This window comes from Pseudomonas sp. SbOxS1 (genome assembly GCF_013416725.1).
Lineage (GTDB): Bacteria > Pseudomonadota > Gammaproteobacteria > Pseudomonadales > Pseudomonadaceae > Aquipseudomonas.
Genome location: NZ_JAAVXC010000023.1, coordinates 57,672 through 115,342, shown reverse-complemented (window position 1 = coordinate 115,342; position 57,671 = coordinate 57,672). Strand labels below are relative to the sequence as shown.

Genomic DNA, 57,671 nt, shown 5'->3' with positions numbered 1-57,671 from the left:
AGCAAGGGAATGGCAGGTGTAGCCCGAGCATCGGTGGTTGTGGTGGCGGCTACGTTACCCATGTTCAATCTTCCCGAAGCCGGCATTTTATTGATCCTCGGCATTGACCAATTCCTTGACATGGCCAGGACTGCCACCAACGTGGTTGGCAATAGCATCGCGACGGCTGTGGTTGCCAAGTCAGAACCACATGAAGAGGCTGAAGACGCGCCAGGCACCACATCTGCGCTCCCAACCCCCACTGTAGCCACCGCTTGAGAGCATAGACATGAAAGGTAAATCGAAGCCGTCCAGCCAGTCATCGTTTGCTCGCAAACTAGGTATCGTCGGCGGACTTGGTTCACTGGCCGGCGGCGATCTTTTCTACAAGCTGGTGAAGTCCCGAGCGGTTTTGGAGGATCAAGGCCGCTATCACTTCCTGTTTGAGCAACACCCCTTCAAGGACGTCCTGATGCCCCTGGATCGGGGAACCAGCATGACCTCCAGAAAGTTCTATGTTTTCCAGGTTTGCCAGACATTCGAGGCCAGCGAGGTCAATGCAGTTGTACTGCCCTGTTTTGCCAGTCACACCTTTCGTGAGGAGATCCAGGAGGAAATTGGCATACCCGTTCTGGATATGATGGCGGCGCTACGAAAGCACGTGGATCATGTCGCTGAACGCGGCAGTACGTTGGGGATCATCGCGTCTGACTATGTTCGGCACTCAGGACTGTTTGAGCGCTATTTCGGCAATGACTTCAAGCTCGTTTATCCCAGCGATAACAAGCAATCCGGGTTGATGGGCGCCATGTACGGGGTTAACGGTATCAAGGATGGATACCTTGACGGTGTGCCGCTCGAATGTGTCTATCAGGCCTGCCTGTCGCTTCAGGATCAGGGAGCCACAATCATCTTGCCTGGCATGACTGAGCTCTCATTGGTTTGTGGTGATCTGCAACGGCGTGGTCTCACTGTACTGGATATCAACGAGATCTATGCCGCTTTCGCCACCTTGGAGAAAGGCCAATCGACCCGCCCACCTTTCAAGCTTGGGATAGTGGGCGGCGTTGGGCCAGCGGCAACTGTCGACTTCATGGGCAAGGTCGTTGCGCATACACCGGCAGGTCGCGATCAGGAACACATCAAAATGGTGGTGGAACAGAATCCCCAAATCCCTGATCGCACCGCCAACCTACTGTATGACGAAACCGATCCGACGATGGCGATGTACGCAACATGCAAGCGACTTGAAAGCTCGGGTGCCAATGCCATTGCGATTCCATGCAATACCGCTCACGCATTTGTAGAGCGCATCCAGGCGCATTTACGTGTACCCATTGTGAATATGCTGACAGAGACCGTTGAAGCCATCGTGCAGCGTTACGGTGCTGGTAAAACCGTCGGGCTGCTCGCTACGTCCGGCACAATCAAAAGTCAGGTTTACCATGAGGCAGCGAGGCTAGCCGGGCTTCAAATAATTACCCCCGGTGTGGACTACCAAGCGTTGGTGATGGAATCGATATACGGAGATCACGGGATCAAAGCAGGTTTCACAGAGGGTATATGCAAAGACCAGCTCCTAATCGCCGCAGAGCACTTATGTGAACTGGGCGCTGATGTGCTGATCCTGGGATGCACGGAGCTACCTCTGGTGCTGGAGCATAGCGAATCCTGCATGATCAAGAATCATGAGGTCGCATTGGTTGACCCGACAACCATTTTGGCATTGAAGTGCATTGAGCTTGCCCGAGAAAATACGCTAAAGCCTGGTCAGCCAGCTGGCTTGCCGATTACTTCTACCTCTACCGAACCCCTCCCGAAGCGATAGGTCTGCTCTTATATGACCTTCGGGAATAAATCCAATGTCCACTCAACACACCCTTGTCATGCTCGCTCGAGGCGGATATGCCGCTCGGGGCATTCTGTATCTGATCATAGGTATTTTCGCTCTGCTGGCGGCTCAAGACTCGACAAAACCGAAGGACAGTCAAAAAAGCCTGGAAGCATTGTTAACCCAGCCATTCGGATATGTCCTGGTTGGGCTAGTGGTGGCTGGTCTACTCGCGTTCGCAGGGTGGCGTCTGGTGCAAGCGATTCGCGACGTCGATCATCACGGTACGAAACTCAAAGGGTTAGTGATTCGCGCAGGTTTGTTAGTGGGAGGTTTGATCAACGGCGCTCTTGCGTTTTTTGCATTGGGGCTGCTCATAAGCGGCGTCAGAAGTTCAGGCAGTTCCGCAGGTGGGGAGACTAAGGATTTACTGGCGCATCTTTTGTCCTGGGATCACTCAAACGTGTTGGTTTACCTCGTGGCGCTCGTCCCACTAGGCGTAGGAATCGCTCACATCATCAAGGCATGGAATGCGTCGTTCGAGAAGTACTTTGAGGCTGACGAAGACGTGATGCGCTATATACGCCCGGTGTCTCGGTTTGGACTCATAGCCCGAGGAGTGGTGTTTATCGAGATAGCCCTGCTCCTGGTGATCAGCGGCTCCCGTTATCAAGCCACTGATCCACCAGGCATGAAGGAAGCCCTCGATGCTCTCCAGAATCTGCCCGTTGGCGGTTTGATCTTGATGGTGATGGCGTTGGGGTTGATCGCCTTTTCGGCTTACAGTTTTTCAGAAGCCGCTTGGCGCAAGATAAATATGGATGTGCCGGGAATACCGAGATCATAGTCGCCAAGTGCCCCTGATGGATACAGTCCTCGAGAAATTGTGAATTTTTCGCCCTGGGCACTCTCTCTATTTCGAGTGCTTTCGCGACAAAAGAAGCAGCGTCCCTCACATGACCGTTGAGAGCGAAGACTACTGTCCATAGACAAGGAATGATCATGACCCTTTATATTTTCCTTTTGGCCTGCGCAGCAGCGGCAAGCACAGGCATCTTTTTTAAACCCGGTCAGTGGTACGAATCTCTCGCTAAACCCGGCTTCACGCCACCCAATTGGTTATTTCCAGTCGCCTGGACGACAATTTATCTGTTACTCGCCTGGGCCGGATATCGGTTGACCCAGATACCTGGTAGTCAGGTAGTGCTGGCTTTATGGGCTGCGCAGATTGCGCTTAATACGCTATGGACACCGGTGTTTTTCGGTGCGCAACGCATTCTCGCCAGCATGTTGATCCTGACGCTGCTCTGGCTGGTGGTCGCTGCAATGGTAGTGATGGCTTTGCGGCTTGACGTGATCACCGGCTTGATCCTGTTTCCTTACCTGGTATGGCTTTGTTTAGCCGGTGCGTTGAATTTTTCCATATTGAGCAAAAACCGATGAGTTGATCTGGACCTGTCATAAATCTGCTCTCCCCTGACAAAAACGAGCCTTTTGTTCACGTTCGACGATCCCTGCAATCCCTGAGGCGCGCTGCTCTTCGATCAGGCGCGTAATTGAGCAGTGAAATCCGCTTCATTCCGAATTATGATTTAACTAGATAGTTAGCTATCTATATAATGCACAGATCATTTCAACGGGACACTTAACGTGAAGCAGAGTCACCGCCTCTCGGGCATATCAAAATTCATTCTGGTCGGGTTGGGCGTGATCATCGCCCTCCTCGGTTTGGCATTGGCTGCAGGTGGCGTGAAACTGGTCAACCTGGGAGGGTCCTGGTACTTCCTGGTGGGTGGGCTGGTGATGGCCGTTTCCGGTCTGCTGATCGCTCGCTGCAAAACGGCCGGTGCCTGGTTGTTCGCCGCGTTTCTGGTGGGCACGGCGATCTGGGCTGTGTGTGATGCCGGGCTGGTTTTCTGGCCGGTATTCTCACGCCTGTTCATGTTCAGCGCCGTTGGCCTCGCGGTCACGCTGGTCTACCCGCTGCTCAAGCGTGCCAATGGTAGCGTCCCAGGTCGCGGTGCCTATGGCATCGCTGCTGTGTTGGCAATTGCGCTGGCGGTGGCCGCTGGCAACATGTTCGTTGCGCACCCGACTGTTGCCGCCACGGGCACTGGCCCGGGCCTGACGCCGGTTGAGCCGGACAAGGCGCAAAAGGACTGGGCTCACTACGGTAATACCGAAGGCGGCAGCCGCTTCGCAGCACTGGATCAGATCAATCGCACTAACGTCGACAAGCTGAAAGTCGCGTGGACGTACCACACCGGTGACGTCGCCGAGAGCGATGGCAATGGCGCCGAAGACCAGCTCACCCCGCTGCAGATCGGCAACAAGGTGTTCATCTGCACCCCGCACAACAACCTGATCGCCCTGGATGCCGACACCGGTAAGGAACTCTGGAAAAACGCGATCAATGCGAAGTCGAAAGTCTGGCAGCGTTGCCGTGGCATGGCTTATTTCGATGCCACTAAGGAGATCGCTCAGCCAAGCAATTCGAGCATCATCGAAGCCAAACCTGCCCCGGCAGCCAACTGCCAGCGCCGTCTGCTGACCAACACCATCGATGCCCGCCTGATCGCGGTCGATGCCGACACCGGCGAGTTCTGCCAGGGGTTCGGCAACAACGGTCAGGTTGATCTGAAGGCAGGCCTGGGTGATGTTCCGGACAGCTATTACCAGTTGTCTTCCGCACCGCTGATGGCCGGCACCACCGTGGTGGTTGGCGGTCGCGTGGCCGACAACGTGCAAACCGACATGCCGGGCGGCGTGATCCGTGGGTTCGATGTGATCACCGGCGCGATGCGCTGGGCATTCGACCCGGGCAATCCGCAGGATCGCAACGCGCCGGCCGACGGCAGTACTTATGTGCGCAGCACGCCGAACAGCTGGGCGCCGATGTCCTATGATCCAGCGACCAATACGGTGTTCCTGCCGATGGGCAGCTCTTCCACCGACATCTATGGTGTCGAACGCAGCAAGCTCGATCACACCTACGGCGCCTCGATCCTGGCGCTGGACGCCAGCAGCGGTGAAGAACGCTGGGTCTATCAGACCGTTCACAACGACCTCTGGGACTTCGACCTGCCGATGCAGCCGAGCCTGATCGACTTCACCAAGGACGGCAAAACCGTACCGGCGCTGGTCATCGGCACCAAGGCCGGGCAGATCTACGTGCTTGACCGTGCCACCGGCAAACCGCTGACCGACGTTAAAGAAGTGCCGGTCAAAGCGGCAAACATCCCTGACGAACCGTACTCGCCCACCCAGCCGAAATCGGTGGGCATGCCGCAGATCGGTGCGCAGCACCTGACCGAATCCGACATGTGGGGCGCGACCCCGTACGATCAGTTGCTCTGCCGTATCGACTTCAAGAGCATGCGTTACGACGGCTTGTACACTGCGCCGGGCCTGGACAAATCGCTGAGTTTCCCAGGTTCGCTGGGCGGCATGAACTGGGGCAGCATCTCCACTGACCCGGTGCACGGTTTCATCTTCGTCAACGACATGCGTCTGGGTCTGTGGATTCAGATGATCCCATCACAGAACAAAGGTCAGGCCACTTCCGGTGGCGAAGCGTTGAACACCGGCATGGGCGCGGTTCCACTCAAGGGTACGCCTTACGCAGTGAACAAAAACCGCTTCCTGTCGGTGGCCGGCATTCCTTGCCAGGCGCCACCGTTCGGCACGCTGACCGCCATCGACATGAAGACGCAGAAAGTTGCCTGGCAGGTTCCGGTCGGCACCGTTGAAGATACAGGGCCGCTGGGCATCCGCATGCACCTGCCGATCAAGATCGGTCTGCCAACCCTTGGCGGTACCCTGTCGACTCAAGGTGGCTTGATCTTTATCGCCGGCACTCAGGACTTCTACCTGCGCGCGTTCAACAGCGGCAACGGTGAGGAAGTGTGGAAAGCGCGTCTGCCCGTCGGCAGCCAAGGTGGCCCGATGACCTACGTTTCGCCGAAAACCGGCAAGCAATACATCGTCATCACCGCCGGCGGTGCTCGCCAGTCGACCGATCGCGGCGACTACGTGATGGCTTACGCCCTGCCGTAAGCCGCTGTGCCCGCCTCACTGGCGGGCAAGCTTTCAGTGCGCGGCACCTGCGGGTACCGCGCCGCTTTGCGAAATCATTCAAGATTCCACCAGGTAGACTCACATGTTTTTGGCTGTTCGCTTTTCCCATGCAGGCTGGCTCAACGGATTGCTGCTGGGCCTGACCTGCAGCGCCACCCTGCCCGCCTTCGCCGATTCCAACCTTTTGACCCGCAATACCCTGACCGGCGATTGGGGTGGTCTAGGCCACCAGATGGACGAAAACGGCATCAAGTTCACCGGCGACTACAGCGGCGAAACCGCCTACAACGCCGATGGCGGCCTGCACCGTTCGGCTCGTTACTCGCAGAACATCAAGCTCGGCGCGCAGTTCGACCTGAGCAAACTGTATGGCGTGGATAACGCCGGCAAGATTCAGCTGACCATCAACGACCGACGCGGCAATAGCGCCTCCGAGGATCTGGTCGGCAACCGCCTGCCCATCCAGGAAAACTACGGCGGTCTCTACACTCGCCTGACTGAACTGAGTTACGAGCGCAGCCTGTTCACCCCGGCGCTCAACGTTAAGCTGGGTTACATGGCCATGGGCAACGACCTCGGTGGCCTGGACAGTGGCATTCTCTGCAACTTCATGAACGCCGGTTTCTGCGGCCATCCGCTGAACATGTCCGGCGGTAGTGGCTGGACCAACTACCCCAACGCCCACTTGGGCGTGCGCATGAAGTACGACCTGTCCTCGTCCTGGCAACTACGTGTGGCGGCCTTCAATGTCGATCCTGAGAGCAACGGCAATTCCAGCCGTTCCTGGCATCTGGGTCCGAAACATACGACCGGCACCGTGGTACCGATCGAACTGGTGTACAAGCACGCGGGTGAGTTGCCCAGCGAGTACAAGGTTGGCTACTACTACGACAGTTCCGACGTGAAACGCATCGGCAGCGATAAAGAAGTGTCCGGCCGCAGCGGTCATTACCTGCTGATTGATCAGGCCGTGTGGCGTTCGCAATCGTCCGAGGGCCGCAGTCTGCATGCCTTCGGCCAATACTCGGCGGCCAGCGAAGCGGCCTCGCCGTTCAGCAAGTGGTACGGCACCGGCGTGGTTCTGTACAAACCGTTCGAAGGTCGCCCGCGCGACACCGTCGCCCTGGGCTATGGCCGGGCTGTACCTAACCCGCGCAGCCGCGATGTGCAGGAGGACGCCGCACTGGCCAATGGCACAACGTTCCCGAATCTGGACAGTGCCGAACAACTGATCGAGCTTGGCTACGGCTACCAAGCCACTCCTTGGTTGACGCTGCGCCCGAATGTGCAATACATCATCGAACCCGGCGCGTTTTCCGGGCAAGACATCGACAATGCGCTGGTGCTCGGTTTGCAGGTGAAAGCTGTGCTCTGAACTCTCGGTCAGGGAACCTCAAAGAAACAGGAAAACCGGCGCAAGGCCGGTTTTTTGTTGTTCGTTTATCCTCCCCGTCGACCGTCTGTCGCTGACGGCCGCGAGAAACCCTGCGATTGACGCCAGGGTCTTTTACTCATTCCCGTTCACCTTCTCGCGGTTTCGTTCGCTAATCGCACGACATCTCGTGCCGGGACACCCACCACCCCCCGTTGTTTGGCACGCTATGCACACCTAGCAGTCATGATGATCCGATCGGGTTTTCCATCAGATCATTCTGTTCAGCCACAAAAAAAACGGGAGTACGTCTTGATCAACAAAACATTTGAATCCGTCGCTGCTGCACTGGACGGCATTGCCGACGGTTCGGTCATCATGGTGGGTGGCTTCGGCACTGCCGGGATGCCGTCGGAATTGGTTGATGGCGTCATCGCTTCGGGTGCTCGCGAGCTGACCATCATCAGCAACAATGCCGGCAACGGTGAGATCGGTCTGGCCGCATTGCTCAAGGCCGGGCGCGTGGCCAAGGTCATCTGTTCGTTTCCACGCCAATCCGATTCCTATGTATTCGACGAACTCTACCTGGCAGGCAAGGTGCAACTTGAGGTCGTGCCTCAAGGCAATCTGGCCGAACGCATTCGCGCGGCTGGCTCTGGAATCGGTGCTTTTTATTCGCCAACCGGATACGGCACCTTGCTGGCCGAAGGCAAGGAAACCCGGGTGATCGACGGTCGCAACTATGTGCTGGAAATGCCGTTGCATGCCGATGTCGCACTGATCAAGGCTGAAAATGGCGATCGCTGGGGCAATCTCACCTATCGCAAAGCCGCGCGTAATTTTGGACCGATCATGGCGATGGCAGCGAAAACGACGATCGCCCAGGTCAAGCGGATCGTCGAGTTGGGAGAGCTGGACCCCGAACACATTGTCACGCCGGGGATCTTCGTTCAGCGCGTGGTCGCAGTGCCGCTCGCCCCTATCTCGAATGCCAACGTCAACTGAGGCCCGCCATGACTGTCATGAAAAAACTATCGCGTAGCGAAATGGCCCAGCGTGTGGCCGACGATATTCTCGAGGGTTCTTACGTGAACCTGGGCATTGGCGTGCCCACGCTGGTGGCCAACTACCTCGGTGACAAGGAAGTGTTCCTGCACAGTGAAAACGGTGTACTGGGCATGGGCCCGAGTCCTGCACCGGGGGAAGAAGACGATGACCTGATCAACGCGGGCAAACAGCATGTGACGTTGCTGGCCGGTGGTGCCTATTTTCACCACGCCGATTCGTTCTCGATGATGCGCGGTGGGCACATCGATATCGCCGTGCTTGGCGCCTTTCAGGTTTCGGTCAACGGCGACCTTGCCAACTGGCACACCGGCGCCGAAGGTTCAATTCCTGCAGTGGGTGGCGCGATGGACCTCGCGACAGGCGCGCGTCAGGTGTTCGTCATGATGGATCACCTGACCAAGACTGGCGAAAGCAAATTGGTGCCGCAATGCACCTACCCCCTGACCGGTATTGGCTGCGTGACTCGGATTTATACCGACCTGGCTATTCTGGACGTCACTGCGAAAGGATTGAAGGTCCGGGAGATTGTCGCCGATATAAGCTTTGAGGCATTGCAAACGCTCAGTGGCGTGCCGTTGATTCGATAACGGATCGAGTTCGCGTGGTCATCACGCAGCCATGTGCCGGACGGTTTCAAGCCTGTCCGGCAACGGGTGAAAACTGCAACGCACGCGCGCGTGTCGGTTCAAATCATTAGGCGACTGCTCGCCAGCCCAACTGGGCACGGGCCTCTTGAAGGTCGGACTGCATGTCGTGATTCCACAGCCAGTCGAAACGCTCGGCGAGGGTTTTGCCCAGTAGTTGTTCGTCATCGGCCACAGCTGGATCACGCATTTCATAAAGCTCCCCGGCTTCCCAGGAGGTACGCTGCACACGGCAGGCACGGGGACGACGGATGGCGTCGTAGGCTGCAAGCACCGCCTGTGGCTGGCTGTCCAGGACCTGTGGATCGGCCAGCAATCGCGCCAGAAGCCAGGCGTCTTCCAGGCCCTGACCTGCTCCAGCGCCCTGGTGTGGCAACATCGCATGCGCAGCATCGCCGATCAGACCCACGCGGCCGTGCACGTAGCCTGGCAACTCATCGAGTTCATGCAGCGCCCAAAGGGTGGGGGATGGAATGCATTCGAGCAGCACCCGAGCAGCGTCTCCCCAATGGTTGAAGGCAGAGAGCATTTCTTCCTGGCTGGCATTGCGTACCCACGGAGCATCGCTTGGCCAGGTTGGATCAGGACGACTGCGATCGGAAATGAAGGCTACAACGTTGATAAGCCGGCCTTGTTTGACAGGGAACGTGAGGATATGAGCATCAAGCCCCAGGTACATCTGCGGGACGTCGATCAAGTGTTCATCGACACCCCGGGCCCGGTAGGCCTCGCGCAGCTGTTGGCTGTCGATCATCCCGCGATAGGCGCAGGTACCACTGAAACGTGGCGCAACCAGGGGTTGGCCAAGACCGTTGAGAACATGATCACGAATCGATGACTTGATACCGTCCGCGGCGATCAACAGGTCGCAGCGATACTCTGTGCCATCGGTGAACACCACGCGAGCCTGTTCGGCATCTTGCTCGACACTGACGGCGCGCTTGCCGAATTGAGCGATTCCGTCCGGCAACTGGCTGGCCAGCGCATCGAGGAAGTCAGCACGGTGTACCGATGACTGCCCTACCCCTTCGGCCAGGCTTGCGCCCAGATAACCGGCATCTTCACCACGACGCCATTCGAACCAGATGTCCTGCCACGGATCCTGCGTCTGGTCGGCAATCTTGCGGTATGGTTCGGCAATACCCAGGCCCGCAATGGCACGAACGGCGTTGGCACCGAACGAGACACCCGCTCCGACCTCGCCAAAGGCAGGCGCCGATTCAAATAATTGCACGTCGAGGTGGGAATGACGGCAAAGGTCCAGTGCCAGAGCCACACCGGCGATACCGCCGCCAACAATGCCGATTTGCAGTTTGGATTGAGAAGTACGCATAGCAAGTTACCCATGAGGCTGATTGTTATTGGAGTAAGCAAATCATCGCCATCCGAGCGCTATTGATAAATACCGCAACCCTCATACATTCCATCATGGGTGTGAATATTACTCTTCAGGTCGAACAGGCATCGGTCAGACGAGCCCTCCCCGGGCTCGTCTTTTTCTGCAAAGGTTACTGCGCGGGTTGCCGGGATAAAGCGGCCTGACGGCCGGGAGCGTTCTGAATCAGAAACACCAGAATGGCGATGGCCCCTATCAGTCCCGGTATGGCGAAGATGAGAAAGCTGGCTTGCAGCGGCAGTGATGAAGCATGCAGTGCCCCACCCAGCAGCGGACCGATAATGGCACCGGTGCGCCCGATACCCATCGCCCAACCGAGCCCGGTAGACCTTATATGCGCGGGGTAATACTGCACCGTGCAGGCGTTGGCCAGGATTTGTGTGCCAATGGTGCACGCCCCTGCAATGGCGATGAGCAGATAAAGAACGGGTAACGGCGCCTTGAGCGCCAACAGGCTAAGGGCTAACGCTCCGCAACTGAAAAACGCGAACAAGACCTTGGCGATCCCGATACGGTCCCCCAGCCACCCACCCGCCACCGCGCCAATTATCGCGCCGACGTTTAACGCCAGCAGAAACGCCAGGCTGGAGTTCAATCCGTAACCTGCAGCGGTCATGAGTTTCGGCAGCCAGGAACTCAGCGCGTAAACCATCAGCAAACAACAGAAAAACGCCAGCCACAGCATGAAAGTGTTCACCTTGCGGCCGTCCTGGAACAGCTGCGCAATCGACACTTTCGTGCCTTTGGCGACCATCTGGTTCAACTGGTCATTGGGAGTGGGTACGTAAGACGGCTCGGCTTGTGCCAATAGATTTTGAGCCTCCACGGACTGCCCGGTGCGCAGTAGAAAATCCATCGACTCCGGCAGTTGGCGTATTAAAAAAGGCAAGGCCAACAGAGGTATCAGCGCTACATAGAACACGGCTTGCCATCCCCACTGCGGGATCAGCACCATGCCCAGGCCCGCCGATAGCATTCCGCCCAACGAGTAGCCGCTGAACATGATCGCCACCAGGGTGCTACGGGATTTCTTTGGCGCGTACTCGTTCATCAACGCCACAACGTTGGGCATCACCCCACCGATCCCAAGACCGGCGATAAACCGGCACAACGCAAACGCCTCGGGGCTTTGCGCCAAGCCGTTGATCGCTGTGACGCCACTGAAGATGGCGACACACATCATGATGGTTTTACGTCGACCGATACGATCGGACAGTGAACCGAAAAACAACGCCCCCAGCATCATGCCCACCAGCGCGCAACTGCCCAGCGCACCAGCCTGCAACGAACTGAGGCCCCACTCGGACATCAATGAGGGCAACACGACCCCATAGATGACCAGATCGTATCCGTCGAAAATGATGATCAGCGCGCACCAGAACAGTACGCGCGCATGGAAGGCATTGAACCGTGCCCCGTCAATCAGGGCTGACACATCTATCGTACGCATGGCTTCGCTCTTCTTTTCATTGTTATAGAGCCGGAGGATCTGACGCCTCCGGAAAATTGCGAGCTGCCCAATGGACGCGGAGCGTTCAGAACCGGGCATGGATTCGATCATGGGCAAACCAACAACCGGGATAAATGCAGCCAGGCGAATACTCATTATTTCGAACGTGAATAAAGCTCGAGACTAAACAAAAGGCCCGAATATCTCTCAATGGACGCGATGGTAGGTGCTTGTTAGGCTTGGGACCCTTGCAGCGGCTCATTTAGAGCGGTTCAGACCCAATAACGGGCAACGATCTATCGCCCTCATGAGCACGCAATCTGCACGAGGCGTTATGGAACTACGTGAGCTTGACCTCAATCTTCTGCTGGTATTCAACCAACTGCTGATTGACCGCCGGGTATCGACCGCGGCGGATAATCTCGATCTGACCCAGCCTGCTGTCAGCAACGCGTTGAAACGCCTGCGTGTCGCCTTGAGCGACGAGCTTTTCGTGCGCACTTATCAGGGAATGGAGCCCACGCCTTATGCCCGGCAGTTGGCCGAACCCGTCGCACTGGCCATTCAGACCTTACGCGACGCACTGAGCCGACAGGACACGTTCGACCCGCTCAGCAGCAATCGCAGATTTACCATGGCAATGACCGATATTGGCGAAATCTACTTCATGCCACGGCTGATGGACGCGCTGGCTGAGCGCGCTCCGGGGTGCTCGATCAGTACACTGCGCAACACTTCCGATACCCTGGCCGAAGGGTTGCAAAACGGTGCGATCGACCTCGCCGTTGGATTACTGCCACACCTGCAAGCCGGTTTTTTTCAGCAGCGCCTGTTCCACCATCGCTATGTCTGCATGTGCCGTAAGGACCACCCCGCTACCCGGGAACCGTTAACGCTTGAGCGTTTTTGCAGTTATGAGCACGTTCGCGTGGTGGCGGCGAACACGGGGCACGGCGAAGTTGATACGTTTCTGGCGCGGGCCGGTATAGAGCGAAACATACGCCTGGAGGTCCCCCATTTCGTTGCGGTTGGCCACATCCTTCAACGCACCAACTTAGTGGCAACAGTGCCTGAGAGATTTGCCAGCAGTTGCGAACAACCCTTCGGCCTTGCGGTTCTACCGACGCCGGTGGAACTGCCAAACATCGAAATCAACCTGTTCTGGCACGCACGCTATAACAAAGACCCCGCCAATCGTTGGCTTCGCCAGCTGATGTTTGAATTGTTTTCGGATTAAGTCGCCTGAGTGAGTCTCGCTGCGACGCCAAACCTGGGTGATATCGCCAGAGAAACGATTCCTGGTTTTTTGGCTCATGGGTCTTGCAGTAACGAGCGTTCGCCATTGACCCCGGTTCCTGGGTTCTTCAGATTGCCAGCGCATTGTTGCGGCAGTGACAGGCATGACACTATGCAAGCGATTGAATCTTCATCGCACCGCAAGGACCTGTCCGTACGTGAAACTCCATCAAATCAAGGCACTGGTAGCCATCCACCAAACCGGAAGCATCAGTGAAGCCTCGCAGGTACTGCACGTCACTCAACCCGCCATCAGCCGGTCGATAAAGGATCTGGAGAGTGAACTGGGCCTGGCTCTGCTGCAGCGCTCCCACAGGGGAATGTCACTCACCGACGAAGGCCGTCGCATCATTCGTCATGCACAGTTGACCGTCGAGAGCATGCGACGCCTGCAACTGGAGGCTGAAAACATCAAGGATATGCAGGTCGGTGAGGTCACCATCGGTGTCACGTCCCTGACATCAGTCCTCAAAGGACTGGGAGAATGCATTGCCGGGTTCCAGGCGAAGAATCCGCGTGTTCGCATTCGCCTGGTGAATCTTCGTCCCAACCAGATGTTGCAGCGGCTGCGGGACGGTACCCTGGATTTCGCCATAACCTCGCAGCAGCATACCCAGAGGCTAAACCTGGATTGGGAAGCGTTGAGCCGCATGCGGGGCCTGGTGGTCTGTCGAAAAAACAATCCTCTTCGCCACTCCCACTCGCTGCGTCAGTTGCAGTTTGCAAACTGGATCAGCCTCGATGCCATCGACGATCACTCGTCGCAGTTCTATCAAATGTTTGAAGACAACGAGATACCTGCGCCGCAGCGGATAACCGAGTGTTCATCAGTCTTGTTGGCGCTTGATCTGTTACACCATGCCGATGCGTTCATGACGCTCAGTGAAGCCGGAATGGAAAACACATTGCCCAAAGGACTCAATGAAGACCTGATGCAGGTCATGATCGAAGAAAGCATCCCGGAGTACCCGATCTATCTGGTCTGCATTGATCGCCATGCTTTGACAACGACTGCCCGAGATCTCTACTACGCGATCAGGAGCGTGCTCTCAAAGAACCAGCCAATGGATGCGTCACGCTAGAGCGCAGCGGCAACTGAGAGACTTAAGAAAAACGCAATGATATGCCCAACGGTTAAGTCTGTTCCTTTTCCTTGGGACCGACCACCATAACCTCAAGAGCATCGGGCCAAACCCCGTATTTGAAGCTTGAGTTGCTTGCCACAGCGACCGTGTCGCTGTCGTCAAACAGTGCGTGTGTTCGATAATCGGGCCAAACCGCACCGATCTGGCACCGAGTTTCACTGGAACGGCTGGACATCATAACCAACGGTTAATCATCGAAGAAAAGCGCAAGTGCGCAGTGACAGTGTTTGCCGGATATTCGGCCCACAACAAAACTGTCACAGGAAATATCGATGACTACTCTGCAAGCGCCCCCTCTCCCCCGCGCCGCTGCGCCATCCGTGATCGGGTCCAGGAAAGCTACCGTAGCCTGCGCTCTGGGCAATGCCCTGGAAATGTATGACTTCACGATCTACAGCTTCTTTGCCGTGGTGATTGCAAAGAACTTTTTCCCCGCACAGTCGGCAATGGCATCGCTTCTGATGTCCCTCGCTACATTTGGCGTCGGCTTTCTGATGCGGCCAGTCGGCGCGCTTGTGATTGGTCGCTTTGCCGACCGCCGTGGCCGCAAGGCCGCTTTGAGCCTCACGATCAGTTTGATGACTTTCGGCACAGCGATGATTGCCTTCGCGCCTTCCTACCAGGACATAGGCTTGTTCGGCACCTTGATGCTGGTGGCTGGCCGCCTAACGCAGGGGTTTTCGGCGGGTGGTGAAATAGGCACTGCGTCGGTCTACCTGATGGAATCCAGCGCTACGGCAAATCGCTGTCGCAATGTGAGTTGGCAGGCTGCCAGCCAAGGCTACGCGGCCATGGTGGGGGCTGGTCTCGGTTTGCTGCTCAACAACGCATTGAGTGCCGAAGACCTTGAAAGCTGGGGCTGGCGCATTCCCTTTGTGCTGGGGCTGCTCATCGGACCGCTAGGCTGGTACATCCGTCGCTGCTTGCCGGAAACTCACGAAGTCGAACCGACCAAGCGCGACGGTCGGCTACGCGATCACATCGACCTGCGGCACACCCTTCTGGCGATCGGCCTGATGGCCAGCGCCACCATTGGCATCTACCTGTTCATTTTCTACATGCCCGCCTACCTCACGGTCACCCTGGGTTACCCGCAACGTAGCGCCCTGGCTATCGCCTGCGTGGCAAGTGCCTGCCTGGCTGTCATCACGCCTCTGGCAGGACGCTTTGCCGATCGCCACGGCCTGCGCAAGAAACTGCTGGCCTGGACGATCACCCTGCCCGTGTTGCTGGCATGGCCAGCCTTCTACCTGCTCAGTTTGAGCACCAATTTGTGGGTGGCGATGTTCGTCATCGCGATTCTGGTGTTGCCTGGCTGTATCGGTTCGGGTGCTTTCTTCGCCCTGATCATGGAGGCGTTTCCGAAAAATCGCCGCGCCCTGGGCACTGCCGTCAGCTACAGCTTCGGCGTCACCCTGTTCGGCGGCTTCTCCCCACTGATCGCCACATGGCTAACGGCGGCCCTGGATAACCCCCAGGCGCCAGCGCTGTACCTGCTCGCCGGCGGCGCCATCAGTCTGGCGTGCCTGGCGGTATTCCCCGAAAACCCTGGTCGGGAGTGACCTGATGAATGCATTGAACCAAACCCAAACCCGGACCGTTGGCGAACTGGACCTGGAGACGTTTATCCAGCTGCGCCGGGAAATTCACCAGAACCCTGAACTGGGCGCGCATACCCCGCTGACCGCCGAGTTGGTGGCGAGCAAGCTCGAAAGCTGGGGCTACGAAGTTCATCGCGGTATCGGTGGACATGGCCTGGTCGGCGTACTGCGTCGAGGCAGCGGCACTCGCCGCCTGGGCCTGCGTGCCGACATGGATGCCCTGCCGATGCAGGAGAAAAACCGCTTCGCCCATGCCAGCCGGATCGAGGGCCGCATGCACGCCTGCGGCCACGACGGCCACACTGCCATCCTGCTGGCAGCCGCGTGGCGAATCGCTCAGTCGTCCGACTTCAATGGCACGCTCAACCTGATTTTCCAACCTGACGAGGAAGGCCTGGGTGGAGCCAAGGCCATGATGGACGACGGCCTTTTCAAACGTTTTCCTTGTGACGCGATCTTTGCCTTGCACAACTTGCCGGGAATACCGTTGGACACCGCTGTGGTCCAGGCCGGTCCGACCATGGCCTCTTCGGAATGCGTGCGCGTGTTGATCAAAGGTCGCGGCGGTCATGGCGCAATGCCCGAGCGCGCCGTCGATCCGGTACCGGTGCTGGCCAGCATGATCAACGCGATCCAGACGGTGAAGTCGCGCAATCTCTGCGTTGATGAACACGCCGTGATCAGCATTGGCATGGTCGAAGCCGGCAGTGTCTACAACATCATTCCCGACACGGCATCGATGTTGATCAGCGTGCGTACCGATACAGCGCAGACTGAAGGCAAAATCAATCAGCGCCTGGCGGAAATCGCCCAAGGTCATGAATTGACATTCGGCGTCAAAATCGAACTTGAAATCACGCAACTGGCGCCAGCACTGGTCAATAGCGTGACGGAAACGGAGATACTTCGCCAAAGCCTGGCGCCGCTGTTCAAGCCCGGCCACTTGTTGCCGCACGCGGCGAAGATCATGGCGACAGAAGATTTTGCCTGGATGCTGACCGAGGTTCCCGGCTGCTACTTCTTCCTGGGTAACGGCGAAGGCGAGTTTCATGGCTGCTCAGTGCATAACCCCCACTACGACTTCAATGACGAGCTGATTCGTATCGGCTCCGATTGCTGGGTCAAGCTTGTGAAGGATTATCTCAACTGATGTCGCAGGTTTGGGCGATGTTTGATGAGTGTTCAAGCCGTTAAACCAGCAACCCGCTATCTGAACGACCACCATCAGGCTGCCTGCGGCCTGATGGACAAGTCGGGCCACGCCCTGCCCGCGCAATAACTTCATAACGATTACTCGGCGACTTTCTTCTTATCTGCCCTAAAAACAACAACAGGCAAAGTCTATGTATCGCAAAGGTAATTTGGCGCTTTTCACCGCTGGCTCGCTGGCGGCCGCGGTTTCTACTTCTCAGGTCAATGCCCAGGAACAAGGTTTTCTGGAAGGGAGTTCACTGACACTCAATACCCGACACTGGTATTCACACGAAGTCGGCCATAAGGCCACGTATTTCAAATTGCAAACACCAGACGGCGTGCGCAAGCTGCGTGACCGTACTGCCTGGCTGGAAGGCTTCAGACTCGACTTCGTCTCCGGTTTTACTGAAGGGCCGGTGAAGTTCGGGCTGGATCTTTCGACCTTCTCGGCGGTGGCGCTGGAGCGCAGCCGGACAGCGGCGGCAGGCGGCAGTAATCGAATGTTGGTGGACAAGGACGGCGATGTGGTCGATGACTGGAGCAAACTCGGTATCGCGGCGCTGAAGTTCAAAGTTGCCAACACACTGCTCAAGGTTGGTAGACAGCAAGTCAGGACACCGATGATGTCCTACACCGACACCCGCACATTGCCCTCATCGTTCAATGGTGTGACTCTGGAAAGTCATGACGTCGAAGGTTTGACGATCAAGTCTGGCTACTTCGACAAGGGCTCGCCGCGTACCGGGGCTGGAAGCCAGGATTTGAGTCCCACTTACGGTTCGCCCCTGGTTACCAGTGACTTTAACGCTTACGCCGGGGCCGACTATGTGTCGAGCGCTGGCTGGCGCAGCAGCGCCTATGTCTCTCGCTTCGACGATATCTGGGATCGCGAGTATTTGGGCTTGGGCATGAAAACCAACTGGGGACCGGTCAACGTCGATGTGCAACTGGATGCCTATAACACCCGATCGAGTGGTCGCGAAATCGGCGGCAATATCGACCAGCAGGCCTACGGCCTCAGTATCACGCCCCAATGGCGCAACCACTCGTTGAAGATCGGCCTGCAGCAAATCAAGGGCGACGAATATTTCGATTATCCCTTCGAATCCAATGCCATCAACCTTCCCAATACCATGATGTCCTTCTTCAACGGCCCCAATGAGCGCTCGATAGGGGTGTTCTACAACAACGATTGGGTCGCTTATGGTCTACCTGGTCTCAAGACTACGCTCTGGTACATCAAGGGCATGGGCATCGACGGCAGTCATTACGACGGTGGCCCGAACGGCATCTACAACTCGGTACTCAAACAACAGGGTGAAAGCCACTATGAAGTCGGCGTCAGTGCCAGTTACACCGTGCAATCGGGCACCTTCAAGAACATCAGCCTGATCACCAGTTATTCCACGCACCGTGCCAGTGAATATCAACTGGAAGGCAATCTTGATGAGCTCAGGCTTATCGTCAACGTACCGATCAAGGTGTTCTAGGCGAGCGCGCGGCATGCTGGCCCGATGAAACGGTGAAACAACCGCAAGGTGCACGACCGGCCTTGCGGTGCATCTACCTGGCGGTTTATTCAGTGCGCAGCAAACACCACACCGACCTGCTCGGCGTACTTCATCCATGCAGACTTCAGCCGTTGCACTGTCTCTGGTCGGGCGCCAGCCAGGTCGGTGGTTTCGCCGCGGTCCTGCGACATATCGAACAACTGCCATTGCGGCGCTTGCGCATTATCGCCAAACCCGGTTTGCGGGCGCATGCCCAGCAGTTTCAGGTTTCCCTCGCGGTAGTAAGTGTTACCGAACAGCTCTCCGGCCAGGCTGTCGTTGCTGTGCGGGCTGCCTTTACCGGCGAGCATTGGCAGTATTGATTTACCGGTAATCGGGTGTTTACCTGTATCGGTTGGCAGCGCGATACCTGCCAGTTCCAGAAAGGTCGGTGCCAGGTCGTCCACCCGCGCAACGCCGCGTTCCACTCCCTGGCGACGCAGTGCCTTGGGCAGTTGGACAATCGCCGGCACGCTGATACCGCCTTCTGCGGTGGTGCCTTTGAACAAGTGGAAGGGAGCCGCGCTGACCTCGGCCCAGCGCGGGCCATAGTCGATCTGTGATCCCTTGCGACCGAGGTTGGCATAGCTATTGTCAGTGTGTACGCCCGGCGGATAGAACTGGACGTGGCTCTCCCCGGCCGCGCCGTTATCGGACATGAATACGATCAAGGTGTTGTCGTACTGGCCACTCTGGTGCAGGTAATCGATCAGTCGGCCAATGTTATGGTCGAGGTTATCGACCATGGCGGCGTAGATTTCCATCTTCCTCGCCTCGACACTTTGCTGCTCAGCGCTCAATTGCTCCCAGCCCGGTATTTTTGGATTCACTGGCAGCGGCCTTGCAGGCTGGGCATCGTTGGCCATGAGGCCGAGACTTTTCATCCGTTCGATCCGCGCCAGACGTACGCTGTCATAACCCTGATCAAAACGTCCGTGGTATTTGTCCAGGTATTGCTGGGGCGCTTGCAGCGGCCAGTGCGGTGACGTGAAGGCGGCGTAGGCGAAAAACGGCCTGCCGTCTTGCCGGCTGTTTTCCAGGTAGCTGATCAGCTTGTCGGTGTAGAAGTCCGAGGAGTAGAAATTCTCCGGCAGCTCTACGTCTTTGCCGTTTTCCCAGTAGTGCACCTGTTCGATCTTTGCCGGGTCGACACTGGAGGGTTTGAAGTGCGATGCGCCACCCTCCAGCAAGGTGAAAGATTGCTCGAAGCCCCGTTGATCCGGTCCTTGATCCGCTTCCAGGCCCAAGTGCCATTTGCCGACCATGAGCGTGCTGTAACCGCCCTGTTTCAGCAGTTCGGCAATTGAGTAGGAACGCTGGTTCAGATATCCCTCATAACCCGGCTTGCCTCGTTGGAAAGGTTGCAAGGCTTCCGCCATGGTGCCGAGTCCGGCCAGGTGATTGTCGGTGCCGGACATCAGCATGGAGCGGGTGATCGAACAGGTCGGCGCGGCGTACATGTTGGTGAACTGCAGGCCATCCCTGGCCAATTGATCCAGGCTGGGCGTGCTGATTTCGCCGCCATAGCTGCCCAGGTCGGAGTAACCCAGGTCATCGGCCACGATCAGCAAGATATTGGGTTGCGCCGAGTCAGCGCTGGCCGCCAGCACCAGGCTGCTATTTAGTACCAGTGCGGTCATCAGTAACGTTTGAGGCAGACGCAAAAGAGGCATGTGTTCTCCCTTATTGTGTTTTGTCGGTGACGGTTCTCTGTTTGGTGGTGCGCCTTACTCTTCGAAAATCGCCACCGCACGCACAAAACCGGCTGACGCGTGTTTGATCTTGTAGGGAAAACACGACACCACGAATCCGTTGGCCGGCAGGGTTTCCAGGTTGGCGAGCTTTTCCATTTGCCCATAACCGATGTCGCGCCCGGCCTTGTGCCCTTCCCAAATGATCGAGGCATCGCCGTTGGCTGCAAAACGCTCACGGGTGTACTTGAATGGAGCATCCCAGCTCCAGGCGTCGGTGCCGACCACCCGCACTCCCCGCTCCAGCAGATACATCGTGGCTTCACGACCTATTCCGACGCCGGCATCCAGGTATCCCTGCTGCCCGAACAATGCACCGGCACGGGTATTGATCAGCACGATATCCAGCGGCTGTAATTGATGGCCAATGCGCTCCAACTCGGCTTCGATTTCGTCCGCCGTCACCACATGACCATCTGCCATATGCCGAAAGTCCAGTTTCACCCCCGGTTGCAGGCACCAATCCAGTGGCAGCTCGTCGATGCCGAAGGCTGGCTGGCCGCCGTCGGTGGTCGAGGCGTAGTGCCAGGGCGCATCCATGTGCGTGCCGCTGTGGGTGGTGATTTGCAAACGTTCGGCCGCCCAGGATTCTTTGCCGGGCATCTGCTCGAGTTGCAACCCCGGGAACATTGCAGCCATCTCAGGCCAGCCTTGCTGGTGATCCATGTAGTCGATCTTCGGCAGAAGCGGCGGCGGATCAGTGTAAGGGTTGTTGTCCAGGGTGACTGAAAGGTCAACGAGACGACGTTCAGGCTTGGTGGGCTGTGACATGAAAAGTGTCTCCGGTCAGAGGTAGATGTCGGGGGGCTACGGGGTTGAGTGCATTGCGGACCAGTGCGGCGGCTGTCCGGTCATGGCTGAAACCGGCGGCACGGGACTGGGGGGTTTTCAAGGGCGGCATACGGCCGAACAGCGCTTCCAGGGCCGCGTCAGGCGCGTAGCTGATCAAGCTTCGACGCTCCTGCCCATAGCGCTCGGCCATTGCGTCGACCACCTGGCTAATGGACAAATGCAGCACCGGCAACTGCCATACCCGTTGTGCTTCGAGCACGGCGCCATCCAGCTCGGCGGCGTGGATCAGGTTGTTCACACAACAGCGGGCCGACATCCACCACGCCGTCGCCTCTGGCGAGACCGGGCATTGATAGGACTCACCGTCGGCAAACGCCCGCATCAGGTCGCTCATGAACGCCGAGCGCAAGCCATTGGGCTCGCGAGGCCGGGCGACGATGCCCGGCAAGCGCAGCACCCTACCCTCCACATCGCCTCGCCGGGCAAGGTCGCTCACGGCGCTTTCCACCATGGCTTTGTGGGTGCCATAGGACAACTCGGGGCGCAATTGGGCAGTCTCATTCATGCGCACCGGCAGTTGACCGCCGTACACCGCAACGCTGCTGGCGTACACCAAAACGGGTGGCTGGACGTTGTTGCGTAACTGGTTTAGCAGTTCAAGGCTGGCCAGCAGGTTGACCTGATAGCCAAGTTCGTACTGCTCCTCAGCCGCGCCACCGGGAATACTGACCAGATGGAACACTACGTCGATGCCATCGGCCAATACCCTGCGCATCAACGCCGGATCGGTCACGCTGCCGAAATGACGGCGCAGACGGGTATCCTCCGGCAAGCCCCGCAAGTCCCTGTCCAGGACCAGCAACGAGTCTATGCTCTGGCCCCGTAAGCTGCCCCGCGCCAATAGACAAAGCACCAGCTCACGTCCGACAAAACCATTGGCACCGGTAATCAACACGCGCATACGGTGCCCCTCAACCTTGAGCCTGAACGACACGTTGATCGATCGCGCCGAACAGCGACTGACCGTCGCTATCCAGAACATCCATATGCACACGGTCACCCAAGCGCATGAAACCGGTTTGTGCGGCACCGTGCTCGATCATTTCGATGGCGCGGCGCTCGGCAATGCAGGCTGAGCCCACGTTACGTTCAGCATTCGAGACCGTTCCGGAGCCGATCAACGTGCCGGCACCCAACCTTCGGGTCAGCGCGGCATGGGCGATCAACTGGCCAAAACTGAAGTTCATCTGGCCGCCATGGGGATGACCGAACCATTGGCCATTCCAGTGCACCTGCAAAGGCAAATGCACCCGCCCGTCACGCCAGGCGTCGCCCAGCTCATCCGGGGTAATGGCCACCGGAGCGAAGCTGGACGAGGGTTTGGCCTGCAAGAATCCAAAACCTGTGCGCATTTCACGCGGTGCCAGGGCGCGCAAACTGACGTCGTTGATTTGCAGAATCAATTTGATGTGCTTGATCGCCTTTTGCGCGTCGCAGCCCATCGGAACGTCATCCACCAGCACCCCGAACTCGCCTTCAAAATCGATGCCCTGGCTCTCGCTCGGCAAAGCAATGTCGTCGCGCGGGCCGATGAAATCGTCACCGGCGCCCTGGTACATGAGCGGTGTGTGTTCTACGCCGTCTATGGGCTCAAGATTGAACGCCTTCTGCATCAAGGCACCGTGGCTGAGGAAGGCTGAGCCGTCGCACCACTGATAGGCGCGGGGCAACGGCGCCATGGCCTGGGCGGAATCGAACGGGAAAGCGCCTGTCGCTGCGCCCGTATTCAACTCGCTGGACAGCGCCTGCAAGCGCGGCTCGACACTGCTCCAGTTTTCGATGGCATGCTGCAGGGTAGGCGCCACTGAACCGGCATCCAGGGCCCAGGCGAGATCCCGCGAGACGACGACGAGCTGACCGTCACGACTGGCGTTTTTCAAGGTGGCGAGTTTCATGCTGATGCTCCCTGTCCGTTGGCCAACTCGGCGGCAAAGCATCCGTCGAGCAGAATGAAGACCATGCGTGCCATCGCTTCGGTGCGGTTGCTCCAGGCATGGTTGGTACCGCGCTGGACCACAACGTCGCCGCGCCTGAGGTGCACCTCTTCCTCGTCCAATACCAGCCACACCTCACCCTCGGTGACGATGCCGTAGTCAAGGGTTTCGGTGCGGTGCATCAATTTGTGCTTTGAGCCGGGCTGGCTGGTGCCGGCGTGGGACTCGCCAATTTCCGCGAATGCTGCCGCGGCACTTTCAGCACTGACCTGGTTCTGCACGCTGTCCGGGGGAATATCCACTACCCGAATCACGCTGCCAAAGGGGCCGGGACTCAGTTGCAAGGGTTTGCTGCTGGGGTCATTGGCGTTGTCGAGCAAAGCCGGGCTGGTGCTGCTGTTCCACAGTTCATGAAACACCGTGCCCGGCACCGACGATAACGCAAACACGTTCGGCGTCGGCCCGTTGCTGGCGACAATGGCCTGGCCATGTTTGTTGTGACCGGTGACCACTCGTTTGAATTCAGGAAGCGCTTGCATGGAAAATCCTCGTTCAGTTTTCGTCGTCGATGGCGGGGCCAGCGACAACCACATTCGCGTGGGGCAACAGGCCACCGAGCCTGGGTACGGCCAGGCAAAAAACCGCCACCAGCAGTTGCAGCCCTCCCACCATGGCCAACGCATGGGGCAGCGCCGTGGCGCCCCCCTGGGTCACGGCAAGCACCACCAGGGGGCTGCTGAATTCGCCGGCGAAGATGGCCGCGGTAAAACACCCGGCCGCCCGCCCGCGTTGATGGAAGTTGACTTGCGACATGATCCAGGTGATCAGCGTCGGCAGCATCAGGCCAATGCCCAGTCCGTTGATGGTCACTGCGACCACCACCTGCACATGGCTCAAGGCGTCAGCCATCAACAACCCGCCGCTGCCTGCCAGCACATAGGCGATCAACAACATGTGCTGCCCACGCATTGCGCTGAACAGGCGAAAACTCAAGGCGCCGACGAGCACGCCCAGCTGGTTGGCCCCCATGGTCATGCCGATCTGTTGCGGGGCATCCACGTGCAGCAGGTTGAGCAGGTAGCCGGCCTGCACCGGCACGATGAACAGGCTCAAACCCGCCAACAGCGACAGCACGTACAGAGGCGTGAGCGCGCGCCATGGAAACTGGCCGGCGGGCATCGGATGGGTGGTTGGCCCGGGTTGCGCCCCGGCCTGTGGCTCCCACAGTTTCCAGGCCATCAGCGGCAGGAAAACCAGGCCTACGGCGTACAGCGCAAACGGCGTGCGCCAGTCGTTTTGCCCGAGGAAGCCACCCAGTGCGATGAACACCGCCGCCGACAACGAGGTCGCGACCATTTGCAAGGCAAACAGACGCTCACGCCGGGCGCCACTGTAGTAGTCGCCCATCAGCGTGGTGCAGCAGGTCATGATCCCCGCCTCGGCCAAGCCGATACCCGCACGACTGAGCACGATCGCCGGCAGCGAGTCGAGCCACAGCGGCAACACGCCGCAGAGCACGTACAGCGACATACTCGCCAGCAGCAACGGCTTGCGCCCCAGACGATCGGCGATCAGCCCGGCGAACGGCGCCAGCAGGGCAATCATCAGGGCCGGCAAGGTCAACACGACCGGTACCAGCACGCTACTGCCGGACACGTCGGCAAAATGCGCCTGCATCCGTGGCAACACCGGGGCCAGCAGCACTGCGCCCAGCACCGGCAGACAGCTGCCCAGCAGCAACAACAGCGATTGCGCCAAACCGGCTTGTCGGTCCGGGTTTACGGCAACGGTATTAGAGGGCATGGCAATGCTCCTTGCTGGTCATGTGATGGGCATCCGCCACCGCCACGCCGGGCGCATTTTCAGCTGCAACGGCCCCCTGATGCGTTCTGCGCGCCGGTAGCAGGAAGTACGCCAGCGCGGGCAACAGCACCAGGGCACCGACCATGTTCCAGACGAACATGAAGGCCAGCAGCACGCCCATGTCCGCCTGGAACTTGATCGGCGAGAACGCCCAGGTCGCCACCCCGATGGCCAGGGTCACACCGGTCAGCATCACCACCTTGCCGGTGGAAACCAGTGCGCGGTAATAGGCTTCGGACAGGCTGGTGCCCTGGCGCAAATGGCCCAGCAGAATGCTCATCACGTACAGCGCATAGTCGACACCGATGCCCACCCCCAGGGCGATCACCGGCAGCGTGGCGACTTTCACTCCGATGTTCAGCCAGACCATCAAGGCTTCGCAGAGAATCGACGTGAGCATCAGCGGGATCACTGCGCACAGGGTGGCGCGCCAGGAACGGAAGGTAATCAGGCACAGCACAATGACCGCGCCGTAGACCCACACCAGCATCTCGCGGTTGGCCTGCTTGACCACGATGTTGGTTGCAGCCTCGATCCCGGCGTTACCGGCGGCCAGAAGGAACTGCACCTCGTCAGTATTGTTGGCCGCGGCGAACGTTTCCACGTGTTCCACCAGGCGGGTCAGGGTTTCGGCCTTGTGGTCGGTGAGGTAGGCGTACAGGGTCAACAGGCTGCAGTCTTCGTTGTACAGGCCGCGGGGTGCGCTGGCGGTGATCATGTTGAGCATCGCCTGGTTGTTCTGCAGCTCGTACCACTTCGGGTTGCCTTCACTGAGACCGACCAGCATGCGACGGTTCAGCAACGCCAGGGAGTTGGTCGAATCTACCCCCGGCAAGGCGCGCAGTTGCCAGTCCAGGGCATCGACTTTGGCCAGGATGTCATAGCGCGCACAGTTGCTGGCCGGGGTTTTGACCATCACCGCGAACAGGTCGCTGCTGGCGCCGTAATGACGGGTCAGGAAGGCATCGTCCTGGTTGTAGCGCGAGTCCGCACGCAACTCCGGCGCACCAGCGTCGAGGTCGCCGATTTTCAGTTGCAGGCTGACCAGAAAGCCCACAGCCGCCAACGCAAGACTGATGGCGATGCACAGGCTGGCCCAACCACGATGGGTGAACAGGTCGAGAAAACGCCAGAAGGCATGGCGCGCCTGGCCTGATTGCTCGGCCTGTTCGCTCTTGAGGCTCAGCTGCGCTGCCCGTGGCGTTACACCGACATAAGAGAGCAACACCGGCAACAGGATCAGGTTGGTGAAGATCAGCACCGCCACACCAATGCTGGCGATCACCGCGAGGTCTTGAATGACCTGGATCCTGATCAGCATCAGCACCGCAAAACCTACGGCATCACACAGCAGCGCCGTCAGCCCGGCGAGAAACAAACGGCGAAAGGTAAAGCGCGCCGCCACCACCCGATGCATGCCTCGGCCGATGTCCTGCATGATGCCGTTCATTTTCTGCGCGCCGTGGCTCATGCCGATGGCGAACACCAGGAACGGCACCAGCACCGAATACGGGTCCAGTTGGTAGTCCAGCAATGGCAGTAAACCGAGCTGCCAGACCACTGCCACCAGCGAGCACAGTACCACCAGCACGGTGCTGCGCAGGCAACGGGTGTACCAGAACAGCACGGCGGTGGTGATCAGGATCGCGACGGCGAAGAACAGCAGGATCTGCTTCAGACCGGCAATCAGGTCGCCAACTTTTTTCGCGAAACCGGTGATGTGGATGTCGATGTTGGCGCTTTGATAAGTGCTGCGCAGCGCCTCCAGTTGCTCGGACAACACCGCGTAATCCAGCGACTTGCCATCGGAGGTGGTGGCCAGCAACGGCACATAGATGATGCTGGAGGTCTGGTCGAACGCCACCAACTGCCCGAGTTCATTGGAGCGCTGCACATTGCGCCGCAGTGCATCGAGGTTGGCGGCGGTGCCACTGTAGTCATCCGGTATCACCGGACCGCCGTCGAGGCCGTCTTCGGTCACGGCGACCCAGCGCGTGGCGGGTGTCCAGAGCGACTTCATGTACGCCCGGTCGACACCCGGCAGCAGGTACAGTCTGTCGCTCATGGCTTGCAGGGTCTTGAGGTACTCGGCGTCGTAGATATCGCCGTGCCTGTTGGCGACCACAATGCGCAGCGCGTTGCCCAGGCCTGTGAGCTGTTTCTGGTGCTCCAGGTAGTTGGCAATGTAAGGCTGCTGTGTGGGAATTATCTTTTCGAAGCTGGCATTGAGCTCGATTCGGGTGGCTTGATAGCCGAGCACCAGGGTGGTCAGTACGCACACCAACAGTACCCACAGGCGGTGGTTGAACAGCGTGCGTTCTACCACTGAACCGGAGCGTGGATCGAAATTCGCCAGGCTTGCCGTGGCGTTGTCGAAAGACTTCATAACCTCACTCCGAAGCGTTGGCGATTGACGGCGATATGCGCGTCAACCCGGTGAAACCAGCCAGCGTCAGGCTGCCGTCAGCGGCCTCGATGACACTGGCGACGGGCTTGCCGAGCGGTTTGCCGTAGGGCTGGAGCAATGCGCCGGGCGGGTTGTTGGTGCGAAACAAGGCACCGCTCTGATTGACCAGCAGCAACTGGCCGTCATCGGTGCGGATCGCATCGCTGAAAGACACCGGCATCGACACCGGCACAGGCTGGAAACTGTCGCCCAGGTCGCTGGAGGCAAACGCATTGCCCTTCAAGCCGGCCGCCAGCAGGACACCGTCATCGCGCATCTGCAGGGTGAAAAAGCTCCCTGAGTAAGGGCTTTGCAGCTGGGTGAATGACTTGCCGGCATCGTCCGAGCGAGCGAGGTAGCCCTGCTCGCCGGCCAGGAACCAGTGCTCTCCCCGTTGAGCGATGGCGGACAGATGCGCGCCCATCGGGTTATCGATTTGCCCCATGATGGATTGCCAGGTGGCGCCGCCATCGTCGGTGCGAAATGCCAGGCCGTACGCCCCCACGATCAGCCCGTGTCGGGCATCGAGGAATTGCAGGGCGAGAAACGGCTTGTCTGCGCCCTCGCTGGCTAGCCGTTCAGCCGTCTGCACGCGTGCGGTGGCAGTATCCTGGTCGTTGGCTGCAGGCAATTGTTCTCTGGCGCCTACCAGCTCTAGCTGTGCCGCACGCGAGCCATCCAGTTGCACGGTCCAGTGTTCACCACCGTCGTGCGAAACCAGCACGACACCGGCATGCCCGACCGCCCAGCCTGTGTTGGCGTCGACAAACTGCACGGCCGTAAGGCTGACCGAAACCGGCACCTTTGCCTGACGCCAGCTTGCGCCGTTGTCATCGGAAAGCAGCACGATGCCCCGCTCCCCCACCGCCACCAGCCGCGCACCTGAACGGGCCAAGTCCAGCAGCACCGCGGATTTCGCCTGCGGTGCCTGCATCGCCGGCGTGTTGAGCGCGTCGCCCACCGCGCCGGCATGCGCCAGGCCCAACGGCAACGCCATAAGCCACATCAGCCGACCAACCACCTGACAGAATCTGTTCATACCGACCTCGTAAATCCGTTTGAAACCGGATCACGCTGCGCAAGCCGTGATCCGGTATGTCTCGACGTCTGTCTCACCGAACCCCGGCACCCGCCATCGCCGCTGGCGAAAACTCGGAGGCCTTGTAGCGATCCACCATGCCGTACTGTTCTGGCTGACCGGTGTAGACGTTCTGGATAAACCAGGCACCGGAGGTCAGGTCGTAGAAACCCGAGGACAATTGCGCTTGCGCGGGTAGGTCCGGCAGTACCGCAGGCAACGACCACAGGGTCTTGGCCAGTTGGCCGTTGGCATCCCAGCGATCGCCCAGCATGGCTTGCCAGGTGTCTTCATCGAGGTAGTAGCGGCCCTTTGGCAACTGGTGACGCTTGCCCGGTGCCAGATCGGCCTCGACCACCCACACCCGGTGCAATTCCCAACGCACGTAATCGGGGTTCATGTGGTGGGCGAGGAACAGGTCTTCAGGTTTGCTGGCGGTTTGCACCTTGTTGGTGTTGTAGGGGATGTACATCTCCTGCTTGCCCACCAGCTTCCAGTTGAAGCGGTCAATGCGCCCCTGGAACACGCTCAACTCGTCGAACGACATCACCCCGGCAGTTGCCGGTGTCGGCGTATCGCAGCAGGCATTGGGCAGCTTGCGCACGCGGCGTTGGCCGGTCAGGTAAACGTGCGCCTGGGACATGTCGCCATTGATGTTGGTGCGGCCCATGATCTGCTCGCCGGCGCGCAACGGTGGCCCGACGTTGAGCAGGCGGAACAGCCAGTAGTCACCGGCAAACGACTCCGGCGTCCCATCCTGGTAGTAATACGGCATCTCCTGGATGGCCTGGCCGTCAGTGGTCATGACCTGCTTGCCATCGGCGGTCATCAGGTAATGACGAAAATGCATGGACACCGAGGTACCGCGCCAATTCAGCAGGTGGTTCCACATGGCTTCAGTGCCGTTTTGCGGGACCGGGAACGGGATGCCGCCAAAGGCGCCTTCGGGAATGGGACCGGCGCTGCTGTCGACCAGTCTGGCGCGGGTGGCGTTTTTCACCGTGTTGTCATACACCCACTGTGGCGCGGCGGCGGTGCGACGGGTCGGGTACACATCGATGCGATAGGTGTCCGGGAAACGCTTGAACATTTCCTGGGTGCCGTCGCTGAGTTTGCCGGCGTATTGCGCAAGGTTTTTCGAGGTGATGCTGAACAGCGGCTTGTCCGCGGCGAACGGATCGGAGCGCTTGCCGCCTTCCTTGAACGAAGGATCGACCTTGGTGTAACCACCGTCCCAGGCCGGAATGGAGCCGTCGGCATTGCCGGCGCGCTCGGCACCGAAAGGCGTCAGGTTTTTCGACAGTTTGGCCGCGTCTTCTGCCGTCGCAGCCAGTGTGAGTTGGCTGCAAATGGCCAGGCTACCGAGCAGTGCAAAGCAAAGAGCCTTGAGCTTGAAGACGCAGCTTTTGTTGTTGTGGGTCATGCGCAAGTCCTCTTAAAACGTGGTCTTGACGGAGAAAGCCAGGTAGTCCCGGTCTTTCAGCGATTGCTTGTAATTGAACTGGCTGGCGGCGTTGAGGTTGGTGTCTTCGGCGCCGTAGTAGTGCGTGTAGGTCAGGCCGGCGGTCACGCGATCCAGGTAGGTCGCGGTGATGCCGATGTTCATGTCGCCGCCGTTGTCCGGGCCGAAGGTGCTGACGACCGCTGATTTACCCAGCGGGAAGTAACTGAGGCCAACCGGAATGCTGATATCGATGCCGGAGAAAAACTGGCGGTAGGTCGGGGTGTAGACCACCTTGAACCCGAGGCCGTCATCGGTGGCATTGGGGTCAAGGGCGGCGCGGTTTTTGGTGACGCTCAGCAGTCGGTTCCAGGCAATCTCACCGACCAGTCCCGACTCCCTCGCAAGGAAGTTGGGCCCGAACGATGCCAGTACGTTGAGGTTGACGTGAGCGGTTCGGCCGACGGCGTACAGGGCGTTGTCATCGTTATCGGCGACCACGCCGGGCAGGACGGTCTGGCCGTTGGAAACCAGCGGCATGTTCCAGCGCATCGAGGCTTCACCGGCGAAGCTGTATTCGTCGACCGTGGTGGAAAAACTGGCTCCAAAGGCGCGAATGTCCTCCGGATACACCCAGTAGTATTCGCCGATCTGGCCGGTGCTGAAGTTCGGCGTGCCGGTGGAGGGTTTGAGGTACAGCTTGGGTGTCTTGTCGTGGTACTGAATCGCATACAGGCCGTACTCGACCGTTTCCGCACTGTACTTCAACTGCAGGCCGCCCTGCCCCGAACTTCTGGCTTCCTTGTCATTGCCGTGGAAAAACGCCGCCGGGCTCGAGGGATTGCCTCCGAGGAATGTCGGAAAAGGCGCGCCCACGATCAGGCGTTCGTTGCCTTCGCCAATGGTATCGCTGGTGGAGAAGTAACTGCCGGCCCCCGGCAGGCGTGTTTCCTCCCATTCCAGCTGGTAAAAGGCGCCTAGAGACACGTCATCGGTCAACTGAAAGGTCCCCGACAACTGATTGACCGGCCGGGTGATTTCCTTGAATTGGGTGTTGGGTACAGACTGCGCTTTCACCACGTCCACCGGCGCCATGCCGCCAGCAATGCCGTTGGCGCCGAAGAACAGGCTCTCCCCCCAAATCAAGCCATGGCGCCCGGCACGAACAGACGTGGCGTGATCGCCCAGTTCGCCGTTCCAGTACACGAACGCATCGAGCAATTCACCGTCGCCGCCATGCAGGTGGCGGGTGTCGTCGGTGAATTCGTCGTAGGCCACCGAGCGCGCGTTGGCCCGTGCCGGATCGTCGTTATCATTGTCGTGTTGATAGGCGGTGTCGTACCAGGCAGCGCCACTGAGACGCGCACCAACGTTCTTGAACGACATATCCAGCTCGGAAAGGATGTCCGTGCGGTTGGAGATCAGGCCCTTGTTGAAGGCCCGGTCGCCGTCGTCCTGATTGAGTGCCACCTGGCCCTCGGTCAGTTTGCTGCTGGGATTCTGGGTACGCCAGGCGGCGCTGTACTTCACCGTGTTGTCCCAACGCAGGTTGAAATCCGGATTGCCGGTATCCACCGAAAAGGCATGGGCCGCCTGGCTGCACAGCACCAACGCCGCGGCCAGACTGAAACCAAAGGGTGCAGACGTGCTGACCGGGCGGCGCGCAAGCGTCGCAGTCGTGGAACTAACCATCGCGTTAACCTCTTGTTTTTATAGTGGTAACTGCTGTGGGTGAATCAGATGGGCTCGGCCGTGCGCGCAAGCATCTGCTTGACCAGGCCGATGCGGTCGAACTCGCGGTCGTGCTGCATTTCCTTGTCGCCGGCCAGCACCGAGCTTTCGCTGATGAACTTGCAGCGCTCGAAACGGCGCGCCATGAAGCGCTGCAGCTGTTGCTCGACGCTGCCGTCGCGGGTCAGTTCTTCGCTGAGCACGATGGCATCTTCAATCGCCATGCCGGCTCCCTGACCGAGGTGCGGTGTGGTCGCGTGGGCGGCGTCGCCGATCAGCAGCACACGGCCGCGGTACCAGGGCTCGTTGACGAAGACCACTTCCATCGGTTTGTAGACCACCTGGCTGCTGTCGGTGATTTGCTCGCGCAGATCGCCGATAAGGCCAGTAAAACCCTGCAAGCGCTGGCGCATCTGCTCCGCCAGGGTCGCGGGGTCCATCCACGGGTTGGACGGTTCGTGGGACGTGAGGAACAGGTACATCAGGTCGCCGGCCAGCGGCACCAGGCCGGCGTTGCCTTCGGCGCTCTGGTAGTTGGCGAGGTGATCGATTTGCGCCGCGCGCGGGAAGTTGTAGCGCCACACCGATTGCCCAGTAAAGCGCGGCGTGTAGGTGTCGCCGAAGATCAAATCGCGAACCCTGGAGAATAATCCGTCGGCGCCGACCACCAGGTCGTACACAGCGCTGCTGCCATCGGTGAACAGCACATCAACGTTGCCGCCGTTGTCGGCCAATGATTCCACGCTAAGACCCAGGCGTACCTGGGCGCCCAGTTCCAGCGCCGTTTCGCTGAGGACCTTGTGCAGCGCCAGGCGTGAGATGCCGACGTTGGCCGGGTACGCAGGCCCAGCCAGGCGCTGCCCCGGAATGCGCGCCAGTTGTTGACCGGCCGGGCCATAAATGGCGACGTCTTCAAAGGCATACGCCGCATCGAGATAACCGTCGAGCACGCCCAGCTTGGCCATCTCACGGACCACGTTGCTTTGCTGGATGATCCCGACGCCGTACACCGTCCACTCTGACTTGAGCTCGATCAAGTCGACCTCAATGCCCTTGCGCCGCAGTGCGATGGCCGCACACAAGCCACCGATACCACCGCCCACGATCAGAACTTTGTTCACTGCACTCATGGTTCTCTCACTTTTTATTCTTGTGATTCGAAGCAGCGCCGGGCACTGCGTCGTTGGGTTCAGCTTCCCGTCAATCCAGGGATTTGACTAATCGCGAGTAGGGATGCGATGTATCTCCAAACGCGATACCTCGTTTTGCGGCTGCGCGGCCTCATTGCCTGGCATTTGCAGCACCAGCCAGCCCTCCTCCACACGCCACGGCAACGCCTCCAACTGCTGCCCCAGACAGGGTCCATAGACACATTCGCCTGTGCCGGGCAGAAACTGCGCACCATGCGCGTAGCACACGATCAACTGGCCGTCGGCGGACAAAAAACGGTCCTTGCGGTACTCCAGGCGCACGTCCAGATGCGGGCAGCTGTTGCGATAAATCCGCGGCCGACCCTCGTGCATCAAGGCAAAAACGCTGTCCTTGCCGCGCTGCAATGGATCGAATCCGCGGGCCTGTCCTTCCATCAGATCGTCCACTTTGCACAAGGGGAATTCGCTGGGACTCATGGCTTGCACCGCCCTCAAATTTGTTTGGGTGGCGGGCCGCCGGGCGCCCATTTTTCTTTCGACGTGAACAGGAACAACTGCGAGTTATCCGCCGACAGCGGTGCACGGCGCGCCTCCCAGGCGTCATCGTGTTTGTCCATGTCGGCGTCGTATTCGATGTGGCAACCCAGCGGACTGTTGAAGTACCAGAACCAGTTGGAGCCAAAGAGGTGACGGCCAGGCCCCCAGAAACTGGTCCAGCCCTTTTGCTCGAAACGCGTGCCGGCCAACAGCACCTCGGTGCCGCTGCCCATGTGGAAGGTGAAGTGTTCGCAGCCCTTCATGTGCGGCGGGGTCTGGATCATGAACAGGCAATGGTGGTCATCGGACCCTGCCGGACGCATGAATGGCCCCGCCCCGATGAACGTGTCGGTGGTTCGAAAGCCCAGGCGTTCGGCGTAGAAGGCCTCGGCCTTGGCGGCATCGGGGACGAAATACACCACGTGCGACAGCGTGCGCGGCACCGCACTCATATCGAGGGTGATGCCCGGTTGGTTGAGCGGACGCTGTGGCGCATGGCCTGCGGCGTTGGTCAGGTCATCGGGAGCGTTGTAGGACTTGCGGACGGTGACCTGGAAAGCGATCGCGAATCCCATGTCGTCGACGCTGTGCAGCACGCCGTTTTCCCGGGAGACCTTACGGTCTCGCGCCAATTCGTCTTCGATGGCGTCCAGGTCGGCCGCGCTGGCAACGCCGTAAATGGTTTCACGAATCGATGGTGCCGGGCCGATGGCAACCGGCAGGCTCGGATCGTCCGCACTGCGAATGATCACGGCAGTGCCGTCCAGTGCTTCGAAGCGCCCGCCATTGCTGTCGACGTCAACCGGCGCAAGGCCGTAGTCACGCAGGCAATCGGTACAGGCTTGGATGTCATCGACGCCAAAGACAAGGGCATCAAGGCCAATGATGTTCATGGCTACCACTCCATTGAAATTATGATCCGGAGACTGCTGCCGATCGCTCGAGAAGGCCGATCAGCGCTGCATGGAATCCGTTGGTGGTGTCGGCAAGAGGTCCGACTGCGACGAAGATTGACGTGCGGTTTGGCAGCTGACTAATCGCGAGTGGGGATGCGACCTATCGGCAAACGCGATACCTGAGTGCGCGGGATGACGGCGTAAAGGCGGGGTTGACGGAACGATGAATTCACCGGAATGTATCGTCAAAATAAATACAACAGCGGACCTGCCTGATGCGTTTCAACCACCTGGATCTCAATCTATTGGTCGCCCTCGATGTGTTGCTCGAAGAGCAGAACATCACCCGTGCGGCCGAACGCCTGCATATGACGCAGTCCGCAACCAGTGGCGTGTTGGGTCGCCTGCGGACCTATTTCGAAGACGAGTTGCTGGTGCAGGTCGGACGGAAAATGCAGACCACTCCCTATGCCCGGGAACTGATCAACCCGGTACGCGAAGTGCTGCTGACGATCAAGTCCTCGATTACCGCCAAGCCTGTGTTCGCCCCTACCACCAGCAAGCGGCACTTCCGCCTGGTGACGTCGGATTACCTGATCAGCGTCCTGTTTGCCCAGGTCATCCAGAAGATTCATCAGGAAGCACCGAATATCACCTTCGAAATGCTCGGCCCGGGCGACAACTCCGGGGAGTTGCTGATTCGCGGCGAGGTCGATCTGATGATTGTGCCTGAGCGCTACATCATCGAAGGTCACCCATCCGAGCTGCTTTTTGAAGAAGAACACGTGTGCGTCGTGTGGCAAGGCAACTCGCTGGTCGGTGACAGCTTGACCCTCGAGCAATACATGGAAATGGGTCACGTCTCCGTTGGTTTTGGTCGCAGCCGGCACATGAGCATCGAAGAGTGGTTCATGAACCAGTACGGCTTCAATCGTAGACTCGAAGTCATCACCAACGACTTCAATACCCTGCCGCAGCTGGTGGTCGGCACCCAGCGCATCGCCACCATGCACCAGCGCCTGGCGCGTTTGTATGCCGAATATCTGCCGCTGCGCATCCTGCCACCACCGGTCAGGATCCCGGTCATGCGCGAGTTCATGCTATGGCACCGAAGCGTGGACGGCGATCCGATGCACCGCTGGCTGCGCGAGCGCATCAGTGAGTACATCCAGCATCTGGAACAAGCTCCTATCGCCGCGCGCGATACCTCCCATCCCGCGTCACGATTGGCGAATTAGCCGGCGCGTCCTTAACGTGCCTTGTGAACGTCAAGGCAACCACAAGGACAACAACAATCATGTTCCGTTACTTTCCGACCAATTACGTGTGGAATCTCTCTGTCGACCTGGCCATCGAAATGGGCGCCCGAATGGGCGAGATCGAAGAGATGTGCGCACCACTGCAGGAAGCCGCCCAACAGCCCGACGCCGCTGGAACCAAGGCGTTTCGTGAAACCTGGGCGAAGATGGCCGACAAACTCTGCGGCCTGGCCGAGGAAGATGAAGGCATTGGCCGGTTTCTTTCCGCTGGCGAAAAGTACAACCGCGCCGCCACGTATTACCTCACCTGCGAACGCTTGCAGGCCCATGGTGCGCCGGGCCGTACCGAGCTGTACCAGCGTTTTTTACAGACCTTCAAACGCGGTATCGAACTGTCGAGGGAGAACTGCGAGCGCGTTGAAATCCCCTACGAGGGCAAACATATTTCCGGCCTGCTGGTGCGTGCCGAAGGCGTGACCGGTCCTGCGCCGATCCTGGTGCAGGTCAACGGACTGGATTCGACCAAGGAAATGAAATACCGCGTCGGCCTGCCGGCCTGGCTGGCCAAACGCGGCATCTCGTCGTTGATCATTGACCAGCCCGGAACGGGTGAAGCCTTGCGCCTGCATGAGATGATTGCCCGCTACGACAGCGAGCACTGGGCCAGCCGAGTGGTCGACTGGCTGGAAACCCGCAGCGACGTGGATGCCCAGCGTATCGGCCTGGAAGGTGTTTCACTCGGTGGCTATTACTGCCCGAGGGCGGTGGCTTTCGAGCCACGGTTTGCCTGCGGTGTGGTGTGGGGCGCGAACCATGACTGGCGGGATGTGCAAAAGCGTCGCCTGGAAAAAGAAGGCAGCTTCCCCGTACCGCACTACTGGGCCCACGTGCGCTGGGTGTGGGGAGCCCAGGACATGGACGAGTTCATGGCTATCGCCGAAAACGTCCATTTGGACGGCGTCCTGGATCGGATCAAGGTGCCGTTCCTGGTGACCCATGGTGAAAAGGATTCGCAGATCCCGCTCAAGTGGGCACATCGTACTTACGAGCAGCTGGTCAACAGCCCCAAGCGTGAACTGAAGGTCTTCACCGAACGCGAAGGTGGCGTGCAGCATTCCAGCTTCGACAACAGCATCAATGCGGGTCACTACATCGCCGACTGGGTCGCCGAAACCCTGGGTGGCCACACCGCTTGACGGGTTCCCAATCGTAAAAAAACGCCGGATAACCCTGGGGATTCCGGCGTTTTGCATTGAGCGTTGAACGAATTCAGATGGGGGCACGGGTACCGTGGAACGAGCTGATCTGCCAGCCCTCGGCGCCGAACGTCCAGACCTGCGTGGCAAACCCTTCACCGCGAATCGACTGGTCGCCGCCACGCTTGCGTAACGTGTTGCATTGGGTACCCGTCATCACCGCCAGGTGGTCTCCGTAAAAGCGGACCAGCAACTCGCCGCGCTCAATGTCCAGATACTGAACGGCGCTTCTTGCATACTCCAGATAGTCCGCCTTGCCTTGCACCAATCCGGTGGTGTGCACATACACCAGGTCATCCGCGAACAACTCGGCGACGCGTGGGTAATCCTCTTCAACCAATGCCCGGCGACGTTCTTGCTCCAGTGCCAGGAGTTCGGTTTTAACAGCTGTGGTAGTCATGTGAATGGCTCTCTGTGGGTGATGAGCGCGCACCATAGACTCAGGATTCAAGGTATAAAAATCGTCGATCCCGATGCCTGCCATCGTTACTCGCGATACCCGGGCATTGATCGTGCTCATCGCGGCGAAGGCCCCATGCATGTTGGCGTGCAGCAGCTATCGACCCCATCAATACGCGGGCATTGATGCAAGTTGCTGGTCGAATCCATGGCCGCGCCCTAGCCTCGCTTTGCATAACAAACAGCAAAGTGAAAACGCCATGAATGCCCTGCACCTGAAATGCCAGACCCTGTTCGACGGTACTGGCCTGAACACCCGTCAACAGCAAACGCTGGTCGTTGAAAACGGCCTGATCTCGTATGTCGGCCCGACGGCCATGGCGCCGCAGCCGCAATCGGGCGACACCGTCCTGGACGCTGGCGACAACTTTGTCATGCCGGGTCTGGTGGACGTGCATACCCATTTGGCCTTCGGCAATGCGCAGAGCGAAGAAGACATCGATATCTGGACCAGTGACGAATTCCGAGCGCTGCGCGGTATGTTTTTCGCTCAACATGTGCTGGCTGCTGGCGTCACCAGCATGGTTTGCCCCGGCGATAGCGGCCAGCTCAGCATCGCAGTTCGCAATGCGATCGCTGCGGGTCTGTTCGAGGGACCGCGCATCGCCGCCAGCAGCAGGGTCATCACCAATCGGCAGAGCCTCAATGACTGGTTTCCCAGCCGCGTGGGCGCTCCCGAATATTTCACTGCGCGCCTGGTCACCAGTCGCAGTGAGGCATTGGCAGAAATACGCAAGCAGGCCAAGGATGGCGTAGACCTGATCAAGATCGCCATGGACGGCACCCACCGTCGGCCGAACGGCGAAATCATCGCCGCATTCACCGCAGAAGAAACCTATGAGATGGTTGAGGAAGCCCACCGCCTTGGCTGCAAAGTGGCAACCCATGCCTATGGTCGTGAGGCAGTGATGTACGCCGCACGTGCCGGGGTCGACCTGGTATTCCACGCCTTTTACATGGACGACGCTTGTATCGAGGCCTTGCTCAAGGCCGGCAGTATCCTCGCGCCGACCATGACCTTCCCGCAGAACACCGTGGACTTTTGTCAGCCTCACGACCCGGCCATCAGTACCGGATATTCCGGGTACTGCGCACGCACACTGGAAGTCGGATCGGCGGTGCTCAAACGCGCCAAGGCCGCCGGTGTGCCTTTCGCCTGTGGCAGTGACAGCGGTTTTGCCGTGACGCCTTATGGCGAGTGGCACGCCCGTGAGCTGGAATTGCTGGTTACTCTTTTGGGTTTCACCCCCGCCGAAGCGTTATATGCCGCCACCGCCGTCGGCGCACGTTGCATGCCGCGCAGTGAAACCATCGGCTCCCTGGAAGTCGGCAAGCAAGCTGATTTCCTGTTGCTCGACGGCTCACCGTTGCGCGACATACGCATCCTTCAAGACCGCTCGCGCCTCAAGGCCGTGTACAAGGCCGGTCAACCGGTGCGCATGGAGCGCAGCCCCTACAATCCAAAGCAAGTGTCTGATTTCAACTCGTTGAAATGGACTGACCTGTACACCCGTGACCGGGTTGCCCAATTGGGCAAGTGGGCCGTATGAAGAGCGACGTCATGCATACACTCACTCTACTCACAGCCATTCACATCGCCAGCAGCGCTATCCGCATCGCTCAAGAAACCGGGATCAAACCCTTGGCCGTCGCCGTGCTGGACGCGGCAGGGCATCCGTTGGCCGTCCTGCGCGATGAACAAGCCAGTTTTCTTCGCCCGCAAATCGCCACCGGCAAGGCGCGGGGCTGCCTGGGAATGGGCTTTGGAGGACGAGAGCTGGCACGGCGCGCGCACACCATGCCGGCGTTCTTCGATGCGATCAACAGCCTGACCGGGGGCGAGGTCATTCCGGTGGCTGGTGGCGTGTTGATTCGCAATGCCGAGGGGAAGATACTCGGCGCCATCGGCATCAGCGGCGACACTTCGGACAATGATGAGCGCTGCGCTGTGCAGGGAATCGAGCAGGCCGGGCTGGTGGCCGATACCGGTGATCAGATGGTGGGTTGATCAAGCAATGCGGCCTGCTCCGACAACAGGCCGCGAAACCACATCATCGCCGGGTCGTGCTCCTGATACGGGTGCCATTGCAGCACTTGCACGGCCTGCGGAAAAGCCACTGGTGCGGGGTGAATGCGCAACGGATAACGCTTGGCAAAACGCTGCGCCTGACGGCGAAACACCGTGGCGATTCGCGCGGTACCGACAATGAACTCCGGCATCAGGGCGAAGCTTTCAACGGCTACCGCCACACGCCGGTGAACACCCTGCTCATGGAGATGCATGGCATCCATCGCCAGGTTTCGCCCGTCGGCAAACTCACGCACCACGTGTTCGGCGGCGCAATAGGCAGCCAGGCTCAAACCCTCGGCGAACTGCGGCTGCTGTGCACAGACGATGCAACACAACTGGTCGCTCATCAACGGTACACGGGGGTAAGCCGGGTTCAATCGGCGCTGCGGCACAATTACACAGTCGCTGCGACGATAGTCGAGCGCTTCGCTGACCACATCGCTGTCTCGCGGTACCGGCAAGTCCCGCAGGGTCAAACGCACACCCGGCGCGACGCGCGCCAACTCGAGACTGACCGCTGGCAAAAGCACCGCCGCCACGTAGTCGGAAGCCACCAGGGTAAATTGCCGAATGCAGTGGGCCGGTTCAAAGTTTACCGGTGCATCGATAATCTCCCGCGTCAGCGCGAGGGCTTCTTGTACCTTGGGCAACAGCGCCAGCCCCAGGGCAGTGGGCTCCAGACGCCGCCCTACCTGAACCAGCAACGGATCATTGAAATGCTCGCGCAAGCGTCCAAGCGCCGAACTGGTCGCGGACTGACCCAGGCACAAGCGTTCAGCTGCCCTGCTGACGCTGCATTCGCTCAACAAGGCGTCCAGGGCAACCAACAGGTTCAGATCGAGGCGTCGATACCGCATGCTGTTTCCGTTTTAAATGGATGGATACATATATGACACCATCAATTTAACGCTCCAGGCATTGACCACGCCAATCGCATACTTCGTTAGGAGATATCGCGATGGAAAATACTATCTAAACAGCATCAAGGCAGGGACAGCGATCTTCGTCTGCGGGGCGACGAAGGACGCTATATATCTGCGAAATCACCTGCATCGTTGCGTCTTCGATCGTTCCTTCATTCCGGCATAAAACCCAGCCGTGATCTGCAATCGCTCGCTCGAACGCCTTGGTACAAGCGACCTGTTCTTCCAGCTTATGGATCACAGTACTGCTCAGCCCACGCCGTCGTGCCGCTGCCCTGGCCCATGAAATTTCAGGGTTGGTGACAACCCCAACATGCAGGTCTGGCACTTGTACGTTTCGATCAATGTTCAACTGTAGAATTTCCGCAAACGGGACTATCCGGCGAAACGCGGCATCAGATGGGTACCAGCGATCGATCAAGATGATGCTGCCTGGTGGCTGTTTAGCCAGCACGTTGTGGGAAATCCAGGCACGGCTATCGGCAAAGCGCTCACAAACCTGCAACTCCAGATCCCGGGTGGGATTTCTGACGAATTTGTTAACGAGCGTCATTGTTTCACCCCTGAAGGGATCGCTTTTTCTCTCGCACAGCCGGATCACCTTTTTGTTGGCTGCCCTCAGTACTTTAGTAACGGCCTCCAACAGTGTGGTTTTGCCGGCTCCCTTGGGCCCATCCAGAGAAACAAACAGCGGACGATTCATTCTTCACATAACGATTGATATACGGTTTTTTTGCCCGGTTCGTTCGCTGGAACCGCTTGGTGGGTCTATGCGAGTCGAGTGGAGGGTACTTATGAACAGACGAGCACTCTAACATCGCGGATCGAAGGTTGCTTCCAGCATCAGCGCCCTCTCCTGCTCGACCCCCATCGCCTCAGCCCAAGTCCACAGAAACAGGGGCCACGAGATGTCATCCTGCATTCAACCAGGTCGCGAAATACCGTGCTGGCGCAGTTTGCGATACAGCGTATTGCGGCTAATCCCCAGGCGTGCGGCAACACGAGCGATATGCCAGTGCTCCGCTTCAATCAACGTCAGCAGCGTCTGCCGTTCCGATACTCCCAGCGGATTTTCGGCCAACGCAACTGGCGTTGCCGGCAGCAACTCTGCCAGGTCGTCCAGGGTGACACGCCCGTCCAACGCCAACGCCACCAGCGTGCGCAGGCACGTACGCAGCTGCCGGACATTGCCCGGCCACGGTTGCTTCAGCAAGCGCTCCCTGACGCCCGCTTCCAGCCGAATCCTTGTACCTTTTGTCTCTTCGCGCAGCAGAAGGTCGAGCAAGCGGCCCTTGTCTGATCGTTCGCGCAGCGGCGGCAGCTGCACGGTGAAGCCGGCAATGCGATAAAACAGATCTTCGCGAAAGCGTCCTTCGGCTACGCAGGCGTGCAGATCCTGGTGGCTGGCACTGATCAGGCGTACGTCTAGGGGACGCGCCGTCGCGCCGCCCAGCGGCACCACCTGACGTTCTTCCAGCACACGCAGCAGGCGAGTCTGTAACGCCAGTGGCATATCGGCGATTTCATCGAGAAACAGAATGCCGCCATGGGCCTGTTCCAGCTTACCGATCATCCCGTCCTTGCGGGCGCCGGTGAAGCTGCCGCCGCGATAGCCGAACAGCTCGCTTTCGATCAGTGTCTCTGGAATGGCTGCGCAATTGATCGCCACAAACGGCTGGCCCGCCCGAGCGCTGGCGCGGTGCAGCGCCGCCGCAAAAGCTTCTTTGCCGGTACCGGTTTCGCCCTGTAGAAACACCGGAACGTCACGCTCCAGAACACGCAATGCGCGAGCAAAACCGCGTTGCAGGCGCGGGTCTTCCAGGCACACGTGCACGTCGTTGACGATGGGCGTTGGGGGAATGACCAAGGGCGGCTGGTGCGCGGGTTCTCGCAATTGACCGTAGAGCAGGCGTCCGTCCACCAGCCGCATGGGCCAACAGACGCTCGGCTGGGCGCTGGCCTGGCTCATCACCTGGTCGATAGGTGTTTCCAGCAGCATCGTCAGGGATTGCCCCACCACCTGGTCACGGCTGAGGCCCAACAGATCCAGTGCAGCCTGATTGATTGAACAGATACGGGCACTCTCGTCGAAACTGAGCAGGCCTTCACCCAGCAGCCCAACGAAGCCCGCCTCAGGGTGGAAGCGCAGCAAGTATCGCTGCGGATCATGCCCCAGGAAAAAACAGCTCTCTATCAACTTGGCGGACAGGTTGGTCAATGCCATGGCCTGGAAGTGTTGCTGAAGACTGTGGTCATCCCTCACCGAAGAGAGGTTGAGCACGGCCAGCAACTCTCCACGCGCATCGAATATCGGGCTCGCCGAACAGGTCAGGCCGACATGCTTGCCACGGAAATGCTCATCACGGCGGATGGTGACGTGCTGTCGCTCGACCAGGCAGGTGCCGACACCGTTGGTGCCCTCGCAATCCTCGCTCCATACCGAGCCAAGCCACAGCCCGGAACGCTGGAATTCCGCGCGTTCGGATTCGTTGAACACACTGTCGATCGCCACACCGCGGGCATCGGTGAGTAGCACCACGTGGCCGTCACGACCGAGTTGTTGGTGCAGGTTGCCCATCTGCCAGTGCGCCACGGCGATGATGTGTTCCAGTGGCCCACGGTGATCCTGCAAGCGTGCTTGTTCAACCACATTAGGTGCGCGGCGGCTGGCCGGATCGAGCTGATACTGATCCAGGCACCGGCGCCAGGATCGTGTGATGGCCAGGTCAGCCGTGGGGCTGTGGCTGGCGATAGTGCCCTGCACGGCTTGCAGCACTTGTTGTGCATGGGCGTTGATCAAGGCCGGCTTCATTGTTCTTGTTCTCCGTTACGGTCAGGACACGGGGCTGCTTGCAGCTTATATGAAAAGACGGCAACGAGCGTTTTTTGCACCGAGTGACACTCTGTCATCCCCCATTCCCGGATTCGTGACATAGATCCGCTTCCAAGCCTGAGCAGTACTGCGCCAACCGGTCTGCAACGAGGCTTTCAGGAAGATGGCCCGGGCTTTGCTCCAGGACGAGTTGTTACAAAAACAACAAGAACGGGAGAAGCCCATGAACATCGCTGTTGAAACACCTCTGCACACGCCCACTGCTCAACTCGCGGCCTGGGTCGAAAACCTCGGCGAGCGTCTCGCCCAACGTGATCTGGACGGCACGCTGGAACTGTTTGCCGACGAGTGTCACTGGCGTGACCTGCTACTGTTCAGCTGGAACCTGGTGACCCTGGAAGGCAAGCCTGCCATCCGCGACATGCTCGAAACACGCCTCGACCAGACTCGCCCCGGGCGATGGAAGCTGGAAGGTGAGGCGACGCTCAATAACGGTGTGCTCGAAGGCTGGATCAGCCTGGAAACCGAAGCGGCGCGAGGTAAAGGCTACGTGCGCCTGAAGGACGGCCTGTGCTGGACGCTGCTGACGACCATGCGCGAGCTCAAAGGCTTTGAAGAACTTAGCGGCCGCCGTCGTCCGATGGGTGCCAGTCATGGTCACGCCCATGCTGACAAGCGCAACTGGCTGGAGCGCCGTCGTGATGAAGAAGCTTCGCTAGGTATCACCACTCAACCCTATTGCCTGATTGTGGGCGGCGGCCAGGGCGGGCTGGGGCTCGCTGCGCGGCTCAAGCGACTGGGCGTGCCAACCCTGATCGTCGACAAGGCCGAGCGTCCTGGCGATCAGTGGCGCGGTCGCTACAAGTCGCTGTGCCTGCACGACCCGGTCTGGTACGACCACATGCCTTACCTGCCCTTCCCCGATCACTGGCCGGTCTTCACCCCAAAGGACCAGATTGGCGACTGGCTGGAAATGTACACCAAAGTCATGGAGCTCAATTATTGGCCGCGTACAGAGTGCGTGAGCGCCGGCTTTGACGAGCAAAGTGGCACCTGGAAGGTTGAAGTGCAGCGCGATGGCGAGCGTGTGACTTTACAGCCTGCCCAGTTGATCCTCGCCACCGGCATGTCTGGCGTACCCAATGTTCCGGTTTATCCGGGTGCCGAGGGTTTCCAAGGCCAGCAGCACCATTCCAGCCGCCATCCCGGCGGAGACGCCTGGAGCGGCAAGCGCGCGGTGGTCATCGGTGCGAACAATTCGGCTCACGACATCTGCGCCGACCTGGTGGAGAACGGTGCCGAGGTGACCATGGTGCAACGCTCCAGCACCCACATCGTGCGTTCCGACAGTTTGATGGAACTGGTCTTCGGCGGGCTCTACTCTGAAGACGCCCTGGAAACGGGCTTGACCACGGACAAGGCTGACATGCTGTTCGCCTCGATCCCCTACAAGGTGATGCCAAGCTTTCATCAACCCGTCTTTGACGCGATCAAGGAGCGTGACAAGGACTTCTACGAACGCTTGGCCAAGGCCGGCTTCATGCTCGATTTCGGTGACGACGAGTCTGGCCTGTTCATGAAATACGTACGCCGTGGTTCGGGTTACTACATCGACGTCGGCGCCTCTGAACTGATCGCCAATGGCACGATCAAGCTCAAGAGCGCGCCTGGCCTGGGTGTCGAGCGCATCGAAGCGGATGCCGTCGTACTCAACGATGGCAGTCGACTGCCGGCAGACCTGATCGTCTACGCCACGGGCTATGGCTCAATGAATGGTTGGGCAGCGAAGCTGATTTCCCAGGAAGTCGCTGACAAGGTCGGCCGCTGCTGGGGCCTGGGCTCTGGAACCACGAATGATCCTGGCCCGTACGAGGGCGAACTGCGGAACATGTGGAAGCCAACCCAGCAGGAAAACCTCTGGTTCCACGGTGGCAACCTGCATCAGTCACGGCATTATTCGCTGTATCTGGCGCTGCAGTTGAAGGCGCGCTTCGAAGGGATCAACACATCCGTCTACGGCCTGACCAAGAGTCACCACACTGGCTGAGTCAAATGGCGCCCAGCCGTGGTTGGGCGCCATCCTGGCCCTCTCGTTCTTCATCGAACGCCATCGAGTCGTGCGTATAATGCTTTTCCTTTCAACTGCTTAAGCTGTCCAATGAAAAAACTGCTCGCCATAGTAGCGCTGTCGCTCTCGGTCATTACCCCCGCCTTTTCAAGCCCTCCATCCACCTTTTCCGAAGCCAAGGTCATCGCAAAGCAGAAGATCTACCTCGACCAGGCGAACAGCCCCATGGGCGAGCTGTATTGCGGCTGCAAATGGACGTGGGTAGGCAAGTCGGGTGGCCGTATCGATGCCGAGTCATGCGGTCTCAAGGCCAGGAAACAAGAGAATCGCGCGGAACGGACTGAGTGGGAACACATCGTTCCAGCCTGGACGTTCGGTAACCAACGCCAATGCTGGAAGAACGGGGGGCGCGAGCACTGTGTGGACGATGATCCTGTGTTTCGAGCCATGGAGGCAGACCTGTTCAACCTCTACCCCTCTGTTGGAGAGGTGAACGGCGACCGCAGTAATTTCAACTACGGCATGGCCTCCGGGGTAGCGCCGCAGTATGGGCAATGCAAGACGCGGGTTGATTTCGACCAACGTGCGGCGGAACCGCGTGACGAGGTCAAGGGGTTGGTCGCAAGGACAACCTTCTACATGTTCGACCGATACAATCTGAGCATGTCACGTCAGCAGCAACAGCTACTGATGGCCTGGGACAAGCAGTACCCGGTTTCGTCCTGGGAAAAAGAGCGCGATCGTCGCATTGCCGCAATCATGGGGCACTCCAATCCGTTTGTAACTGGCGAGCGCCGATGGTCGCAAGGATACAAGGCGGTTGGTGATGGGGTGGTGAGCGCCGTTCCAGTCAACCCTGCGCGCGCACCCGTCCAGCAAACTCTTGCGAGCGCAGCCGGGGTGGGTTCTATCGTGGGTAACCGGAAAAGCCAGGTCTACCACCTCTCGACGGGGTGCCCTGGGTATGGTCAGGTGTCTGAAAAAAACCAGATATCCTTCACCTCGGAATCCGAGGCCCAGGCTGCAGGATATCGAAAGGCAGGAAACTGCAAGTAGTTGCTGCCTGTTGAAAGTCGGCCTCGCGAAACCGGGGCCGACACCTGAAATAAGGAGACCCCTGTGAGAAAGCCCCCTATGAAAATCATCATCGAAGAATGGGATGGTGACGGTGCGATCCGGATTCCCGATGAAGCGCTGCAGGAGCTGGAGCTGGATGTCGGCGACGCTGTTTACCTGATTGAAGAATTTGTCGGTAATACGCGATGCCTGGTCCTGTCAAAAAAGGCTCAAATCGCAGATCGAATAGACGAGCTCACTGAAGCCTGGGGTAGCGAACCACACGTCAGCGCCGAGGACAAATAAGGAAGCTACTCCACAGTGTGACTACCTTTTGCGCCGGAATTGAGGAATCTCCAAACCCAGGCTTTCGCGCAAGGTAGTCCCTTCATACGCCCTGCGGTATACCCCCCGCTCCTGCAACAGCGGTATGACCTCGTGGGTAAAGCGGTTGAACTGCTCCGGGTGCCCGATGTAGATGTTGAAACCATCCACCGCACGCGCTTCGAACCAATCAGCCATCTTCTGCGCAACGGTGTCAGCCGCTCCGACGAAAGCGCCCGGGCGCAACTGTCGACCGAACTCGACGGCCTGGCGCAGTGTGAAACCTTTCTCACGTGCCTGGTCGGCGATACGTTTGGCCGCGGTGAAAAAGCTGCTGCGCGCAGACTCCAGGCTCTCCTGAGGGAACGGCGCATCGAGGTCGTACTGGCTGAAGTCATGCCAACCGAAGTTGCGGCCAAATTCCTTCAGTGCGAGTTCAAAGCTATGGTCGGCCTGATGGTAGTACTGCTCGATTTCACGCGCATGCTCATCGGTGTCACCCACATGGATTTCGGCACCGGGCATTACCAGTAATTGCTCAGGATCGCGGCCAAGTCGCTGCGCCCTGCCCTTTATATCGCGGTAGAACGCCTGGCCCTGTTCGATGCTGGCGGCATGGGTGAAGACCACATCTGCAGTGGCGGCGCCCAGGTCCCGGCCCTGCTCCGAATCGCCGGCCTGGAAGATCACCGGCTGGCCTTGATGGGAGCGTTGAATGTTCAGCGGGCCGACTACAGAGAAGTATTCGCCCTTGTGATTCAGACTGTGCAGTTTGCCTGGGTCGAGAAACTGGCCCGTCGCCCTGTCGCGCACGAACGCATCCTCTTCATAGGAGTTCCACAGGCCCTGGACAACCTCGACATGTTCGGCCGCCCGGCCGTAACGGGTGTCGTAATCGTAATGCTCGTCGCGACTGTAATTGCCGGCGGTGCCGGCATCTCCGCTGGTGACGACGTTCCAGCCCGCACGGCCTTTGCTGATCAGGTCGAGTGAGGCCAGGCGCCGCGCTACATTATAGGGCGAGTTGTAGGAAGTCGTCAGCGTACCAACCAAACCGATGTGGCGAGTGCTCACGGCAATCGCTGACAGCAGCGTCAGTGGCTCCAGGCGATTGAGGTAGTGGGATGGCGACCCAGGCGTAATGAACTGGCTGTCGACGATAAACATCAAGTCGAACAGTGCCGCCTCGGCCTGGCGCGCAATGTCGATGTACCAATCGACATTGACGCTGGCGTCGGCTGGCAATTGCGGATCAAGCCACAGGTTGTGGCGGCCTGGCCCACCACAGCCCATTGTCAGGGCGCCCAGTTTGAGTTGTCTTTTTGTCATTTCAAACATATTCCTTATGCATCAATGCGGGCTGAAGCGTTCAGGGCCGGGCGTTGGACGTGGCTGGTTGCAAGGACGCAGCGAATGAGTTGTCGAACAGGTTGGCTGCAGGGTAGGACTTTACAAAACCAAGGCTTGCGAAAAAGTCCACGGTCTTCTGCGCCTCCACAGGTACCTGAGGGTTCAGTGGCTCGACGGTTGTTCGCGCCCGGGCAAACCAGGCACGGGCGATTTCAGCGTCGGCTCGAGTGCGTTTGGCCCATGCATCAGCATAAGCGTCAGTATTGGCTGGGTTCTGTAGCGTCCATTCACGCGCTTTCCTCAGACGCTGGAGAAAATCACTGATTTGCTCGCGCTTGGCGTCGACTGAATTGGCGTTGGCGGCGATGAAGCTCTGGGCCGGGATCAACCCATCAGCCGTGGCCAGGATCCGCGCACCCTGCCGTTCCTGCTGCGTGACGTAGGGTTCCCAGGTCGCGATGACGTCAACGGAGCCACCGTCCAGCGCGTGGGAGGCATCCAGCGCGCTGAGGTAGCGCAGATCCAGCGAGTCTCGTGGAACGCCCGCGTTATCCAGCGCGGTCAGCAGTAGCTGCTGGCTCCAGGAGCCTTTCCAGATGGCGGCGCGCTTGCCTTTCAGGTCCGCAAGGCTGTGGATCGACGAGTCCTTTCTTACCAGAATCGCCACACCGTCGAGATTTTGCCGGCTCGCTGCAATCACCTTGATCGGTGCCCCCAATGCACCGAGGAACAGCGCTGGGGCATCACCCAGCAACCCGATATCCAGGCTGCCGACATTGAGCGCCTCGGCCACAGGCGACCCTGCAGTGAATTGCTTCCACTCAAGGGTATAAGGCAAATCGTCAAGCACCCCTGCCGCCTCCATCACGGCCTGGGCGTTGTAGCTTTGGTCCCCCACCACCAGCGTTTGCGCGTTCGCAGCAAGGCACAGCAAGGCAGCGGCCATCCCGGCCGCCAGTTTCGTCAGGTAACGCACGTTCGTCTCCAGATGCCTTCTCAGGCAATTCAGGTCGATCCGCGCGCGCGGTCTCGGTACTATTTCGTAATATGGGAAGAGCCGATCACGGCTCTACAGGCATGCCGAAGCGTTATGCTGCTTATACGATGAGGCCATAACCATCACACGTAAAATACTCAATACGCATAACGTAATTCCATATAAATGCAACAACCGCATGAAGTCGCGACACTGCCTTTGCTGTAAGTGAAGCTGCAAGAGGTTTGTCAGGTTCTAAACAAGCAGCATTTGGCACAACTCACGAACATATCCGCCCACGACCCTGGTGCGACAAGAGGATCATCAATGCAGGTTTCCATCACCCAGGAAGATCATTGGGTCAACACGCCGTATGGGCAGGTGTTCGCACGCTGCTGGTATCCGGGCAATCACGGGTCGGCTGCGCAAACAGCGCCCATCATTTTGTTCCACGACTCGCTGGGGTGCGTGGAGCTGTGGCGTGACTTCCCTTCCCTGCTGGCCAAGGCAACCAACAGGAATGTCGTGGCTTATGATCGTTTAGGCTTTGGTCGTTCAGACCCTCATCCAGGCGATTGGTCCAACGACTTCATTCGCGAAGAAGCCCAGCGTTACTTTCCGTTCGTGCGTGCAAGCCTGGGCATCGAGCGCTTTATCGCCTTCGGCCATAGCGTCGGCGGTGCCATGGCGACTCATTGCGCCGCGTTGTGTCCCGAGGATTGCCTGGCCCTGGTGACCGAATCTGCCCAAGCCTTTGTCGAGGAGCGGACTGTTTGCGGTATCCGCATTGCCAAAGCGCAGTTCCAGCAACCAGGGCAGATCGAGCGTTTGCACAGATACCACGGTGATAAGGCGCAATGGGTATTGGATGCCTGGACGCAAACCTGGCTTTCCCCCTCCTACGCCGATTGGACCATCGAAAAGCAACTCGCGCCGATCCAGTGCCCTATGCTGGTCATCCATGGCGCGGACGATGAGTTCGGTTCGACGTTGCATCCCCACCGTTATGCCAGCCTCGCTTGTGGGAAGATCGAGATGCTTGTAATCAGCGATTGCCGACACGTTCCGCACAAGGAAAAAACCCAGGACGTGATTGATGCAGTTTGCCGTTTCCTGTAGATCGGCATCTCACTTTTCAAGCGTTCTCTCCTACCCACTCCGCTGCACCTCTTCTACCTCTACTTGCTACCCATAGCAGACGCTGATCCCTGCCAACAAGGGAGGTGCCTGCCATTGGGTTGGCACGCGAACATGACTGCAATGCGCGAGTTGCGCCGGTCCGGCAGTCAGTTGCCCAGATAACAGGCTGCTCACCGAACGTGTTGATTTGTTCATCATGCTATTGGAGGAGGCAAGCCTTGAAACAACTGACACCTTTGGACGCCCAGTTCTACTATTCCGACGCCACCCATCAACCCATGGTGGGGGGCAGCCTGTGGATTTGCGACCAACGCACCGCACCCAACGGGCTGGTCCGGCACAAGGACATCATCCGCTACATCAACAATCGCCTGGGCAGCACCTCATTGTTTCGCCGACGGCTGCAGCACGCGCCCTTCTGGCTGGACGATCCCTACTGGGTGGAGGACAAGAGTTTCGACCTGGAGTACCACATCCGCCACGTCGGCCTGCCACAACCTGGCGACTGGCGGCAACTGTGCATATTCGCGGCGCGGTCGATGTCGCGCACCCTTGACATGGGCCGCGCGCCCTGGGAGCTCACCATCATCGAGGGGCTGAACAACGTGGAAGGCGTGGCACCCGGCAGCTTTGCCCTGCTACTGCGTTTTCATCACGCCTACATCGATGGCAAGGCTGGCATCGAGATCAACAATCTGCTGATGAGTGATCAACCTGAACTCGATGAGAGTCCTTACCGGCAACCTTACAACGATCGCCTGCCCAGTCGCGCGCACATGTGGGGCAAAACCGTTCCCCGCTTGTTGACCCAGCCTCTGCGCAGCTTGCGCGCCAGCTACAGTGCGTCCAGGGCAGGACTGAATTTGCTGACCCGGCTGCGCGCAGAGAACCGACCGGCCCAGAAGAGCATTCCCAGCACCGTGTTCAACGCCCAGGTCTCACCGCACCGGACCTTTGGCGGATTGTCCTGGAAGCTCGACGAGATCAAACAGGTCCGCCGCTGCGCCAAGGGAGCCACGCTCAACGACGTCATCCTGGCCATTATCGCCGGCGGGCTGCGGCGCTACCTGGAACGCCGCGAGGCGCTTCCCGCCGAGCAGTCGCTAGTCGCAATGTGTCCGGTAGCGATTCTCTCCGAGGAAGCCCAGCGCACCGGGAATCTGGTGTCCGGCATGCTGATCGGCATAGGCACGGATATCGAGGATCCCGTCGAACGGCTGCAGTCGATCCTCGAGCGCACGCAGTCGGGGGCCGAGCTGGCCCGTGATGTGGTGTATGAACTGATCGTTTCAATGGGGGACCTGGTACCTGCGCCGATGCGCATGCTGGGTGGCTGGATGGGGAGTCACTGGCGTCATGTCGGCAAATACCATTTGTGCAACACCCTGATCACCAACTTCCCGGGCCCCATGGGCAAGGCACGCAAGTACTTCGCCGGTGCCGAGGTGCAAGCACTCTATTTCGTCCCGCCAATCGCAGACGGCATGGCGCTCAGCCATGCCGTCACCAGCCTCTACGACCAGATCATTCTCGGGGTGGGCAGCGATCGCGACGTCTTGCCTGATATGGACGTTTACATCGACTGCCTGCACCAATCCACCGAGGAATATTTGGCCCTGGGCCGGCAGTCAATGGAATCGGCCGCCAAGGAGCCTGCTGCAACGCCACCCCGCAAGCGAGCCATTCCCGCAGCCGCAGCCGCAGCCACCGACGCCGAGCAAGCCGGCCAGTAACGAGTGACCTGCAGGGATCGCCCCTCGCCCATGACCGTTGGAGAGAACAAACATGTTAAGGCACAAGACGCCGAGCGCTCGGCTGCATGAAAAAATGCGGCACTCGCGCAGCTATAAGGAGTGGGTCAACCACGCCTGCGCATTGGATGAACAGAGCGCAATGGACGACTGGCGCAGAAATGAAGTGTCCAGGGACTATGACCACCGCACCGTGCGCCAACGGCTGGAGCGCTTGAGCGTCCTGCGCCGTTCAGGCGCCTGCGCCGACCTGATGTTCGCGCTCAACGAGGGCATTCATGGCAACCTCGCCGGGATGGGCAAGGCCGGGCTTTACCGCCACGCCCGCATGGGCACCAAGCATTTGATCCACCAGTACATCGAAGAAGTCTGCCGGTCACTGCAAGCCATCGATGGCGTTGACGAGCAGGTGATTTCACTGGACGAGCGTCGGGATTTCTTCCTCCGTGCCAGCCAATGCTTCGGGCGTTCGGCATTGATGCTCAGCGGTGGCGCGATGCTCGGTTACTTCCACGTCGGAGTACTCAAGGCCCTTGTCGAGGAGGGCCTGCTGCCGAAGATCATTTCCGGTTCCAGTGCCGGTTCACTGATCGCAGCCATCGTCTGCACTCACCGTGATGATGAGTTGCTCGAGCACCTGCTGCCCGAGCGCCTGACCATGACGTACGCCAGGTCCGAGGCCAAGCGAAGCTCGCGCCTGAATGCCCTGGTGCAGGCGCAGGACGTCAACAGCCATGTGCAGGGACTGATTCCCGACCTGACGTTCGCCGAGGCCTACCAGGTCAGCGGGCGTCATCTGAACATCACGGTCACAGGGCTTGAGCCGCAACAGGCGCCCCGGCTGTTGAACGCCATCACGGCACCCAATGTCTTGATCCGTTCGGCGATCCAGGCCTCCACCGCCGTCATGGGCATTATTGCGCCGGTGACCCTGCAGGCCAAGGATGCCGCCGGCCATCAAGTGCCGTATCTTCCCGGACAGCGATGGATCGACGGCTCCTTTACCGACGACTTGCCCGCCAAACGCCTGGGCCGGCTCTATGGTGTCAATCACTTCATTTCCAGCATGGCCAATCCAGCGGCACTGCTCTTTACACCCAATCCCAATGCCCGGCCCGGTTTACTGAAAGGCGCATTGGAGCAACCCATCCAGCTCGGCAAATCCCTGGCAACAAGCCTGTTACGCCTGAGCAGAAATCACCTGCGCCTGCGTAACCCCGCGCTGGCCCGCTGGCAGCATCTGGGTTACAGCATGCTGGTGCAGGACTACACCGCCGATATCAACATATTTGTGGGCAAGCGTTGGCACAACCCGCTCAAGTTACTGACGCCGTTGCCTCTCCATCAGGTCAGGCAACTTGTCAAAGAGGGTGAACATGCCACTTGGGAGCGCATGGAGATGGTGCGCAATTGCACGGCGATCAGTAGAACACTCGAGCAAATCCTGATTCGTCGGGGGTGGCACTGATATTCACTTTGCCAATTGCGCTTGCGGGAATGCCCATTTGCCTTCAAGGATCGGCGCGCGTGGGCGATAGAGTCGCACCATGTAGTTCCAGCCTTTGGTGACAGGCAGGCAGTTCGGTACTTCGCCATCACAACCACCAAAGCGGACAGTCACCGTGCCGTCCGCGTCTTTTTTGGCCGTGATGTTGTTGATCGTGTAAGCGTTGAGAGCGTTCTTCTCGTAGTAACCACGGTCGTTGTAAACACTGATCGACCAGAACCCATCGACGGGCACCTCTGCAACCTTCAGCTCATAAACGGCCATGCCGTCATTCTTTTGCGGAACGACGTTGAGATAGATCGCATCCTGAGGGGCATTCGCGCCCCAGGCCGACGCCGCGCCGATCAGGTACTGCACGGGGTCAACCTGCTCTTTCGTGCCAAAAGCACGCCGGGTATCGGTCACGGTGCTCGCGAGAACCAGAAGCGCATCGCGCACCGTTGCCTGGCTCTTGTTATCCCAATTCGGGATCTCGAACTTGCCGGGGCCGCCCGGTTGAGAGACCTGTATGGCGTCTTGCAGCGCATGAACCCGCGCGAGATCGCCGGGATCGTTCGGATCGACCAGGGTACGTACGCCAGCGAGCACGTAGCGGGTACCGATTTTCTCCTTGTCGAGGGTATGCGCCCCGGCGCCATATTCAGTGGTCGTGTAGTGATCTTCGCTAATGATCTGTAGCGACATGAAACGCGGTCCCGCATCCGGCAACGTAATGGTGACGGGGCCCGCGTCGAGATCAAAAACGCGGGTCGAATACAAGGTATCCCGATTGCCCCGGATCACCGGCTGATGTTCGATTGGCAGGAGATCGCGAACATGGTGCCAGCCCGCAAACCCGCCGCCAGACACCGAGTTATTGAAGTACCGATCGGTTTCCGCGCGCACGAAATTGTCCACTGTCACCGGTACCGAGTTCTCGGCCAGACTGAATCCTGTTACGCAGGTGAGCGTCAACACCGCGATAAAAGTTCGCTTCATGGGCGCATTTCTCCTTTCTTGCTGCGCAGGTATTTTTTCCGGGTCCGCCAGGCCCCAATGATTGCTTTCAATCCGATAATGGAATGACCAGGGTCAACCAGGTGTTCCAGCCCTCTGCCCTATTCTTCGCGTCAAACTCGTAATAGCCCTTGAGGTTGGTGTACCAGAGGTCCTTGCCAACCTTGAAGAAGTGTCCCGCCTGGGGCCCGATGCCATTGACCCTGGATTTGAAGTCGCCAAAGGTGGCGCCGCTGCCGCTATCGCCGGTGACCTGATGGTAGACATAGCCGACAAGGCCCAGGTGAGTCTGGTCGTTGATGAAGTGGGAGGCGCTCAGGTCAAGGTGGGCATCGACGCCGTTCTGATAGTCGATATCGGTGTTTTCCCAGTTGTACGTCAGGCCCGCCACGGCGGAAAACTCGTTCTTCTTGTCAAAAAAGGTGTAGCCGCCTCCCGCATCCAGGGCGGCATGACCCAGGCCGATGTTGACCAGCCGATTGGGGTCGTAGGCGCCGACCGGAATGTCGCCCATGCTGTAGGCGATGAAATTGTGGACGCCATGGTTCCATTTCAGGGTGCCCATCACGTAGACATCGCTGCCACCCTTCAACGTGTCATCGGTGCTGCCGGAGAACTGCCGGCCACGAGGACCGGTCAGTGTGATATCGACACTGCCCTCGGAGCGCGCCACGGCCGCGCCCACCGCCAGGGCCGCTTGAGCGCCGAGCAACGGCTCGGCGAAGGTGTAGCTCGGGAAGGCGAACAGGATGTCCGCTGTGGCATCAAGGCCCACCGTGGTCAGTCCGCCCCGGGGAACGGGTTTGCTGGCGTCATCCTTGGCGTGGGCATGGTAGTAGATCAGCGGCAGGCTCAAGCCGGGCTCGGTGGGTACCGCCGCCAGCGCGCCGAACTGGCCCGGCAGCCAGAAACTGATACCGCCGTTATCGGCTTGGGCCATGATGGCCGGCAAAAAGGTTAGAACGCCCAGCGCAAATCTCTTTGCTGTTTTCATCAATGCCCTCGACTCACTGCAACGTCCTGACCTTGCAAGGTGGATACTGGCTTTCGACAATTACTTACACCCTAGCACCGCTTTGCGCGAGCGCCCCCTCTCCTGATGGGGGGCGCATTACACCTTGGTCCCCTTCCTAAAATGCGATTTCCAACAGCCAGAACAACAAACGGAGACCGCAATGAAGATGAATTTTTCCCGGGTCATGGCGCAGGTTGCGCAACGCTATGCGCATCAGGAAGCGCTGGTGAACGTCGAGCGCAATCGGCGTTATCGCTTTGATGAACTGCATCGGCTGACCAACCGCATCGCCAACACCCTGCGTACGCGCCTGCATTTGCAGCGCGGCGACACGGCGCTGTGCATTCTGGAAAACGACAACCTGTCGCTGCTGCATGCCTGGACGGCATTCAAGGGCGAAGCGGCGATTGCGCATACCAATTTTCGCGATTCCCTTGAAGAACACCGTTGGCAGGTCGAATTTATCGCCCCCAAGGTCATCTTCATCGAGACCGGGCTGTTATCGCAGTACCGCGACATGCTGTGCGCCAGTGGTGCGGTGGTGGTCTGCATGGATGAGCCACCGGCCGATTGCGGCTTCGCCCTGCACTTCTGGGCAGTGCTTGAGGGCATGTCGGAGGATGAGCCTGACGTTGAATCCGATGTCCATCGGGACACGCTCATCTTCCGTTTTACCGGCGGCACCACCGGCAAGAGCAAATGTGCCCGGTACACCATCGATAACTGGCTGGCAGCGCGGGATTCGATGTATGCCGACAGCGAGCAGAGCCAGGCCCTCAACGAGCACACCCGCTACCTGCACATCGCCCCCATCAGCCATGGTTCGGGGCTGTCGCTGTTGCCCACGCTGTTCCGTGGCGGCTGCACCGTCACCCAGAATGCCGCCGACCTCAAGGCCTGGTGCCGCAATGTCGAAGCCGAGCGGATCACCACCGCGCTCATGGTCCCGACGCTGGTGGGTTGGTTGCTGGAGCTGCCCGAGGCGTCGCACTACGATTTGTCCAGCTTGCAGACCCTCTATTACGGTGCGGCCCCCATGAGCCCGGTCAAGCTCAAGCAATCCCAGGAGCGCTTTGGCAACATCTTTTTCCAGTTGTACGGCGCCACCGAATGCGCCCAGGCGGTGTGCACCCTGACCAAGGCCGACCACCTGAGCGCGGCGGAGACCGGTCGCCTGGCCTCCGCTGGCCGGCCTGCCACCGGTATCGAGCTGAAGGTCGTCGATGAATCCGGCCATCGTGTCGCCACCGGCGTGACGGGCGAGATCTGGCTGCGCGGGCGTGGGACCATCAGCGGTTATCACAACAATCCCCAGGGTACGGCTGCCGAGTTCAGTGAGGGGTTCTGGAAGTCCGGGGACCTGGGTTATGTGGACGAGGCCGGTTATGTGTTCATCGTCGACCGCAAGAAAGACGTGATCATTACCGGTGGGTTTAATGTCTATGCCGTGGAAGTCGAAGCGACGCTCAATACCCATCCCTCGGTGTCCATGTCGGCTGTGGTTGGTATTCCCCATGACAAGTGGGGTGAGGCGGTGCATGCCGAAGTCGTGGTTAAACCGGGAATGGCGGTCGATGAAGAAGAGCTGATTGCCCTGGTCAAGGAGCGCCTGGGTCGCTTCAAGGCGCCCAAGTCGGTGAAGCTGGTTGAGGCATTGCCGTTGAGTGCGGTTGGCAAGGTGCTGCGTCGACAGGTGCGTGAGCGGTATTGGGTGGATCAGTCGCGGCGGGTTTCTTGAGGTTTTTTTTGCGGTGGTGTGTATATCCATTGCTGCGGTAACGGCGGCTTATGGTTTCGCCCTTACGGCGACTCACTTTTCCAAACGCCGAAAAGTAAGCAAAAGGCTTTGCCCCACCACTTGGTGCCTCGGTTAGGCTCGGCATGCCGTAACGAAGGCATTGCTCCGTGGGTCGCCGCGATGGGCCGTCCCTGGCGCGGCTAAACCGGCGTCCTGCCGGTTTCCCCACTGCGCAATGCCTGCGTTCGGCCATCGTGTTTAACGGGGCACCCAGATCAAAAACAAAAGCGAGGCGGCCTGATAGCCGACCTGACTTTTGCAGATATCCCCAATCCCCTGTGGGAGCCAGCCTGCTGGCGATGGACGTCAACGATAACGCGCCCTATCTGGATGAACGCGTTGCTTGGAAGTCCATCGCCAGCAGGCTGGCTCCCACAATGGGATCGTGGAAAAACCTGCAATCAGGTCGGCTGTCAGGCCGCCTTCGCCGGCAAGCCTGGCTCCTACAAAGAAAGTGAATCGCCGCAAGGGCGAAACCACCAGCCACCGTGACCGCAGAATCAAAAAAAAAACGGAACCGCCCAAGTCGGTCCCGTTTCGCAACAACGATCAGTCCAGCAGCAATCAGCGCACCCCAGCCCCCGCCAGGCTGTCGGAAGACCAGCC

At 59.2% G+C, this 57,671-nt stretch carries 48 protein-coding genes (2 of these 48 cut by a window edge); 24 read left to right on the top strand and 24 right to left on the bottom strand.

Annotated features, from left to right (window positions below; translation table 11 throughout):
* From HFK74_RS19330 to HFK74_RS19295, 8 genes are all read left to right on the top strand, one after another.
* On the top strand, positions 1–258 hold the end of the coding sequence (locus HFK74_RS19330) for a dicarboxylate/amino acid:cation symporter (protein ID WP_180204911.1). Its footprint begins 1,029 nt before the window's first position; only the last 258 of its 1,287 coding nucleotides appear in the window; its start codon lies off the left edge, out of view; its stop codon occupies positions 256–258.
* A 10-nt stretch (positions 259–268) separates the two neighbouring features.
* Positions 269–1,807, top strand: a complete 1,539-nt coding sequence (locus HFK74_RS19325; RefSeq protein WP_180204860.1) for an amino acid racemase — start codon at positions 269–271, stop codon at positions 1,805–1,807.
* A gap of 34 nt (positions 1,808–1,841) precedes the next feature.
* Complete coding sequence (locus HFK74_RS19320; protein ID WP_180204859.1) at positions 1,842–2,657, top strand: DUF1206 domain-containing protein; 816 nt, start codon at positions 1,842–1,844, stop codon at positions 2,655–2,657.
* Positions 2,658–2,812: 155 nt separating this feature from the next.
* Positions 2,813–3,253, top strand: coding sequence for a TspO/MBR family protein (locus tag HFK74_RS19315; RefSeq protein ID WP_180204858.1), 441 nt, complete (start codon positions 2,813–2,815; stop codon positions 3,251–3,253).
* A 207-nt stretch (positions 3,254–3,460) separates the two neighbouring features.
* Entirely contained in the window at positions 3,461–5,866 is a 2,406-nt protein-coding gene (locus tag HFK74_RS19310; RefSeq protein WP_180204857.1) for a glucose/quinate/shikimate family membrane-bound PQQ-dependent dehydrogenase, read from the top strand.
* 103 nt (positions 5,867–5,969) lie between these two features.
* Complete coding sequence (locus tag HFK74_RS19305) at positions 5,970–7,262, top strand: carbohydrate porin (RefSeq protein ID WP_180204856.1); 1,293 nt, start codon at positions 5,970–5,972, stop codon at positions 7,260–7,262.
* Positions 7,263–7,571: 309 nt separating this feature from the next.
* Complete coding sequence (locus HFK74_RS19300) at positions 7,572–8,264, top strand: 3-oxoacid CoA-transferase subunit A (RefSeq protein ID WP_180204855.1); 693 nt, start codon at positions 7,572–7,574, stop codon at positions 8,262–8,264.
* Between the two features lie 8 nt (positions 8,265–8,272).
* A complete protein-coding gene (locus HFK74_RS19295) occupies positions 8,273–8,914 on the top strand; it encodes a 3-oxoacid CoA-transferase subunit B (protein WP_180204854.1) in 642 nt (213 codons plus the stop codon).
* A 106-nt stretch (positions 8,915–9,020) separates the two neighbouring features.
* Here HFK74_RS19295 and salA read toward each other — a convergent pair whose 3' ends face one another.
* Both salA and HFK74_RS19285 read right to left on the bottom strand, forming a co-directional pair.
* On the bottom strand, positions 9,021–10,304 hold the full coding sequence (gene salA, locus HFK74_RS19290) for a salicylate 1-monooxygenase (RefSeq protein ID WP_180204853.1): 1,284 nt from the start codon (positions 10,302–10,304) through the stop codon (positions 9,021–9,023).
* Positions 10,305–10,479: 175 nt separating this feature from the next.
* Positions 10,480–11,817 (bottom strand): aromatic acid/H+ symport family MFS transporter, encoded by a 1,338-nt coding sequence (locus HFK74_RS19285; protein ID WP_180204910.1) that lies wholly within the window; start codon positions 11,815–11,817, stop codon positions 10,480–10,482.
* 334 nt (positions 11,818–12,151) lie between these two features.
* On the opposite strand from HFK74_RS19285, the gene HFK74_RS19280 reads away from it, so the two are divergent.
* The 5 genes from HFK74_RS19280 (at position 12,152) to HFK74_RS19260 (ending at position 18,543) form a co-directional block, all read left to right on the top strand.
* Positions 12,152–13,054 carry a LysR family transcriptional regulator gene (locus HFK74_RS19280; protein ID WP_180204852.1) on the top strand — a complete coding sequence of 301 codons (903 nt, stop codon included), beginning with the start codon at positions 12,152–12,154 and terminating at the stop codon, positions 13,052–13,054.
* A gap of 217 nt (positions 13,055–13,271) precedes the next feature.
* Entirely contained in the window at positions 13,272–14,195 is a 924-nt protein-coding gene (locus HFK74_RS19275) for a LysR family transcriptional regulator (protein WP_180204851.1), read from the top strand.
* A 335-nt stretch (positions 14,196–14,530) separates the two neighbouring features.
* On the top strand, positions 14,531–15,820 hold the full coding sequence (locus HFK74_RS19270; protein ID WP_180204850.1) for an MFS transporter: 1,290 nt from the start codon (positions 14,531–14,533) through the stop codon (positions 15,818–15,820).
* Positions 15,821–15,824: 4 nt separating this feature from the next.
* On the top strand, positions 15,825–17,009 hold the full coding sequence (locus tag HFK74_RS19265) for a M20 aminoacylase family protein (protein ID WP_180204849.1): 1,185 nt from the start codon (positions 15,825–15,827) through the stop codon (positions 17,007–17,009).
* 193 nt (positions 17,010–17,202) lie between these two features.
* Positions 17,203–18,543 (top strand): OprD family outer membrane porin, encoded by a 1,341-nt coding sequence (locus HFK74_RS19260; RefSeq protein ID WP_180204848.1) that lies wholly within the window; start codon positions 17,203–17,205, stop codon positions 18,541–18,543.
* Between the two features lie 89 nt (positions 18,544–18,632).
* Here the strand turns inward: HFK74_RS19260 and HFK74_RS19255 are convergent, their stop codons facing one another.
* From HFK74_RS19255 to HFK74_RS19195, 13 genes are all read right to left on the bottom strand, one after another.
* Positions 18,633–20,276 (bottom strand): arylsulfatase, encoded by a 1,644-nt coding sequence (locus tag HFK74_RS19255; protein ID WP_180204847.1) that lies wholly within the window; start codon positions 20,274–20,276, stop codon positions 18,633–18,635.
* Positions 20,277–20,330: 54 nt separating this feature from the next.
* Positions 20,331–21,125: a cyclase family protein gene (locus tag HFK74_RS19250; RefSeq protein WP_180204846.1), complete on the bottom strand. Its 795-nt coding sequence runs from the start codon at positions 21,123–21,125 to the stop codon at positions 20,331–20,333.
* Complete coding sequence (locus tag HFK74_RS19245) at positions 21,103–22,107, bottom strand: NAD-dependent epimerase/dehydratase family protein (protein ID WP_180204845.1); 1,005 nt, start codon at positions 22,105–22,107, stop codon at positions 21,103–21,105. The genes HFK74_RS19250 and HFK74_RS19245 overlap by 23 nt, the downstream gene beginning before the upstream one ends.
* Positions 22,108–22,117: 10 nt before the next feature.
* The gene (locus HFK74_RS19240) at positions 22,118–23,101 is read right to left on the bottom strand and encodes a fumarylacetoacetate hydrolase family protein (protein ID WP_180204844.1); all 984 of its coding nucleotides are present in this window, start codon (positions 23,099–23,101) and stop codon (positions 22,118–22,120) included.
* Entirely contained in the window at positions 23,098–23,679 is a 582-nt protein-coding gene (locus HFK74_RS19235) for a cupin domain-containing protein (protein WP_180204843.1), read from the bottom strand. Before HFK74_RS19235 ends, HFK74_RS19240 begins: the two co-directional genes overlap by 4 nt.
* A gap of 13 nt (positions 23,680–23,692) precedes the next feature.
* Complete coding sequence (locus HFK74_RS19230; RefSeq protein WP_180204842.1) at positions 23,693–24,943, bottom strand: MFS transporter; 1,251 nt, start codon at positions 24,941–24,943, stop codon at positions 23,693–23,695.
* Positions 24,933–27,389: an RND family transporter gene (locus HFK74_RS19225; RefSeq protein ID WP_257230365.1), complete on the bottom strand. Its 2,457-nt coding sequence runs from the start codon at positions 27,387–27,389 to the stop codon at positions 24,933–24,935. The genes HFK74_RS19230 and HFK74_RS19225 overlap by 11 nt, the downstream gene beginning before the upstream one ends.
* A gap of 4 nt (positions 27,390–27,393) precedes the next feature.
* On the bottom strand, positions 27,394–28,488 hold the full coding sequence (locus tag HFK74_RS19220; RefSeq protein WP_180204841.1) for a YCF48-related protein: 1,095 nt from the start codon (positions 28,486–28,488) through the stop codon (positions 27,394–27,396).
* Between the two features lie 73 nt (positions 28,489–28,561).
* On the bottom strand, positions 28,562–29,950 hold the full coding sequence (locus HFK74_RS19215) for a DUF1329 domain-containing protein (RefSeq protein WP_180204840.1): 1,389 nt from the start codon (positions 29,948–29,950) through the stop codon (positions 28,562–28,564).
* A 12-nt stretch (positions 29,951–29,962) separates the two neighbouring features.
* Entirely contained in the window at positions 29,963–31,660 is a 1,698-nt protein-coding gene (locus HFK74_RS19210; RefSeq protein WP_180204839.1) for a DUF1302 domain-containing protein, read from the bottom strand.
* Positions 31,661–31,704: 44 nt separating this feature from the next.
* Positions 31,705–32,829 (bottom strand): FAD-dependent oxidoreductase, encoded by a 1,125-nt coding sequence (locus HFK74_RS19205; RefSeq protein WP_180204838.1) that lies wholly within the window; start codon positions 32,827–32,829, stop codon positions 31,705–31,707.
* An 87-nt stretch (positions 32,830–32,916) separates the two neighbouring features.
* Positions 32,917–33,327, bottom strand: a complete 411-nt coding sequence (locus HFK74_RS19200) for a Rieske (2Fe-2S) protein (protein ID WP_180204837.1) — start codon at positions 33,325–33,327, stop codon at positions 32,917–32,919.
* A 14-nt stretch (positions 33,328–33,341) separates the two neighbouring features.
* Positions 33,342–34,280, bottom strand: a complete 939-nt coding sequence (locus tag HFK74_RS19195) for a VOC family protein (RefSeq protein WP_180204836.1) — start codon at positions 34,278–34,280, stop codon at positions 33,342–33,344.
* Between the two features lie 278 nt (positions 34,281–34,558).
* Between HFK74_RS19195 and HFK74_RS19190 the strand changes: the two genes are divergently transcribed.
* A complete protein-coding gene (locus HFK74_RS19190; protein ID WP_180204835.1) occupies positions 34,559–35,521 on the top strand; it encodes a LysR family transcriptional regulator in 963 nt (320 codons plus the stop codon).
* A gap of 59 nt (positions 35,522–35,580) precedes the next feature.
* Positions 35,581–36,738, top strand: a complete 1,158-nt coding sequence (locus HFK74_RS19185; protein WP_180204834.1) for a S9 family peptidase — start codon at positions 35,581–35,583, stop codon at positions 36,736–36,738.
* 73 nt (positions 36,739–36,811) lie between these two features.
* Here the strand turns inward: HFK74_RS19185 and HFK74_RS19180 are convergent, their stop codons facing one another.
* The gene (locus tag HFK74_RS19180) at positions 36,812–37,198 is read right to left on the bottom strand and encodes a nuclear transport factor 2 family protein (RefSeq protein WP_180204833.1); all 387 of its coding nucleotides are present in this window, start codon (positions 37,196–37,198) and stop codon (positions 36,812–36,814) included.
* Between the two features lie 259 nt (positions 37,199–37,457).
* Between HFK74_RS19180 and HFK74_RS19175 the strand changes: the two genes are divergently transcribed.
* Together HFK74_RS19175 and HFK74_RS19170 are read left to right on the top strand one after the other, a co-directional pair.
* Entirely contained in the window at positions 37,458–38,807 is a 1,350-nt protein-coding gene (locus HFK74_RS19175) for an amidohydrolase family protein (protein WP_180204832.1), read from the top strand.
* A gap of 11 nt (positions 38,808–38,818) precedes the next feature.
* A complete protein-coding gene (locus HFK74_RS19170) occupies positions 38,819–39,265 on the top strand; it encodes a heme-binding protein (protein ID WP_180204831.1) in 447 nt (148 codons plus the stop codon).
* On the opposite strand, the gene HFK74_RS19165 is transcribed toward HFK74_RS19170, so the two are convergent.
* From HFK74_RS19165 to HFK74_RS19155, 3 genes are all read right to left on the bottom strand, one after another.
* Positions 39,250–40,185: a LysR family transcriptional regulator gene (locus HFK74_RS19165; protein WP_180204830.1), complete on the bottom strand. Its 936-nt coding sequence runs from the start codon at positions 40,183–40,185 to the stop codon at positions 39,250–39,252. The genes HFK74_RS19170 and HFK74_RS19165 overlap by 16 nt on opposite strands.
* A gap of 115 nt (positions 40,186–40,300) precedes the next feature.
* Positions 40,301–40,954 carry a dTMP kinase gene (locus HFK74_RS19160; RefSeq protein ID WP_180204829.1) on the bottom strand — a complete coding sequence of 218 codons (654 nt, stop codon included), beginning with the start codon at positions 40,952–40,954 and terminating at the stop codon, positions 40,301–40,303.
* Between the two features lie 219 nt (positions 40,955–41,173).
* The gene (locus tag HFK74_RS19155) at positions 41,174–43,063 is read right to left on the bottom strand and encodes a sigma-54-dependent Fis family transcriptional regulator (protein ID WP_180204828.1); all 1,890 of its coding nucleotides are present in this window, start codon (positions 43,061–43,063) and stop codon (positions 41,174–41,176) included.
* A 244-nt stretch (positions 43,064–43,307) separates the two neighbouring features.
* Between HFK74_RS19155 and HFK74_RS19150 the strand changes: the two genes are divergently transcribed.
* From HFK74_RS19150 to HFK74_RS19140, 3 genes are all read left to right on the top strand, one after another.
* A complete protein-coding gene (locus tag HFK74_RS19150) occupies positions 43,308–45,131 on the top strand; it encodes an NAD(P)/FAD-dependent oxidoreductase (RefSeq protein WP_180204827.1) in 1,824 nt (607 codons plus the stop codon).
* A 111-nt stretch (positions 45,132–45,242) separates the two neighbouring features.
* The gene (locus HFK74_RS19145) at positions 45,243–46,208 is read left to right on the top strand and encodes an endonuclease (protein WP_180204826.1); all 966 of its coding nucleotides are present in this window, start codon (positions 45,243–45,245) and stop codon (positions 46,206–46,208) included.
* 63 nt (positions 46,209–46,271) lie between these two features.
* The gene (locus tag HFK74_RS19140) at positions 46,272–46,514 is read left to right on the top strand and encodes an AbrB/MazE/SpoVT family DNA-binding domain-containing protein (protein WP_180204825.1); all 243 of its coding nucleotides are present in this window, start codon (positions 46,272–46,274) and stop codon (positions 46,512–46,514) included.
* A 21-nt stretch (positions 46,515–46,535) separates the two neighbouring features.
* Here HFK74_RS19140 and HFK74_RS19135 read toward each other — a convergent pair whose 3' ends face one another.
* Together HFK74_RS19135 and HFK74_RS19130 are read right to left on the bottom strand one after the other, a co-directional pair.
* On the bottom strand, positions 46,536–47,861 hold the full coding sequence (locus tag HFK74_RS19135; RefSeq protein ID WP_180204824.1) for an LLM class flavin-dependent oxidoreductase: 1,326 nt from the start codon (positions 47,859–47,861) through the stop codon (positions 46,536–46,538).
* 40 nt (positions 47,862–47,901) lie between these two features.
* Entirely contained in the window at positions 47,902–48,858 is a 957-nt protein-coding gene (locus HFK74_RS19130; protein ID WP_180204823.1) for an ABC transporter substrate-binding protein, read from the bottom strand.
* A gap of 327 nt (positions 48,859–49,185) precedes the next feature.
* On the opposite strand from HFK74_RS19130, the gene HFK74_RS19125 reads away from it, so the two are divergent.
* From HFK74_RS19125 to HFK74_RS19115, 3 genes are all read left to right on the top strand, one after another.
* Positions 49,186–49,977, top strand: a complete 792-nt coding sequence (locus tag HFK74_RS19125) for an alpha/beta fold hydrolase (RefSeq protein WP_180204909.1) — start codon at positions 49,186–49,188, stop codon at positions 49,975–49,977.
* 239 nt (positions 49,978–50,216) lie between these two features.
* The gene (locus HFK74_RS19120; RefSeq protein ID WP_180204822.1) at positions 50,217–51,731 is read left to right on the top strand and encodes a wax ester/triacylglycerol synthase family O-acyltransferase; all 1,515 of its coding nucleotides are present in this window, start codon (positions 50,217–50,219) and stop codon (positions 51,729–51,731) included.
* Positions 51,732–51,783: 52 nt separating this feature from the next.
* Positions 51,784–53,217, top strand: coding sequence for a DUF3336 domain-containing protein (locus tag HFK74_RS19115; RefSeq protein ID WP_180204821.1), 1,434 nt, complete (start codon positions 51,784–51,786; stop codon positions 53,215–53,217).
* 3 nt (positions 53,218–53,220) lie between these two features.
* On the opposite strand, the gene HFK74_RS19110 is transcribed toward HFK74_RS19115, so the two are convergent.
* Positions 53,221–54,234: a DUF1254 domain-containing protein gene (locus HFK74_RS19110; protein WP_180204820.1), complete on the bottom strand. Its 1,014-nt coding sequence runs from the start codon at positions 54,232–54,234 to the stop codon at positions 53,221–53,223.
* A 67-nt stretch (positions 54,235–54,301) separates the two neighbouring features.
* Complete coding sequence (locus HFK74_RS19105) at positions 54,302–55,246, bottom strand: transporter (protein WP_257230363.1); 945 nt, start codon at positions 55,244–55,246, stop codon at positions 54,302–54,304.
* A gap of 181 nt (positions 55,247–55,427) precedes the next feature.
* Here HFK74_RS19105 and HFK74_RS19100 point away from each other — a divergent pair, with 181 nt between their 5' ends.
* On the top strand, positions 55,428–57,005 hold the full coding sequence (locus HFK74_RS19100) for an AMP-binding protein (RefSeq protein WP_180204819.1): 1,578 nt from the start codon (positions 55,428–55,430) through the stop codon (positions 57,003–57,005).
* A gap of 624 nt (positions 57,006–57,629) precedes the next feature.
* Here HFK74_RS19100 and HFK74_RS19095 read toward each other — a convergent pair.
* A protein-coding gene (locus HFK74_RS19095) for a DUF1329 domain-containing protein (RefSeq protein ID WP_180204818.1) crosses the window boundary here: on the bottom strand, positions 57,630–57,671 show its end. It continues 1,311 nt past the right edge of the window; only the last 42 of its 1,353 coding nucleotides appear in the window; its start codon lies off the right edge, out of view — the gene reads right to left on this strand; the stop codon is at positions 57,630–57,632.

What these genes read in the sequence shown, in the direction of transcription:
- HFK74_RS19325 (WP_180204860.1), top strand. Translation starts at nt 269, where the DNA reads ATGAAAGGTAAATCGAAGCCGTCCAGCCAGTCATCGTTTGCTCGCAAA.
- HFK74_RS19320 (WP_180204859.1), top strand. Translation starts at nt 1,842, where the DNA reads ATGTCCACTCAACACACCCTTGTCATGCTCGCTCGAGGCGGATATGCC.
- HFK74_RS19315 (WP_180204858.1), top strand. Translation starts at nt 2,813, where the DNA reads ATGACCCTTTATATTTTCCTTTTGGCCTGCGCAGCAGCGGCAAGCACA.
- HFK74_RS19305 (WP_180204856.1), top strand. Translation starts at nt 5,970, where the DNA reads ATGTTTTTGGCTGTTCGCTTTTCCCATGCAGGCTGGCTCAACGGATTG.
- HFK74_RS19295 (WP_180204854.1), top strand. Translation starts at nt 8,273, where the DNA reads ATGACTGTCATGAAAAAACTATCGCGTAGCGAAATGGCCCAGCGTGTG.
- salA (WP_180204853.1), bottom strand. Translation starts at nt 10,304, where the DNA reads ATGCGTACTTCTCAATCCAAACTGCAAATCGGCATTGTTGGCGGCGGT.
- HFK74_RS19285 (WP_180204910.1), bottom strand. Translation starts at nt 11,817, where the DNA reads ATGCGTACGATAGATGTGTCAGCCCTGATTGACGGGGCACGGTTCAAT.
- HFK74_RS19280 (WP_180204852.1), top strand. Translation starts at nt 12,152, where the DNA reads ATGGAACTACGTGAGCTTGACCTCAATCTTCTGCTGGTATTCAACCAA.
- HFK74_RS19270 (WP_180204850.1), top strand. Translation starts at nt 14,531, where the DNA reads ATGACTACTCTGCAAGCGCCCCCTCTCCCCCGCGCCGCTGCGCCATCC.
- HFK74_RS19265 (WP_180204849.1), top strand. Translation starts at nt 15,825, where the DNA reads ATGAATGCATTGAACCAAACCCAAACCCGGACCGTTGGCGAACTGGAC.
- HFK74_RS19260 (WP_180204848.1), top strand. Translation starts at nt 17,203, where the DNA reads ATGTATCGCAAAGGTAATTTGGCGCTTTTCACCGCTGGCTCGCTGGCG.
- HFK74_RS19255 (WP_180204847.1), bottom strand. Translation starts at nt 20,276, where the DNA reads ATGCCTCTTTTGCGTCTGCCTCAAACGTTACTGATGACCGCACTGGTA.
- HFK74_RS19250 (WP_180204846.1), bottom strand. Translation starts at nt 21,125, where the DNA reads ATGTCACAGCCCACCAAGCCTGAACGTCGTCTCGTTGACCTTTCAGTC.
- HFK74_RS19245 (WP_180204845.1), bottom strand. Translation starts at nt 22,107, where the DNA reads ATGCGCGTGTTGATTACCGGTGCCAATGGTTTTGTCGGACGTGAGCTG.
- HFK74_RS19240 (WP_180204844.1), bottom strand. Translation starts at nt 23,101, where the DNA reads ATGAAACTCGCCACCTTGAAAAACGCCAGTCGTGACGGTCAGCTCGTC.
- HFK74_RS19235 (WP_180204843.1), bottom strand. Translation starts at nt 23,679, where the DNA reads ATGCAAGCGCTTCCTGAATTCAAACGAGTGGTCACCGGTCACAACAAA.
- HFK74_RS19230 (WP_180204842.1), bottom strand. Translation starts at nt 24,943, where the DNA reads ATGCCCTCTAATACCGTTGCCGTAAACCCGGACCGACAAGCCGGTTTG.
- HFK74_RS19225 (WP_257230365.1), bottom strand. Translation starts at nt 27,389, where the DNA reads ATGAAGTCTTTCGACAACGCCACGGCAAGCCTGGCGAATTTCGATCCA.
- HFK74_RS19220 (WP_180204841.1), bottom strand. Translation starts at nt 28,488, where the DNA reads ATGAACAGATTCTGTCAGGTGGTTGGTCGGCTGATGTGGCTTATGGCG.
- HFK74_RS19215 (WP_180204840.1), bottom strand. Translation starts at nt 29,950, where the DNA reads ATGACCCACAACAACAAAAGCTGCGTCTTCAAGCTCAAGGCTCTTTGC.
- HFK74_RS19210 (WP_180204839.1), bottom strand. Translation starts at nt 31,660, where the DNA reads ATGGTTAGTTCCACGACTGCGACGCTTGCGCGCCGCCCGGTCAGCACG.
- HFK74_RS19205 (WP_180204838.1), bottom strand. Translation starts at nt 32,829, where the DNA reads ATGAGTGCAGTGAACAAAGTTCTGATCGTGGGCGGTGGTATCGGTGGC.
- HFK74_RS19200 (WP_180204837.1), bottom strand. Translation starts at nt 33,327, where the DNA reads ATGAGTCCCAGCGAATTCCCCTTGTGCAAAGTGGACGATCTGATGGAA.
- HFK74_RS19195 (WP_180204836.1), bottom strand. Translation starts at nt 34,280, where the DNA reads ATGAACATCATTGGCCTTGATGCCCTTGTCTTTGGCGTCGATGACATC.
- HFK74_RS19190 (WP_180204835.1), top strand. Translation starts at nt 34,559, where the DNA reads ATGCGTTTCAACCACCTGGATCTCAATCTATTGGTCGCCCTCGATGTG.
- HFK74_RS19185 (WP_180204834.1), top strand. Translation starts at nt 35,581, where the DNA reads ATGTTCCGTTACTTTCCGACCAATTACGTGTGGAATCTCTCTGTCGAC.
- HFK74_RS19180 (WP_180204833.1), bottom strand. Translation starts at nt 37,198, where the DNA reads ATGACTACCACAGCTGTTAAAACCGAACTCCTGGCACTGGAGCAAGAA.
- HFK74_RS19175 (WP_180204832.1), top strand. Translation starts at nt 37,458, where the DNA reads ATGAATGCCCTGCACCTGAAATGCCAGACCCTGTTCGACGGTACTGGC.
- HFK74_RS19170 (WP_180204831.1), top strand. Translation starts at nt 38,819, where the DNA reads ATGCATACACTCACTCTACTCACAGCCATTCACATCGCCAGCAGCGCT.
- HFK74_RS19165 (WP_180204830.1), bottom strand. Translation starts at nt 40,185, where the DNA reads ATGCGGTATCGACGCCTCGATCTGAACCTGTTGGTTGCCCTGGACGCC.
- HFK74_RS19160 (WP_180204829.1), bottom strand. Translation starts at nt 40,954, where the DNA reads ATGAATCGTCCGCTGTTTGTTTCTCTGGATGGGCCCAAGGGAGCCGGC.
- HFK74_RS19155 (WP_180204828.1), bottom strand. Translation starts at nt 43,063, where the DNA reads ATGAAGCCGGCCTTGATCAACGCCCATGCACAACAAGTGCTGCAAGCC.
- HFK74_RS19150 (WP_180204827.1), top strand. Translation starts at nt 43,308, where the DNA reads ATGAACATCGCTGTTGAAACACCTCTGCACACGCCCACTGCTCAACTC.
- HFK74_RS19145 (WP_180204826.1), top strand. Translation starts at nt 45,243, where the DNA reads ATGAAAAAACTGCTCGCCATAGTAGCGCTGTCGCTCTCGGTCATTACC.
- HFK74_RS19135 (WP_180204824.1), bottom strand. Translation starts at nt 47,861, where the DNA reads ATGACAAAAAGACAACTCAAACTGGGCGCCCTGACAATGGGCTGTGGT.
- HFK74_RS19125 (WP_180204909.1), top strand. Translation starts at nt 49,186, where the DNA reads ATGCAGGTTTCCATCACCCAGGAAGATCATTGGGTCAACACGCCGTAT.
- HFK74_RS19115 (WP_180204821.1), top strand. Translation starts at nt 51,784, where the DNA reads ATGTTAAGGCACAAGACGCCGAGCGCTCGGCTGCATGAAAAAATGCGG.
- HFK74_RS19110 (WP_180204820.1), bottom strand. Translation starts at nt 54,234, where the DNA reads ATGAAGCGAACTTTTATCGCGGTGTTGACGCTCACCTGCGTAACAGGA.
- HFK74_RS19105 (WP_257230363.1), bottom strand. Translation starts at nt 55,246, where the DNA reads ATGAAAACAGCAAAGAGATTTGCGCTGGGCGTTCTAACCTTTTTGCCG.
- HFK74_RS19100 (WP_180204819.1), top strand. Translation starts at nt 55,428, where the DNA reads ATGAAGATGAATTTTTCCCGGGTCATGGCGCAGGTTGCGCAACGCTAT.